This window comes from Vibrio mexicanus (assembly GCF_001012815.1).
Classification (GTDB): Bacteria; Pseudomonadota; Gammaproteobacteria; order Enterobacterales; family Vibrionaceae; genus Vibrio; species Vibrio mexicanus.
Genome location: NZ_JYJP01000105.1, coordinates 1 through 45,163, shown reverse-complemented (window position 1 = coordinate 45,163; position 45,163 = coordinate 1). Strand labels below are relative to the sequence as shown.

Sequence of the window (45,163 nt, the reverse complement as noted above, 5' to 3'; positions counted from 1 at the left end):
CCCAACGCCCGACTTACCCGATGAAAACGAAACCCCAGACGGTGAACCCAACTTTTTGCGACTTACATCCTCAGCTTTTGTAACCCTGCTGAACCGACACAGCCGCCAACCCCTGAGCCAAACCCAAATCCAGATGCGTCCACCAAACCGGATAACCCAGATCTAACGCCAGGTGAAAACGAAAACAGTAAACAACTTCAAGAAGCCAACGAACACTTACAGAATATCAACCACAACGTCAAAGAACTCGACAACAATCTTGTGGCTCAATTGCAGCTGGCTAACGAACTCGCCAAACATCAGTTGGGTGAACTTAAAGATCTAAAGAAGAAATCAACGGGTAGCGGCGGCAGTTCTGGAACCACACAAGCGGTCAATGAAGGTAATGACAAACTCGATGACATTGCGTGTTTACTCGATGAAGAGTGCGAATCCGAAGGTAAAGAAAAGCCCACCGCTAACGTGGATTGTTCAAAGTCCATCTTCGAGTGCAAAGGCGATGTGATCCAATGCGCCCTACTTAAAGTCACTTACGAAAACTCCTGTACCACCGACGAACTCAAGCAGCTTGAAGCCGCCTTTGATGGAATCGCGAACGTCGACAATGAAGGCATGTTAGTCGATGAAGAAACGGAAATGGACTTTTCCAAAATCGATACCAAGTACCTAGACAACGGCGTTTCTTTCGGTGGTGGTGCCAGTTGCCCCGCCCCTGCTCATATCCCCTTAGACCTTGATTGGGCAGGTTCTTACACCATCGACTTTAGTTACGAGCCTGCCTGTCAATGGGCAGAAATTTTCAATCCATTGGTACACATAGCAGGTTGGATATTTGGCTTATTCATCATCTTTAGAGCAAATGGAAGCGTGTAAACATGAGTTACTTTATTACTTTTTTATCCACCGTGGTGCTGCCACTAATACCCTCAATCGTAAGAGGCATCGTCACCTATGCAGCGGTGTCATTGGGTTTCAGCCTTGTCGTTTATAAAGGTGCTGAGTCAGCCATTGAAACCTTGGTCGATTACATCCAAGCCAATATGGACGGTGTTGGGGCTGATATCGCCATGCTGTTATCACTGGCAGGAGCAGACAAGTTCATCAACATAGTCCTGACGTGTGGGGTCTTTGCCTTAACACTTCGCGGCCTAATGGTGGCGACGGGCTATCGTCCAAGTTGGCGAAAACCTCAAGCCATTTCATAGGAGCATCATTATGTTATTTGGATTCTCAGGTGTGATGGGAACAGGTAAAACCCTTAACGCGATCAAGTTCATCATAGAGAACGACGACTTTGCAGGGCGCCCCGTCTATTACCAAGGCATTAGGGTGCTACTGCTCGATTACGAAGTCTGTGACAGTTTTCAAGGCTTTCTCTACGGGGTCTATTGGCAGAAAAACCAAGACAATACCGCCCTATCCTCCAAGCTTGAAAAGATAGACAAAGAAAGACGCTTAGCCACCATAGAAGACTTTCCATACCTTGCTTATGAGTACAAGCAACATGACCCAATGGCGCTTTGGCTTGCGTGGTTTAAAAAGCTCGCCTCCCCAACTCGCCTCACCATGTACCAAGAAGCGCTGGACGTCTTAGGTATTGATGAATCGCAACTGACTTACGACCATATCCAACAAATGAACCTGTCTTGGAAACAGTTTCATGATCCAACCATCATCCATGAACTTCCATCGGGTTGCGTGGCCTTGGTCGATGAAGTGCAGAACATTTGGGGAACACGCCAATCATCAAAAGAAGTGCCGCCCGATGTTGAACATGTCGCCACCCATAGACACAACGGCCAAGACCTCGTTTACATCAGCCAAGACTTCAAAGACGTTGACCAGTTCATCAGACGACGTTTACAAGAATACCGACACTACCATTTGATTGGTGGGGACAACCTACACGAATACTTTCACATTCGAGCGTTCGACCCAGACAAACCGTCTGACTTAGAGAAAACAGACAAACGAAGCATTACCCGTGACGCCAATTACTACGGGGTTTACTTAAGCTCGATTAAACACACTCAGAACGTCAAAACCGACCCGACCATTGCATTGGGTAGAAAGATGATCATTTCATCCATCAGTTGGATCGTTGCCTGTATTATTTTTCTCATCGGGGTTTCTACTATCTGTTTTTCTCAGGTGATGACGCCCAAGCCCAAGAACCGAGCGCCGAACAAACCACTCAGTCAACAGTCACACAGACCTCAACCCAGTCACCCGTATTTGCAAACAACGGCGACTACATCAGCAAGTTCAACAAGCGCATTGATTCACTGCCATTCAGCGCCCCACTTTATGACGACATCACAAGCAGCCCAAGCCAGTACCCAGAACTGATTTGCGTTATTGCGCGTAATGATTGCTCTTGCTTCACCCAACAAGGTACCGATTACGCCATAGACATGGACGCGTGTATCAACATTGCCAAGTTTGGCTACTTTGACCCATTCAAAAATGAATCCGGTAGAAACCAAAAACGAAGTAACAAAAAAGGCTCACTCAACCAAGGAGGCGTATCACAATGATAAGGACATTACTCATCCTGTTCGCGCTGTCATTTAATGCACAAGCATTTGAAGCAAACCTATCAGGCAAAACATTGAACGAGTTTTTCATCGTGGCCAGTAAGACCTTTGAAAAATCCATCGTGGTTGATCCAAAAATCGACGGAGACTTAAAGCTGTACCAATCCCATGGCGCGGCTAACTTTCGGGATGTTTGGTTTAGTGTTATGCGTGCGCACAACCTCACCTATGTAGAGTCATCAACAGTGATTCGAGTCCAGCTGCGTAACCAACTCAAAGCGGGAAACGATATTGTCACTCGAACTTATAAGCTCTCACACTTAACGGCCGACGAAATACTCAAACCCATCACCGACTCATTACGGGTACAGTCCTCGGTGCTCGATGTTCCCGAAGTGACCGCAGTATCAAGCATCATTGCTGGGTCTGCCCTTATGGTGACTGCGCCTAAATCTTTACATCAAAACGTTGCGAACTTCATCAACGCGGTCGATACGCCACTCAAGCAAATCAAAATACGCGCGGCCATTGTTGAAACCTTAGACGGTAGCCTTAGAGATTTGACCGTTGACATGAAAGCAGGAGCCGGAGCCATTCAAGCTGCCTTTACAGGTTCAATCGCAGGGTTCATGCGAACTGACCCAAACCTCAAAGTATCATCCGATGACTTCTCAGCCTTCATTCGATTCATAGAATCGAGCGACCAAACGCAACTACTTAGCCGCCCAGAGCTGACCATACTCCACGGCCACGAAGGATTGATATCAGTCGGCCAAGAACTGCCCTTTATAACAGGCAGCTACACAACCGAATCCGATACAAGCGACAAGCCCTTTCAAACCATCGAACGTAAGGACGTGGGACTTTCGTTATTCGTGAAACCCTACATTGGCTACAACGGAGACATAAAACTCAAGATACGCCAAGAACTGAGCCGAGTGGACAAGTCAGTTGAGGCAAGCGACATCGTAACGTCGAAAAGACAGATAGACACCACTCTTACAGTGAGACCCGGTGACACAGTTGCACTTGGAGGAATGACGTCGACCGACAGCCAGAAAGTGAATGTAAAGGTGCCGGTTCTCGGAGACATTCCGTTACTCGGCATCTTGTTTAGTTCGGAAAGTGAGAAAGCAGCAAAGCGCACATTGAGCGTCGTGCTCTACATAGAAGAAGTATAAAGCCCCGCAGGGATAAGCGAAGCGAAACCGCCAAACGCCCAACAAGTACCAAGCCGAACGCTACGGCACATCAATAGCAACTCAAAGCACGCACCGAAGGCCAGTACCAACTGCTAGCGCCTTCGGTGTCACTCACTGCGCCAAACTCCAACGCCCCCAAAAAAGCCGCTTCATTGCCAAGATAAAACCTTGCAGAGACTCACAGTAACAAAGGTGCTCCATGCAACTGCAACCCATAAGACTGAACAGGAAGACCAAAGACACAATAACGCGCATGGGATGCTATGAGGGACGAAGAGCGCCCAGCGCGACTTGGTCTTCGACCCCCGTTCTGTATTACGGGGGTAAATTCAACCTAACTTCTAGCAATGTTATGCAGTTGTCAGATTCTTAATATCTTGAGTCAGAGTATCAGGACTTTTTTCTTCTTTACTTTCCGCATACTTAATGTTCAACGTATGAATAATATGGTTATACCTCAACTTGTAGTCACCTATAACATCCGTCCATTCCTTTATCCAAACGCGGATATTACCATCGTCAATAAGCAGGCCTTTTTTACCCTTCTCTCGTTGGTTGTTTAGTTGCATGTCAATCATTGCTCGACGATGGCTAGACTCGGTAATTCTATTTCCGACGAGAACAAAATCCCACTGGTCGTTTTTAGTATTGAATTTTTCTTCCGACTTTATGACTTTCACATAGCCTGTAATCTGGTCGTATTCTTTGTCCGTTAACTTAACAGAAGGTCTTTTGAGTTCTAATACTAAATGTCTGTAATATTGTTCGCCTTGCTCATACATTGGTAGTTTTTGTGTAGCAAAAACGTCCATCTCTTTGTTCTTATTCTCGTGCTGTACTTTGTATTTATCGAAGTGTTTTGGTGGGAAAACTTCATTCTCAAAGTCGTCTAACGCATTCAAGTCCTCATTTTTAAATTTAAGTAATTTCCTCAATGCTTTATCGAACTTTTCTTCTTCAGTCGTTACTACATTGTATTCCTCACCAAAGATCCACAAATTAGACTCAATGACTCTTTGAATATGAGCGACTTCGTAACTGTCTTTCTTATTGGCTAGCAACTGCTCAAACAGGTCCAATGCATACAATCTGTTTTCTAACTTGTTTATTGTTCTTACCATATTGCCCATCGCTACTTTTTCTAGCGAGTTTGACAGCATTCTTAGTTCAGTTTCGTCAAGAGAAACAATACCATCAAGAGCATCAAAAAGTGCCTTAGGGTCTTCAGAGTTAACTATTTTGTCTATTAGTTTAACTAAAATTTTCTTTTGCTTATTAGTATTCAAGCTGTCAAAAACTGATGAATCAGCGTTATAAATCACTCGAATAGCGTCTTTCAATTGTTGAGTTTTGAAATTAGCTAAGGCATTGTTTTGTGACTTTGGAATGATCCCACATTTCGTATACTCATCAATCAACTCATCAATTGCACTTTTTCTCAAGTTATCGTAAACAGACTTAATCTTTTCGTTTGCTATTCGGGAAATAGATAGAAATTTTGATGCTGTCTTATCGAATTTTGTGGCAAGGCCATCGTTTTCAGTGCAGAACTGATTAAACCACGGTGATTTAACTATGCATGTATAGAAGTAAGAGTTTTTTGGTTTAGACTTTGTTTTATAAACGACATTATTCATCTCATCACAATAAAAGATCGTACACTCTTCTTCGTCTATCTTTTTATTCCATACATGTAAATCATACTGTACCGGGTCGTTATCTATTGTTTCTTCGTAACTTGTGCTCACTCTTGGAGGTTTAGTCGATAACCTTTTCCCGTTGAGATTAATCCTTAGATCAGCTTTAAAGAAGTTAATCCAAGTTACGTTTTCTTCTAAGTATTCAGTTACGTTGGATACAAAATTATCAGCTGACACACTGAAACTATTGAACGTAACTGTAGTTCCATTGCTTAAAGGTCTGTTATTGTTTTTTACTTCTAGAATATTGAATTTATCTAGTGACCCCTCTGTTATATTCAGCTCGATGGGCTTTTTATCTTTACTGACCGTTCTCCAAGACGCGCTATCACAAAATTTAAAAAAGCTTAGTCTTCCACGACCATGTCTCCCTCGCATTAAGTAGTCATTTGAACCTTTCTTTTTTGACTGTTCAAAATAGTCGAAAGGAGACTTGCCATCACTTAACTCGAACCCTGACCCGTTGTCTTCTATGATGATGCTGTTTATATGGTCGGCTTCTTTGTCAATGTCCGTTGTGATTTCTATAGTTGTAGAACCTGCGTCGATTGCGTTCCAAATGAACTCAGAAAATGCCTTGGGTTTTGACATTTGTTTGAACTTGGCTTTAACCGTAGCTTTAGAAGCTGTTAGTTTTCGTGATTGCATAAAATATCTCATCAGCTGATTGGCTAGATAACTTCTAGTATTCTCATTCACCCCTTTTGCCACGTCAAATTTTTGTTCAGTTAAATGAGACAAAAAGCCGTTCCCTTTCAAAGAGTTCGGCCTAATGTTTACAAGCTTGATGAACTATGAACTCAAGATCCTATCCATTTGCTTTGCTTTTAATATTGCAAATCGCCCTCGATAACCTTAGTAATCTTTTGCTAGTCTTAATTTCTAAGTCAGATTGAATATGCAACAAAGCGACACCAGTCAAAATTTGTTGGGGTGTAACTGTTTCCCCAGTAGGTAATTCAAGGTTTTTGCCGCTAACTCTAAACCCATTCCATTCTTCAAATCCACTCAACTCCAGTCGTTTATGCATTTTCATAAGCTTACGGCATTCATTTGGAATAGGCTTACCTTTGTCCCAACCTCTAACCGTTCCAAGGCTTTTACAACATATCTTTGCCACTTCTTCGATGGTTAGACCACAGTTAAACTCACGGAAAATTTGATTCTTAGTCATCTCGTGATACTTCATAACTTGTTCCCTTAGTGAAATAAGGGAATGTAAGAGTACCAATACGTGACGTTGTAATTTCAATTATTACATGCGACACGCTACAACTATGGCCCAGGTTCAATTTGAACCTCGTCACATTATTTAATCTAGGAACATTTAATTTTTCGACTTCCATAAGCTTAGTAACTCACGGAAAAGTAAGGTTTTTTGTTATTACGGGCTATTTGTGGATTGTATGATTCAAAACCGAGAAAATTACGCTTTGATGTGAAACTAGTTCCATTTAACGTAAGGTCACATAATGCGCACTGAAATTGTAGGTGCAATTTAGTAATGTCCGGTTTGAACAATTTTAAAATGTCCTCTTATGCTTGTAGTCCAATCTTGCCAGGCTTTAATTGTTTAAGTCTCTCAAGATCTTGTGGCGGCATTTGCACATGTGCAAACCAAAATGGCTTGTGCTTTTCTACAAACACATTGCTTCTGTCTAAACAATCAAATATCGAGTACGCTCTTGCTTGAGCCAATGCGACTCCATGTGGCGTTCTCTCTAATACCGGTTGTTTTTCGATGTCTTCAATTAATGCATTTTTTAAATGTAGATTTGTTCCTGACCACTCTATGTGCTCTACGAGCTTCTCCGTCAGTTTATGCTCAAGCTTAACAAGAACATTTGGCAGAACAGAAAACGTTGGCTGTACCTCTGCACATGCATAATATTCTTCTCTTCGATGCTCAGCTCTGTACTGCTGCATTTTTTCCACCAAAGCATCTTCAAACAGCTGGCTGAAATGATTCACAACACCAAATTGATACAACGTTCTTAGGATTCCAATGGCAATGCCTTCATCGGGTTCTTTGACCTTGGACTCTACAAGCCTCAGTCTTGTTACGTTTGCCGTGAGTATTGTGTGTTGCCATAACTTCGGCGCTATCGTTTTCGTCTGTTTGTCATCCCATTTCAATAAGGCCTTCGCCATAAGCACAGGAATCAGCAACCTTAAATTGTCTAACCCGACTTGACCAATGGCCACTTTACAATCCGTGACGTTTCTTGCCGTTTTACCAAGGCGGCTACAAAACTTGGGGTTATTGGCTAATTCAACAATGTTCGCCCTTAACTGTGTATCTAGCGTAATCAAGGTGTTGAGCTTTGAAAAGTTGAACGATGGCGAATAAGCGACAGACAAAAAATAAGAGAAATCTGGAAATCGACCAAAGAGCTTTGAAACTGGCATTTCACTTAGCTATTTACCATAACATTCTCAGTGTGCTTACTTACATCTAACACCACCTTTTGATGCAATGCTTGCCGATCTAGGAGTTGCTTCCGTTTCTCTTTGACACGTGCCGCCTCACATTCCAAAAGCAATCGCTGGTTATTCGTGATACGTTCTTCTTCTTTGGTAATGACAGTGTCACAAAATTCACTCTGACGGCTAAATACGCTGTCTACCTCTGACTGGTCTAATAAATATTTCAAGCTAACCAACCACTTAGCGTGTCGCTCTTCCGTCATTCGTGAAATTTTTTCTGCTAGCTGATTCGCTTGATCGGTATAAGTTTTGTTGGCTACAAGCAAGGTACGACACCTACATAACACATTACTCAATAAAGTAACTTTAGCTCAAAACTCACGGTTCTGGCTTTCAAAGATAAGCAATTATCAATGCGATATATGCAGTCTTATGTACTTTTCTGGCTCCTTGTAACGATACTTCTTCCCTACTTTCAAAGCCTTCTTACTCACCTTGCAGACGCGTTTGTCACCAGTGTAACTAGCACTTTTTATATAGGCATAATTGTCGTCATGGCGCATTTCAATCATTAAATCACAGTAGCCATACTCAGTATCTGGACTGCGCTTAACCGCTTTCATTACCTCTTTCTTGATCTTACTTGCGACATTGTTTCGCTCAGAATCGTCCCTAGAGTACGCATCTTTAACAAAGATACAGAGTGATAGAACAATGAGTAGTCTTGTCATGTAACCTCCTATTAAGGAGGTTATCTTGTCGAGATTGGAAGTTGGTGACAAACTGTGAGGAGAATTATCGGGCTCAAAGCCAACGATGCCGTAATTGACAAGTTAGAATCTAAGCGCGCTTCTTGTCACCAGAAGACTTAAAACCTTGATGAGGAAATACATTTCGTATGCGTTGCTGTACTTTTTTAGGAACTTGCTTGGAGAAGGTTAGCTTTGCGCCTGTTCGTTGTTTATACACCTTCATCGTTCCATCAAATGGAACAATTTCGCCAATTTCTATTACATTATGACGAAACTTAGGCGGGAAATGCCCTTTGACATTCGTGATTACCCCACCCTCAAACGTCACTTTAAGAGCAGGACGATCCACAGCAACTAGCCAAAATATGATCACTGCAGCAATGAGCATGACGTACAACATACAACAACTCCTTGTTTAATCAGACAGCAGTTTACTTAAATCCTGTTTCAAGTTACTTACCGCTTTACTGGCTTTCTCACTTCGAGAAGCTTCAGATAAAAGGTATTCAATTGCATCTGAGAGCGTGCAACCCAGTTCGTTAGCTCGGTATGAAAGCTTCTCCCATACACGATAGTCTAAATCGATGGATTTTTTCTTTGTATGAATCTGCTCAGCGTTGAAATGGCGCTTTCGCTTCGCTCTGATCGCTTGCTTGAGCTTATTATCAAGCTCCAAGGACATGTGATTCTCAATCCACTCAAGAACTTTTGTCGGCTCGTGTTCTAGCCCTCTCAGGCTTTCCACCGCGGTAGCATCCTCACTACTGTCGATATGACGCGTTATTTTCTCACCGTCTTTCCATTTCTTTATGAGGTATTGCCATTTCCAACCGCATTCCAAGTTTTCAAGTTGTTGATATTTCATGATTGAGCAGGATCCTTAACGTTTAGGGTGACAGCGTAACCCAAAATCAGTCAACCTAACAATAGCGATAGATAAAAAACTAGAGCGAGATCATTTGTCTGTCCCCTACTACCGTTTTTCTATATAATCGTGCAAAATTTTTAGGAAACAACAGACTACATGAAACAAGAAAGTTGGCAGGCCGTCACACCACAGTTCGATAAGTTTAGTACCTCAATAGACAATTATTCGAACCAAAATCCTATCGAACTATTAGATATCCAACCAAGACTCAAGGCCGCCATCTCCCAGTTTAGTCTCTCCAACGGTGTCACCCGTGTTCTACTGGTGAATGGTCAAGATAATCCATTTCATAACGCTCTACTAACTGAAGCCTTTAGTGAGTTTACCGACAAGCCTTTCAAACTATGTGAAAGCCTAACTATGGCTGACGTGCTTGGAAGCTACAAAGCCGATGAACACGGCACCGTTGTCACGCAAACTGAAGGGCTACTGAGCCAAGTTCAGAATGGGTTTCTCTGTGTTTCTGCCAATCTTCTCCTTACCAATCCCGTCACGTGGCTCACGTTAAAGTCTGCGTTGTTTGGTCATGCGGTAGAGCCTATTAACGTAAACCCTAAACTACCGGCGAAAGAGTCCTGCCTACAACCCTACAACTTTAAGCTCATCGTACTTGGTAATCGGGAGCAACTAGCAGACTTAGACTTCCAAGATCAAGATATACACAGTGGCTTATGTATGTTCAGCGAGTATGAGCCAGAACTCGCACTGAATGATGAAAGTATTGGTCTGTATTTGGGTTACATTCAATGGCTCACTGCTAAATATCAATTACCAAATCTAACCCCTTCTGCCATTAAACGACTCATGGTTGCGGGTGCACGTTTAACCGAGGATCAAGCTATATGCCATTGGATACTCTTTGGTACCTCGCTCTCATTCAAGAAGCTGCATTAAATAATTCGTCCAAAAACGGCTCTTCCAATTCAATCGATGGCCCTGATATCGATAAAGCACTCGATGAACGTTACTACCGTTCTAGCTATTTGCCAGAGCGTGCATTGTCGGACATTTTCGATGGTCAAGTGATCATTGAAACTCAAGGTGAGCAAATTGGACAAGTCAATGGACTTACAGTCATTGATGTACCGGGCCACCCACTTGCTTACGGTGAGCCTGCTCGAATTTCTTGCGTTATCCATTTCGGCGATGGCGATATTTCAGATGTTGAACGAAAGGCAGAACTTGGTGGCAATTTGCATGCTAAAGGCATGATGATCATGCAAGCGTTTGTAAGCTCTGCTCTGAATCTAGATGAGCCTTTGCCTTACTCAGCTTCTGTTGTGTTTGAGCAGTCTTACTCAGAAGTCGATGGCGACAGCGCATCATTAGCTGAGCTATGTTCGTTCGTAAGTGCCCTATCTGAATACCCTATCAATCAACAAATCGCAGTAACCGGCGCTGTTGATCAGTTTGGACGCGTACAAGCTGTCGGCGGTTTGAATGAAAAAATCGAAGGCTTTTACCATGTCTGTAAACATCAAGGACTGACGGGCCATCAAGGCGTCATACTTCCTACTTCAAACTTAAAGCATCTCGCGCTAAGTAAAGATGTTGTTGAAAGCATCAAGAACAATGAGTTTCACATCTGGTCGGTTTCACATGTCGATGAGGCCATTCCAATCCTTATGGGACAAGAGTTCCGCAGTGAGGATGAAAACAGCGTGATCAGTAAAATTGCGGCTCGAATTGAAAACTATGAGAGGCATGAGCATCCACCAAGTTTATTCCAACGTATTCGCGAATGGATTTCCTGAATAGAAACAAATTAATACACTGATCGGAGTTGTCTAGCTTACACGTGTTCACTAACATGCACCTATCAAAAATCGGAGTTTATTGATAATGCAAAATAAAAAAGATTCTTATAACCGCGACGACCTACTAGCATCTAGCCAAGGCGAACTATTCGGCCCGGGTTACCCACAACTGCCTGCGCCAAACATGCTTATGATGGACCGCGTTACTAAGATGTCTGAAACAGAAGGCGATTTTGGTAAAGGCCTTATTCTAGCAGAGCTGGATATTAACCCAGACCTATGGTTCTTCGATTGCCACTTCCCTGGCGACCCAGTAATGCCAGGCTGCCTAGGTTTAGACGCGATGTGGCAACTGGTTGGTTTCTTCCTTGGCTGGGTTGGCGGCAAAGGTAAAGGCCGTGCTTTAGGTGTTGGTGAAGTTAAATTCACAGGCCAGATCCTTCCAACTGCGAAGAAAGTGACCTACGAAATCCACATGAAACGCGTAGTTAATCGTAAGCTTGTTATGGGCCTAGCTGACGGCCGTGTTCTAGTAGACGGCAAAGAGATCTACGTAGCGAAAGATCTTAAAGTTGGCCTCTTCCAAGATACGTCTGCTTTCTAAGCTTACTTTTTCTTTATTAGATAGTTTCCCAAAACGGCGATATTCGCCGTTTTATTTTAAAACAATACGTTTAGTTATAGTGCGTTAGTTAATGCAATAAAAGCCCCAAATGGGGCTTTTATTAAAATTCCTATTTTACTGCATGTGGATGCATTCGTTATTTATAGAGTCCCGCAGTTTTATCGTCGCGGGCATCACGCCAACCTCCTAACCAATAGGAACGAGCGTCCATCTGTTGGTATGGACAAGCTTCTTGCGAGCGTCCATTTAGTCCTGCTTTATAACCTTGAGATTGAGCTCGCTCTAGGCGGTCACGCTTCTGTCTCTTCATAGTGTCGTCCTCATACATAAAAATGGTGTCTAACGTACTACTATTAAATCTATGTGGAGCTTTTATGACTCCAGTATTAAGAATCGATCAAAATACGGCCTTTCTCAAGCAATAAAAAAGGCACGGGATCATTTTTGTGACCCCGTGCCTCGATTTACAATTTAAGACTATTTTTTACGAAACCGAATCAGACCTAAGACAGCCAAACCAAGCCAACCTAAGCTACCACCTTTGCGTTCAACTGGCTCTTCATCAATCGACCTTGTGACAATGTCACCATTCGCGTAACTCGCTCCCGCTATAGGGATCAGTTTAACAGCCACTGTTTTCTCTTGCGTTGAACCGCCGCCACAGTATGAGTTATGCGCGACCGTATCATAACCGCCTTCACACTTAGTCGCTGTCGCCGAAATAACACCAGCATCATTTATATCCGACGCGGCGAAAATACGGAACTGGTTATTGTGACTTGATACGTTTTGACCGTTGGTGTCACCATTCGTCAATGTATCCAAGAACCAAGCTTGATTGTTAAAAATTGCGCTACGAGCTGCGTCAGTACCATTTGCACTGATTGGATTAATAAACGCGCGCTTGCGACGCGGCTTACCACGGTTTTCACGGTTATCTTCCGCATCTAACATACCAACAAACTCATTGTAGTTGTTGATTGCGCCTACTGTACCACCAGCACCATCAAAGAAGATACCGCCGGTAAAGTAAGTCGCCGTCGGACTAGTCACATCTGGTACATAGAACAAACGGTTACCAGCTGCACCATTTTGCGGACGACTACCCGGGCGCTTAGATGAACCCACCGCGACTAGATTGTTGTTGATACTTTCTGCTACCGAATTTGAGTATACGTACTCGTTGCTACCATTTTTAGAGTACGTTTCATTGATAATGCGGCTCGACCATTGAGTAGAGTCCAGCACATCCGCCTCGTCTACTTGGAATACCGTCGCATTCATGAAATTGTCGTCATAACTGTGGCTGTTATAACCAACCGCATAAACTTTTCCGTCTACTACAGCAACATCTCGGAGGCTACCTTGCGCCAGACGGTTATTTACTTCCGGTCTTTCAGTGCCGTTGCTATTTTTATTGTTCCAATCCAGTTCAACAACCGTATCTATGTTCCATAACGCAGCACGAGAGGTATGGTGCTCACCTTCATTATTTGAAAGTTCACGCGCAACACTACCGGCAACGTAAGTATCGCCATTAGCTTCGAAAGCCACCCAAGCGCGAGATTGCTTCCAGTTAGAACCGCTTTCGGTTGGAAGTACTGGGGCAACAGCATCATTACGCCTGTCTTTCGATGTGCTTTGGTTACCTACCGGCTCACGGCCCTCGGTCAAGCTATTGATAACATTATTAAATTTATTGTTGTATGAACCACCTTCTACAAAGGCCAGAGCATTGGAAGTAGTATCACCGTTCATCTCACGCTCCCATGGAGCGTAATGTTCATCCGCCCAAGAGTCACAAGTTGAGTAAAGCAGTTCACGATAACAGTAGTTTTTAAAATCGTCCCAGTCTTGGATATAGAAGAAGCCATTATCTAAAGCAAACGGAGCCTCTTCTCGATAACTTACTCCATCAACAGTCACGCGAGTTTCGCCTGCTAGAGCATAATCTGAAGACTGACAACTGGCAGCATTATCAAAACAACCTAACGGCTGTCCATTATCTCCAGGCTGAATCGCAACACCATATGAAGTATTGTACTCATCTGCACCAATACCTTCTGGTGCCACTTCTACAATTTGGTAAAGCGCTGCATTTGCGTTTAGTGCTGTAAAAACGGTCACAGCGACTGTTGATAATTTTAAATTCATACTACTCATGTAACTTCTAACTTTCCTGTTGCATCGCTTCGAGCTCTTCCCAACGCTCGAACGCAATTTCAAGCTCCTGCTCTACCGCAGAAAGCTTATCTAAAATCGGTTGTGTCTCATCCACGGATTTTGAGAAAAATGATGGATCATTCACTTGAGTTTGCAACGATTCGATTTCCTCTTCAAGGCTTTCTAATCGTTGAGGCAGTTCTTCTAATTCTCGTTGCAGTTTATAAGATAACTTCTTCGGTTTACTTTTGTGATTTGAAGTTTTGGGAGTTCCCTCAACCACTTTTTCTTGTTTCGTCGGTTTTTCAACCGCTCTGGACTTAATTACTTGGCTACGTTGCTGCTGAGCATCGTGGTAACCTCCAACGAATTCCTCAATGACACCATTACCTTCAAAGATCCAGCTCGTCATAACGGTATTATCAACAAACTCACGATCGTGACTGACAAGAAGTAAAGTACCCTGATAATTGGCAAGCAAATCTTCTAAAAGTTCCAATGTTTCTATGTCTAAATCGTTAGTTGGCTCATCAAGAACCAATAAGTTATTAGAACGTAGGAAAATACGAGCAAGGAGAAGGCGGTTTTTCTCACCACCAGACAGCGCTTTTACTGGTGTGCGCGCCCGTTTAGGCTCGAATAAGAAGTCTTGCAAGTAGCTCAGAGCATGGCGCTCTCTACCACCGACCATCACCTCTTGCTTTCCATCAGCAAGGTTGTCGATGACGGATTTTTCTGGGTCAAGAGTTTCACGATACTGATCAAAATACGCAACTTCTAGCTTGGTACCACAATGGAGCCTACCGCTATCAGGCTTTAACTGATCAAGCAGTAGCTTCAACAAAGTACTCTTACCACAACCATTAGGGCCGATAAGCGCAATCTTATCTCCGCGCATAATGTTAAAGCTAAAGTCCTTAACAATGTTTTGCCCATCGATACTGTAATTGAGGTTTTCAGCCTCGAATACAATTTTGCCTGAACGCGCTGCGTCATCGATCCTAAGAACAGCTTTGCCCTGAACCTCACGTCGTTCACTTCTTTCTTGTCGCAACTTCTTTAACGCACGCACACGGCCTTCATTACGCGTCCTACGCGCTTTAATGCCCTGTCGAATCCAGACTTCTTCCTGAGCTAGCTTTTTGTCAAACTCTGCATTTTGCATCTCTTCGACACGAAGAAGCTCTTCTTTATCAACGAGGTACTTCTCGTAGTCGCCAGGAAAAGAGTTCAATTTACCGCGATCGAGATCGATGATTCGCGTCGCCATCGATTTAATAAAAGTCCGGTCGTGAGAAATAAAGATGATTGAACCACGGAAGTCTTTTAAGAAAGTCTCAAGCCACTCAATGGTTGTCACATCTAGGTGGTTAGTCGGCTCATCAAGAAGCAAAACATCTGGGTCGCACACAAGCGCACGTGCCAATGCGGCTTTACGCTGCCAACCACCAGACAAATCCGTTAGTTTTGTACTGCCCTCAAGTTTAAGCGCCGCCAATACGTTCTTGATTCGGTCTTCAAAGCGCCATGCACCGGAATGCTCTAACTGCTCTTGAATGCGAGCGAGCTTATTAATGTTTGACTCGCTTGGGTCTTCACCCACGAGATCAAGCTGATCTTGGTAGATCTTAAGCTGCTCACCGATTTCTGCCAAACCGCCTGATACGTAGTCTAAAACCGTGCCTTCTTCATTACGTGGCGGATCCTGTTCCAAGCGAGACACCACCACGTCTTGGGTGATTTGCATCTTGCCGTCATCCATGATGATTTCACCAGCAAGCACCTTCATCAAGGTTGACTTACCCGCACCATTTCGACCAACAAGACAAACACGCTCATTCTCTTGTAGAGCAAAGTCCGCTTTGTCTAATAGTGGATGGTCACCAAATGCAAGCTGACCATTATGAATTGTAAGTAATGCCATTATTCTCTAACCAATGCTGTAATTGTTGTAAATCGAAGGGCCAATTGATCTCTGAAGAATCCACTTTTAATACTGGAATAGTGACGCCGTAACGAGAAAACAACGCGTCATCAAAAGCAATGTCGACTATTTCCACCAGATGAGAAACATTCGCTTGCTGAGTCAATTCAAATGCCATCTCACAAAGATGGCACCCTTCTGTGCTATAGAGCGTAATCACTTAGCTCAAACTCCTGTATTAGCTCTTGTGAGTGATAATCCAGCAATTGTGGATATGTTTATTACGGCCAAAATCTAATGGCAGCGTTTGAGACGAAATGTTTTTCGCTTCTAGCCCAAGCTTGTCCAACGCCTCAAAGTCCATCTTAAAGTGGCGCTTGTTATTAGAGAATACGATGGTGCCCGACTCTCTTAGGATGCGTTGAAGGTTTTCCATTAGCTGGATGTGGTCGCGCTGAACATCAAACGTCTGTTCCATGCGCTTCGAGTTTGAAAACGTTGGCGGGTCGATAAAGATAAGATCATACTGACCTTTTGCATTAGACAACCACTGCAAGCAATCTGCCTGCTCGTAACGATGCTGGCGACCAACTTGACCATTGAGCTGCATATTCTCTTTTGCCCAATCAAGATAGGTGTTGGACATATCCACCGTAGTCGTCGATTTAGCACCCCCGCAAGCCGCATGAACGGTTCCAGAACCGGTGTAAGCAAATAGATTTAAGAAATCTTTACCTTGCGCCATTTCTCCCAAACGACGGCGAGTTAGCTTATGATCCAAGAACAAGCCTGTATCCAGATAATCGTGCAGGTTAACAATCAAGGAGACGCCATACTCTTGAACGGTCATCGTCTCTTGACCCTGACTCAACTTCTGATACTGAGAGCGGCCTTTTTGTTTCTCACGGACTTTAAGCACCACTTTGTTTGCATCAGTACCCGTCACTTGAATGGAAGCTCTGATGATATCCGTCAAACGACGCTTCGCCTTCTCTTCAGGAATGTTTTTAGGGGCTGCGTACTCTTGAATCACTAAGTGATCGTTATAAACATCAATGGCAACGTTGTATTCAGGTAAGTCTGCGTCGTAGATACGGTAGCAATCTAAGCCTTCTTTACGTGCCCATTTGCCAATCTTACCGATGTTTTTCTTCAATCGATTCGAGAAATCAGGGGCAACGAGCGATTCTTGCTGAGAGCCACCGCCTTCAACTTGAGCGCGCTCTGAAATAGAGTAGTTCTTTTGGTGACACGGTAACGCGCCGTTATTCAACTTGAACTGTTTATCCGCTCGCATACGCAGACAGCTTAGTAGCTCGTCAGAGCTTGAGAAGATCGAAGCTTTACAGCCACCAAACTGCGATTTCAACTGAGCACCAAATGCGGTGTAAAGCGCAATCAAGCCAGGATGTGTGCCTAATCGTTCACCATAAGGTGGGTTTGACACGATGACGCCAGCCTCGAAGCCTTCAGGACGCTTAACTTGCGCGGCGTCGCCAAAATTAAACTCAATTAAGCTTTCAACACCGGCACGGCGAGCATTGTCGCGTGCAGTTTTAAGAACTTTTTCATCGTTATCAAAGCCATAAAACTTACAGTCAACTTTTTTGACACCCCTTCTTGCTTGAACGTTGGCCTCAGATTTTATCTCTGACCATAGCTCTGGTTCAAAATCTTCAAGTGACTCGAAACCCCAAGACTCACGCTTGACGCCAGGCGCCATGTTGGCAGCAATCATTGCCGCTTCAATAAGTAAGGTGCCTGAACCACACATAGGGTCTAAAAGAGGCTGAGAGCCGTCCCAACCACAACGTTGAACTATGGCAGACGCCAGTGTCTCTCTTAGAGGTGCACGGCCAGATGCTGGTCGGTAGCCACGTTGATGAAGGCCACCGCCCACCATATCAATACCAAGTAGCGCTTTATCCCTGTGAAGACGAACGTGAATACGAAGATCGGCATGATCTTTACTGATCGAAGGACGTGGCAGGTTCTTTTTAGTGAAACTGTCCACGATCGCATCTTTTACTTTCATCGCACCATACTGGCTATTACGGATTTCGCGGTTAGTACCGTTGAAATCAACCACCAGCTTCTTGCTGCTATCGAAATGGTTTACCCAGTTAATTGCCGTCGCAGATAAGTAGAGATCCATGTCATCTTGACAGGTGAATTCAGAAAGAACACGAACAAATCTTGATGCTAAACGACTCCATAAGCAGCAGCGATAGATCTGCTCGTTCGTTGCTTTGAACTTAACCCCTGCTTGAACAGGTTTTGGATCGGAAATACCGAGCTTGGTTAGCTCATCTACCAGTAAGTTTTCTAGGCCGTTGGATGTTACAGCAAGATATTGATGCATAGCGTTCTTTAGATAGTAATAAATGACACGGCATTATACCTGACTTCCCTCCAGATAAGTAAAAGAAACGCTGACTTTTCTCAAAATACCCTATCCAAACGCCTATCAAATCATCAGCAAGTGAGCGCCAACTCCATCACCAACATTAACAGTCTTAGTACAGAGAAATAGGGCCTACAGAAGAAGTGAATACTTATTCGCACTTAAACTGGTATATACCAATATGAAATTTACACTGTAATTTTGCTACAAAATTACATAAATGAGGAATAAACAGAACCCTATTAAGGAAATGAAGGATAACTTGGGGAATTAAATATGAAAAATATTAGTGAGCAACGTTATCTATCTCACGATTGGGGCAGGCATTTTGATTGATATTTACACAAATTGGCCGTGGTTTTTCACCCAGCCTAATATCTAACGTGCAAAAAAAATCGGCTAAGAAGCCGATTGGAAATAATACAAAAAGGAACGAACTTTAAGGGAAATGGCTAGCTAACTTAGCCAGCACCAAATTAACTGACTAAAGCAACAGGCTGAACGGTAAGCTGTTCATTAACGACTATCATGCGGTCGTGCATCACTTTAATCGCCTGACCAAATACAAGAGCCTTGGAAGGGTTGAGTTGGAACTCTTCTAAGTCGACATAAGCACATAAGCTTGATGCCTCACCCGACTCTAGAACAATGAAATAGCCCTTGTTTAGACTATTGCTCAACTGAACGATATCCCCTTCTTGAGGTTCGTCACCCACAATCGAGCACGAATCGAAGAACCAGCTTTTCGGTTGAACAGGCTTGTGAAAGCGTTTAGCAGCTACGCAATATAGTGCTAATTCTGCCTGTCTCGGCTCACTTAGCTGTAGATAAGAGATTTGTTCTTTGAACGTTTGGTATGAGGAAGCGTCATCTACGGTAAACTCATTAACGTCGAGTGCGCATTTGACTAGAAGTTTGTTGGACAGGTTTGTTTTGAAAAGCATGTTATCGCCAAGGTCAAGCATAAGGTGGCTCGCCTTGTCGTCATAATACCAAGTCCATTTGTCACTGGGTTTGAGCATCATTCCATTCTCTATAACGTGCATGTCCTAAGGTAAAACATTCATTTACCATCCAATATCCGATAGTTTATGAAGGTTCTGGCAAAAAAAAAGAGGAAATGATTTCTCATTTCCTCTTGAAATTGCATTGAACTCAAATGAATTTTTAGAGTGACGCCGTCACCTAACAATGCATAAAGTTAAATGTTTTTTACGATATCGGCAACTAAGCCAGGGCCGTGATAGATAAAGCCTGAATAGACTTGAACAAGATCCGCACCGGCCATAAATTTCTCTTTCGCAGCGACATATGAATCCACACCACCTACTCCGATAATTGGCAGCTTACCGTCAAGTTCTTGTTGGAGTTTACGAACAACTTCAGTACTTCTTGCTTGAACCGGGCGGCCACTCAATCCACCAGCTTCATTCGCGTGCTTCATACCTTCAACGATAGAACGATCCAATGTTGTGTTTGTCGCGATCACACCATCGATTTCATTCTTGATCAAAGATTCACAGATTTGTTCGATTTCATCATCGCTGAGATCCGGCGCGATCTTTAATGCCAGTGGAACGTACTTGCCATGTTTTTCTGCAAGCTCTTTCTGCTTCTCTTTCAATTCAGCAAGCAACTCATCGAGAGCCTCACCGTATTGAAGTGAACGCAGTCCCGGTGTGTTTGGTGATGAGATGTTTACCGCGATATAGCCGGCATACTCATACACTTTTTCCATACAGATAAGGTAGTCTTCAGCACCCTTTTCAATTGGCGTATCTTTATTTTTACCAATGTTAATACCAAGGACGCATGAGTAGTTCGCTTTCTTAACATTCTCGACTAAGTTATCAACACCTGCGTTGTTGAAACCCATTCGGTTAATGATCCCTTCCGCTTCCACTAGACGGAAAAGACGAGGTTTATCATTACCTGGTTGAGGGCGTGGAGTCACGGTTCCAACTTCAACGAAACCAAAACCCATCGCATCAAAAGCTTCGATGCATTCACCATTTTTATCTAATCCAGCAGCTAGGCCGACCGGATTGCGAAATTGAAGCCCCATACATTCAACAGGACGATGTGGTAGCTGCTGACGATAAAGGAGATCGAGAGGAGTACCTGTGATTCGCTTGAAGTTTTGAATTGCAAGATCATGTGCCTTTTCGGCATCAAGTTGGAAAAAGCCAGTCCTGGCTAGACGGTAAAGCATTGTGCCTCCGAAAGAAAAAAGCCCCGTATAAACGGGGCGTTATTATTTACTCATTTGCCGAACAATTCAAATTTAATAACATCAATTCCCTCAATGCGACGGAAAATTTCGCAAATTCATGCACAGAACCGACTTTGAACTCGTTCAAAATGTTTTCCCAGCGATGTAAAGACACTTCATTCATGATAATCCAATCATCTAACGCCTTATTAACATCGAGTTTATCGGGAGAACATCCGCAGCTTAATACTTGGCCAGTTAGCTGACGTTGCTGCCAATCCAGATCTTCTCTGAAAGCTGCTCTTGCTAGCGCTTGCCAGTTATTGTCTACCGCTTGGCCATTAATCTGTTTCAAGAACCAATGTAAAGACAATCGATCACCCAATGTGTAGTAAAGTTTGGCCGTTTGCTCGACTGTGGTGCCCTTTTCACGAGACACTGTGGATATATCCAGTACTGAGTATAGACTTGATAAACGAGCGACATAATTGGCCAATGCTTCCGTCACGCCCTGTTCAATCCAAGCGTTAGCCATCTGATTGTGTTCAGCTACTTCTTCGGCCACCAGCATGTCATCAATTTTTTCAGTGATAGTAATGGCATCGGCTTGATACAACTTGATCAGTTCATTGACGCATTGCTTACCGGTACGGTTACGAAGCAGCCAACGAGCTAAACGACGCAAGGTACGACGGACATAGTAGATCAAATCATACTGAGCTGAAGTAGTTGCGATATTGTCTAATTCCCTAATTTGAGTGAGAACAGAGCCTAGATTGAAGATCTCTCTTGCCGCAGCGTAAGCATTGGCAATATCAACCACATTGGCGCCTGTTTCCTCTTGAAGACGAGTGACAAAGTTGCACCCCATTTCGTTAACCATCTGATTTGCAAGAACAGTTGCTATGATTTCTGCTCTTAATGGATGATTATCCATATGATCTTTATAGTTACGGCGTAACTCATCAGGGAAGTATTGTACTAGCTGTTTCGCATGATACGCATCATTAGAGATGTCATCGTGAACCAATTGCTCTTTCAGCACCATTTTACCGTAAGCCACAAGTACTGAGAGCTCTGGCCGAGTCAGTCCCTTGCCTTGCTTTTCACGCTCAAGCAGCGTTTCATCATCTGGAATGTACTCAAGCGCACGATCCAAATGCCCCGCTTTTTCCATTGTATGGATAAAGCGAATCTGCTCTTTCACCAAAGAAACGCCTTGCTGCTCAGTTACTGAAATTGATTCAGACTGATTGTAAGCATCTTCAAGTACAATCTCACCGACTTCATCTTCCATCGACTCAAGTATGGTGTTTCTTTGCTTGACTGTAAGATCGCCATTCATAACCAGGCCATTAAGGAAGATCTTAATGTTGACCTCGTTATCTGAACAGTCAACGCCACCCACGTTATCCACAAAGTCAGTGTTAACACGGCCGCCGTTCAAACCATATTCGATACGACCCAATTGAGTCATACCCAAGTTACCACCTTCACCCACTACTTTTGCTTTTAGATCTTGTCCATCAATGCGTAATACATCGTTAGCGCGATCCCCAACATCAGTATGGGTTTCAGTTGAAGCTTTAACATAAGTACCGATCCCACCGTTCCACAGCAGATCCACTTTCATAGATAGGATCTTTTTAATCAGATCATTTGGCGCCATTGAGGCACGTTTGGTACCAAGCATCTTTTGAATTTCTGGCGTTAAATCAATCGATTTCGCTCGGCGAGAGAAGATGCCACCACCTTTAGATATCAGCTTCGCATCGTAGTCTTCCCAACTTGAACGTGGCAGTTGGAACAGTCGATTACGCTCTTCCCAACTACTCGCTGAATCTGGGTTAGGATCAATGAAGATATGCATGTGGTTAAAGGCAGCTTGTAGGCGAATGTGCTTCGATAGCAACATACCGTTACCAAATACGTCCCCCGCCATGTCACCTACACCAATCGCGGTAAAATCTGTGGTTTGACAGTTAATACCCATCTCTCTGAAGTGGCGCTTAACTGATTCCCAACCACCTTTTGCGGTAATACCCATCGCTTTATGGTCGTAACCATTTGAGCCACCAGATGCAAAAGCGTCACCTAGCCAGAAGTTGTATTCTTCTGATACAGAGTTCGCTAAGTCAGAGAATGTTGCCGTGCCTTTGTCGGCAGCAACAACCAAGTAAGGATCGTCTTCATCATGACGAACCACATTCTTCGGATAAGCGATCTCGCCTTCGATAATATTGTCAGAAACATCCAATAGCGCTCGGATAAAGCGTTTGTAACAACGTTGTCCTTCAGCAAAGATCTCATCACGATTCGTTAATGTAGCTGACGTTTACAAACGAAGCCACCTTTCGCACCAACCGGAACAATGACGGTATTCTTAACTTGTTGTGCTTTCACCAGGCCAAGAATTTCAGTACGGAAATCTTCCTGACGGTCAGACCAACGAAGACCACCACGAGCGACCTTTCCGCCACGCAGGTGAACACCTTCAATATCTGGTGCATAAACAAAGATCTCAAATGCTGGTACAGGTTGTGGGATCTCTGGAATATCGCTTGGTTTCATCTTCAAAGACAACCAAGGTTTTGGCATCTTATTAGCACCAACTTGATAGTAGTTAGTACGAAGCGTTGCGGTAATCATCTCCATGTAGCGACGAATGATCCGGTCGTCATCTAGGCTTTCAACATGATCTAACTGTTCGGTTAATTTCGCCATTAGATCATCTTGGCCTTTTTGACCGCCTTTGAATTTAGGATCAAAGCGACGAGCAAAGAGATCCACCAGGCCTTTTGCCAAATGTGGATAGTGAGACAGCGTATCTTCGATATATTGTTGACTGAATGGGAAGCCCACTTGTCTCATATATCGTGCGTAAGCACGAAGAATCGAGATTTCACGCCCCGTTAAAGAAGCGCCAAGCAATAGTCGGTTGAAGCCGTCACTTTCTAGATCCCCTGCCCAAATGGCAGCGAACGCTTGTTGGAAACGATCGCGAGCTTCTCGAAGATCAACTGTGTTCTCACTCTTATGAAGCATTGAGAAATCAAGGATCCAATAAGTGTGCCCGTTATTCTTACGCACTTCATAAGGCGATTCTCCGATCACACGTAGGCCTAAGTTTTCCAACATCGGCATAACGTCCGACAAGTGAATCGGCTCATCTCTATGATAAAGTTTCAGCCTCACCGCTTTCGAATCTGCCGCCTCTTCTTGAGGTCGATAGAACAACATCCCTAATCGATGATCATCATTTAGGAACTCTAGTCGTTCAATATCCGCAACCGCAGATGCTGGCATCACGTCTTCTTTATAAGAACGTGGGAATGCACGCATGTATTCTTTGGTGAGTGGTAACCCTTTACTTTCTCCAAAATTTGCAACGATAGCTTCTGACAGTCGGTCATCCCAAGTAGACGATGCTTCCATTAAGTTTTGCTCAATTGTTTTAACATCAACATTCATGTTGTTGTTATCAACACGAACAATGTAGTGAGTTCGGGCCAGCGGACTTTCAGAGAAGTAAGTTTGGAACTCTACTTCCTGTTCGCAGCCAAAGTAATTTTTCAAAATGCGTTGGGTTTGGCGACGAAGTTCAGTGTTGTATCTGTCTTTAGTCACGTACACCATGCAACTAAAGAAACGGCCGAACGGGTCTTTGCGCACGAACAATCGGAGCATGTCGCGGTCTTGCATTTGCACTACACCCATGCCGACTTCTAACAGCTCATGCTCTTTGGCTTGAAGCAGTTCATCACGCGGGTAGTTTTCTAAAATATTGTGCAGTGCTTTATAAGAGTATGATCCATCTCGGTAACCACTTGCTTCAAGAATACGTTCCACCTTCTGTCTTACAAGCGGAATCCCGGAAACACTTTGGTTATAAACGGCCGAAGTGTACAAGCCAGTGAATCGATGCTCCCCAATCACTTTACCGTTCTTGTCGAACTTCTTCACGCCAATGTAATCGGTATAAGCCGGTCTGTGGATTCTTGATTGGGTGTTGCCTTTGGTAACGATCAACAAGAACGGCTTTTTCGCTTCAAGGCGAGCCGAGTCAGAAAAATCAGAAAGCTTAACGGATCGAACACGATCAGGATTCGCGAACAAACCTAATCCTTTATCTTTAGTTGGAACCAGTTCACTGTCACCATCTTTGGTCACCAAGTCGAACTCTTTGTATCCCATGAATGTGAAGTTGTGGTTGCCTAACCACTTTAAGAATTCAAGCGCTTCGTCATAGCGATCGCCTTCAACTTCTATCTTGTCTTGTTGTGCTTCAACCTGATGGGTAACTTCATCGAGTTTTTCAACCATCAACAACCAGTCGTTCACGACTAATCCAGTGTCGGTCAAGATTGTCATGAGTTCTTCTTTCAAAGAGGTCATGGCTTCTTTGTCAGCAAGTCGATCCACTTCCAAATGAAACAAAGAATGAAACGCACCCTCTCCGTCATTGATGCTTGTGACTTTCCCTTTCTTATCACGACCAATTTGTGTTGGGCCATGCAGCATTAAATGCGAAACCAAGTCTAGTCTGTTGAGCGCCATCTTAATTGAGTCAACTAAGAACGGACTATCAGGCACAACGATTTCAACAATAGTATGTGTCGATTGCCATCCTTGGCGACTCACGGTTGGGTTGAATACCCTAACGGAAATCTCTTCTGCTTTTTTTTCGTTTAGGTGATGCCAAAGGCTAACTACGGCACCATAGAGATCAGATTCGTTTCGCTCATTGAGATCGTCTCTAGAAATGTTACTAAAGAGATGTTGAGCAAGTTTTGTGACTAGGGGTTGATGAGCAAGCTCGAGTTTGTCTTGAATTAGCTTATAAACCTTTTCAAGCAGAACCGGCATTATGGTTTCACGCGCGGTCATAATCACACTCCACAATTACATTTTATTATTTTATAGGGGGATGCTGTAAGCATAGTGCTTACTACGGGTAATGCATTGTTATTGTAAGAGGTTTGCTACTGATAAGTTAATTAATTTTGTCGGGGATCTAGGAGGAATGTTGGATATTGTGATAGAGACACTATTTAAACGTCTATCATTCTGGAAATCTACAGAACTTCTAACTTTATAAACTTATTATTCTGGTCTGTTGTAAGGCGAAAGCGCCCTTTTACCCCGATTTGAGTCAGGTAAGGACGAAAGCGTACCGCAGGAAGTTGTATCCGAAGACCATTATCGGTGTGAACAACGACACTGCTGGCCGCGCCACTGTAATGAGACACAAATGTTTGGTAGGAAATATTAAGCGTGAAGTAGTAATGATTCATAGCGTAATTTTAAAAATAGCGATAACTGTTATCCAATTATCGCTACCATAATATATTGATCTAATGAGATAAAGTGATTAAGACGCTAATGCCTTCGTTACTTTCTCAAACAGATCTTTTGCTAGATTGTCCATTGCCTTTAGCTTTTCAAGTTCAGCCTTGATCAGCGCTTGGCGTTTAGGATCATATTTGCGGAACTTAAGCAGTGGATCGATCAGCCTCGAAGCAACTTGAGGGTTCGAACTGTTTAACTCACGTAATATCTCACCTGCAAATTGATAACCTTCGCCAGTTACCGAATGAAACTGAACAGGGTTCATATTGAAAAATGCACCCACTAAGCTTCGAGTACGGTTCGGATTTTTTAAGCTAAATGCCGCATGAGACATTGTACTTTTCACTTTGTCGAGCGCATCTTTGGCTGGGTTAGTGCCTTGCAACGCAAACCATTTATCCATAACAAGTCCATCGTGAGTCCACTTATCGCTGTAATCAGACATTAAGCGTTCACGACATTCCAACTGCGCACTATTTGCCGCGTTCATCGCTGCAATAGTATCGGTCATGTTATTAGCAGAGTCATACTGACTTAACACCAAACCATTTCCTTGCTCAGTAAATGCTAAATAAGAAAGTGCAATGTTACGCAAAGCACGCTTACCAATAGAAGCATGTTCAATGGAATACTCTTGCTGATTTAAACTGTGATAAACAGCTGTTAGCTCATCATGCAGTTCGTTAGCAAGTTGAACTTTGATTGACTTAAGCACATGAGCAATCGCATCAACATCAACTTGTTTATACCAACCCGAAACTTCATTGTGACTCGGAAGCGCAAGCATTTCTGCAATGAAAGCAGGCTCTAAAGTTTCACTCAATAGTACGCCACGGAATGCATCAACCACTTCTGAACTAACGGAAACGTCACCGCCTGCCTGAACCTTCTCGACATTCGCTTTGATGTATTTCGCCAACAACATTTGCCCTGCATCCCAACGAGCAAAGTCATTGCGAGCTTGAGACATTAAGAAAATCAACTCTTCATCTGAATAATCGTACTCAAGAACCACAGGTGCAGAAAACTCACGTAACATCGACGGAATCGGACGTGAGCTTACGTTCTCAAAGACAAAACTTTGACTTGATTGCTTCACGTCGAGCACATTGGAGACAGGCTCTCCGTTACATTGTAACTCGATCACATCACCAGCTTGTGTGTACAATTCCACGTTAAACGGAATGTGAAGTGCTTGTTTTTCTTCTTGATCTAACGTTGGTTCTGTCTTTTGAACAACAGTCATCGTATAAGTTTTGGCAGCGTCATCATACGACGTCGTTACTGAAACCGTCGGTGTACCTGACTGGCTGTACCATAGGCGGAACTGTTTCAAATCGACACCGGAAGCATCTTCCATAGCAGCGACGAAATCTTCACAAGTTGCGGCCGTTCCATCATGACGCTCAAAGTAAAGTTTCATACCCTTCTGGAATCCATCTTCACCCAACAAGGTATGCATCATTCGAATCACTTCACTGCCTTTCTCGTAAACCGTTAAGGTGTAGAAGTTATTCATCTCGATAACTTTCTCAGGACGAATCGGATGAGACATCGGGCTCGCATCTTCGGCAAACTGTGGCCCACGAATGATTCGAACATTGTTGATTCGGTTTACTGAGCGTGAACCAAGATCCGATGAGAACTCTTGGTCGCGGAAGACAGTCAGGCCTTCTTTTAATGAAAGCTGGAACCAATCGCGACAAGTCACTCGGTTACCCGTCCAGTTATGGAAATATTCGTGTCCAATCACGGCTTCGATACCCAGGTAATCGGCATCGGTTGCAGTTTGCGTATTGGCTAGAACGTATTTTGAATTAAAGACGTTCAAACCTTTGTTTTCCATCGCGCCCATATTGAAGAAATCAACGGCAACGATCATGTAGATATCCAGATCGTATTCTAGGTCAAAGCGCTCTTCGTCCCACTTCATTGAGTTAATCAAAGAAACCATCGCATGATTGGCGCGGTCAAGATTTCCTTTGTCTACGAAGATTTCTAACTCAACATTACGTCCTGAACGCGTGACGTATTTGTCGCGAAGTACATCAAAATCCCCTGCGACCAACGCGAACAAGTAAGCTGGTTTTGGATGCGGGTCATGCCACTCAACCCAGTGACGTCCATTCTCAAGATCTCCGCTTTCAACGCGGTTACCGTTACTTAATAGGAACGGGAAATTGGATTTATCCGCGATTACTTTCGTTGTGAACACGGCCAGTACGTCGGGACGGTCAAGATAATAAGTAATACGACGGAAACCTTCAGCTTCACATTGAGTACAGAAAGCACCACCCGACTTGTATAAACCTTCTAGCGCCGTGTTGTCTTCTGGATTAATTTTAGTGTCAATTGTTAACTCAAACTCAGCGGGTAAGTTTGAGATTTCTAACTGACCTTCGCTCTGTTTAAACTCAGACCAAGAGGTGCCGTCTACTTTGACAGAAACAAGTTCTAAGCCCTCTCCATCAAGAGTCAATGTGTGAGATTTTCCCACCTGCTTTACTTGAGAAACAGCAGTGACAATGGTTTGGGTATCGTGTAAGTCGAACGTTAAAGAGATTTGCGTAATGGTATGCGAAGGCGGTTGGTAATCTTTGCGATATTTGGCTTGTGGAGCATCTGCCATGTCATTTTCCTTGTGACTGGGTTCAGTGATTGATTCACCGTTAATATAATTAGTCTAGATTACTATGACAGGTATAAAAAAACGAGGTATCTCTAAGAAATACCTCGTCAATTTGCTGGTTAAGCTAGCGCTTCCAATCTATTTGGTCATGCGATGTGTTAATTGTAGTCATAAATATGGAATGCCTACTCAGTAACTCGATTAAGAACTGCAAACATATCTCCGTTTTCACCTTCTAATGTGAGCTTGTCACTATTCAAGGTGTATCGAGTATCGTGTTCACCATCCGCATACAGCAATACAAGATGGTCACCTTCAGTGTAATACACACCTTGGTGTATCGCTTCTTGTCCGTCATCGTTACTCACTCTAAACATGAACACGAAGTCCGGCTGCAACAGTAAGTCCATTTTCTCGACATCACTCGCCAATAAATCCGAACCACCTAAACTTTCACTCGACCACATACCCGCGAGCGAGTTGGATAACGCCTTTGTAAATGTCACACCGTTTAAGTTGAGCATATTGTGATTAGCTTGATAGCCGTAAACTTGCGGCTCGTCTGTGTTCAAGCCCAGTATGATCGTATCTTCATTGGCGGTGTACAAACCTTCCCAATGGTCAACACTGTAGTCTTTTTTCTGAATATCGATAGTAAAGGCATAATTTGAATCGAGTGTGAGTTTAATGGCAATAAAGTTCTCTTTTGTCGCCTCAGGATTGTCATTAAACAAGTACCAATCGCCTAGCAATAACGGCATATCAAACTGAGTTAAGTCATTCTTATTCTTTTGTGGGTTTGTGTTTTCTTCAGCATTCGATACCGTCGAAAACGTAAGAATTGCTGCTAATACTAGGATCCATCTCATATGCTCTACCTCACACTTTTTTGTTTAAGCTTAGGAGGGCTTTTTCGATAATGCTAAGTAATTTGATCTAAATCACATTTATTCGGTTCACAAAAAAAGCGGACCTATGGGTCCGCTTTTGAAAAAGTTTATGAAAAACCGCTACTTAATCAGATCAATCATGATAGCAACAGATTCATCTAAATAAGCATCTGGCACTTCATAATCCTTTGGAACGTCTGATAAAGCCTTGAAAGCTTCATCGCCGTTCGCAACTTGTCTCTGATTAATACGTGACAAACGTAACTCGTCTGACTCATCACTCTCTGCGCGGCGAACCGCTTCATTTAGTGACAGCGTGTTGTCGTCCTTTTCCAACTGATATTTGGCAATATCTTCTTGAATGAACGAGAACTCTAAGTCATCAGCGATACGAGCAACGTGCTTAGCATTTAACTTGTCGATGATCTCATCGTTACGTTGTAATGTTTGATATTTCACTCGGTCGATCTGGTCCCAAGGCAGAGCATTATCTTCAACACTCTCCCCCGTTTCTGCAGGATCGACAGCAGATGGGAAACTGATATCCGGTACAACACCTTTGTTCTGCGTACTGCCGCCATTGATTCGATAGAATTTCTGAATCGTGTACTGAACATAGCCCAGCTCTTTCTCAAACAGATCATAGATGTGATTCAAAGAGCGATGTTGTTGAACCGTACCTTTACCGAATGAGTTTTCACCGAGAATAATCGCCCGTCCGTAATCTTGCATTGCCGCTGCAAAAATTTCAGATGCCGAAGCACTGTAACGGTTGATGAGAACAGTCAATGGACCTTTATAGCTAATGTTACCATCGGTATCGCTATTGACATTGACACGGCCGTAGCTATCTCGAACTTGAACTACTGGGCCACTCTCAATAAACAGACCTGAAAGTGCTGTAGCCTCAGTCAAGGCACCGCCGCCATTGTTACGCAAGTCGACGATAATGCCATCAACGTTTTGTTCGGTTAGTTCTGTAATAAGCTTGTCTGTATCTTTAGCAAGGCCAACATAGAAACTTGGCACTTCAAGAACACCAATCTTCTTGCCATCTTGTTCGATAACTTCTGACTTAACCGCCCTATCTTCTAAACGAATCTTGTCTCGAACAATTGTGACAACGTGACTTTTTGCATCTTTACCTTCTGGCAAGATCTGCAGCATCACTTTGGTCCCTTTCGGACCTTTGATTAACTGTACGACATCATCTAAACGCCAGCCGATAACATCAACGATCTCTTCACCGTCTTGACCAACACCAAGGATTTTATCTCCTTCCCCCAACTGCTTGCTGTTCGACGCAGGGCCACCAGCAACAAGTGAACGAATCACAGTGTAATCGTCCGTCATTTGAAGAACGGCGCCAATACCTTCCAACGAAAGATTCATTTCCGATTGGAATTGTTCAGCGTTACGAGGAGAGAGATAACTCGTGTGCGGATCAACTTCGCGGGCAAATGCATTCATGTACAGCTGGAATGCATCTTCATTATGAGTTTGGCTGAGTCGTTTAATCGCGTTGTTATAGCGCTTGCCAAGAATCTCTTTGATTTCTGGCCACTCTTTGTCCGTCAACTTAAGATTCAGAGCATCGTATTTTACTCTTTTACGCCAAAGCTCATCGAGCTCCGCCGTATCTTTCGCCCAACTTTCTTCGCTACGATCAAGAACAATGACTTCGTCCGTATCAAACTTCATCTCTTCGTCGAGCAGAGACAACGCATATTTGAAACGCTCGTAGCGACGGATTATCGATTGGTTGTATACGTCAAAAGCAATCTGGTTTTCACCATTTTTGAGCTGGTCATCAAGACCAACAGACAGCTTATTGAACGAATCAATGTCCGCTTGAGTGAAAACATTACGATTGAAATCAAGCATTTCAATGTAACGGGTAAAAATGGCTTGAGAGAACTCGTCGTTGAGGGTGAAGTGCTTGTAGTGAGAACGGGTAAATCGAGAAGTAACTCGTTTACTCGCAGTAGCATGTTGAACTTCAGGGGCGAGGACTGGTAAGTCTTCTTTGCTAATTTTGGCTTCTAGAGCCTGAGCTGATGTTGCTGCTAGCCAAAGGCTAGCAGCAATCAGAGTCAATTTTGAACGGCATTTCATGCGTAGGAGTATCTCCTTTATGCGCGCAAGTGCTCCGCTTTAACAACCATTTGTAGGCCGTTTGCTAGTTGAACACGCACATCTTCCTTATTGATTTCAACAATGGTCGCAGCCATGTTTCCTTTACCCATGTTCACATTCACTTGATTACCAACAGTTACTTCGTCAGCATTCAGTGCACGTGTTTCTACAGGCTTACTTGGTGCCTTTTGTGCTTTCTGTGAGTTAGGCTGTTGGCGGCGAGCTTGAGGCTTTTTAGCCGGTTTCGCTTTTGCCTTACCTTCTTCACGTGCTTTTTGCGCTTGTTCTTTACGACGAGCTTGTACGCGAGCCTTGCTTTCAGCAAGCGCTGTTTTAGCGTGTTCTACGTGTTCTTCTTCTAGTTCACCGCATGCATTACCATCTAGATCAACGCGAGTTGCGCCCGGTTTTACACCGTGTAGGTAACGCCATGATGATGTGTACTGTCTTAACGCTGCACGTAGCTGAGTTTTACTTACTTTAGGGTCTTCACTTAATCGTTCAGCAAGATCTTGAAAAATACCAATTTTCAATGGTTTTGCTTCACCTTCTAAAGTAAAGCACTTAGGGAAACATTCAGCAATATATGCGATAACTTCTTTGCTGTTTTTTAACTTTTCAGTGTTTTCCATGAGGATTCCTGGTTATTGCGGACTGTCCGCGAGCATTAAGAGTAATTAATCAGGTATTATAGTGACCTGCAAACGAAAAACCACACTATAAGGTTAATTTATGCCTTGTTAGCGTGTGAATTGAGCAGCTTTTCAACTTCTGTCATCAAAAATACCAGACCTTCCTCGTCAACCTCGCTAAATCGACCAATTTTTGGACTATCGATATCCAGAACCCCTACTATTTCTCCGCCAATGCTAAACGGAATAACAATTTCAGAATTACTTTCTGCATCACAAGCAATGTGTCCTTCAAACTGATGTACATCGTAGACACGTTGAACTTGGTTTTGTTCCACCGCTGTACCACATACACCTCGCCCAACCGGAATACGCACGCAAGCAGGCTTACCTTGGAAAGGACCAAGAACCAACTCACCTCCTTTCATCAAATAGAAACCCACCCAATTTAAATCTTCTAGTTCTAAATTCAGCAGTGCACTTAGATTAGAAAGATTAGCAACAAGATCTGTTTCAGATTCCAGTAATGCGACAGCTTGTTTGGTTAAGCGATGGTAATGTTCTATTTTCATATTAACTTCTCTGTAAATAGGAGACTTCATTGTGACTTATACGTATTATGTGACCCTAAACTAAAATAGGACTTATTCTCAATTAAAATGCCTGATCACACACACACTATTAGCCGCTCTTGGCTTATAACACAAGCAAAAAAACACAAGTCTAAGCTATTGATAGCTAATGCCATTGCGATTTTGGCAACCCTTATCAGTGTTCCGATTCCCCTTCTAATGCCGTTAATGGTCGACGAAGTGCTGTTGAACCAGCCTGCCAGCGGGCTTGATATGATGAACAAAGTTCTTCCTGTTCAGTGGCAAACGCCGACCGGATACATTGGCCTGACCCTTATATTAGTTTGCCTAATGAGATCGGTAAGCCAAGGTTTGAACATCTTTCAAAGCCGACAATTTACTTTGGTGTCTAAAACGATCACCTACCAAATTCGTACACTCATGATCGATAAGTTAGGCCGGATTAGCATCAAGCAGTATGAAACCAAAGGTAGCGGCGGCATCAACTCTCACCTTGTGACCGATATTGAGACTATCGATACCTTCATCGGCTCCACATTAAGTAAGTTCATCGTTAGCCTACTTACAGTGCTGGGAACAGCTGGCGTTTTATTGTGGTTAGACTGGCGACTTGGCCTCTTTATTCTTTTGGTTAACCCTATCGTTATCTACTTTTCTCGCAAACTTGGTAGCAAAGTAAAACACCTCAAGCGCCGTGAAAATGAATCTTTCGAGCGGTTTCAAAACCGACTGGTCGAAACCCTTGATGGCATCTACCAATTACGAGCAGCAAATAAAGAACGCGTTTTCCTAAACGAACTCAAAGAGCAAGCGAATCAGATTCGGTTAGATGCAGATAAATACGCTTGGCAATCAGAAGCCGCTGGTCGCGTCTCTTTTCTTCTATTTTTATTGGGCTTTGAGTTATTTAGAGCCGTAGCAATGCTCATGGTACTGTTTAGTGACCTCACCATAGGCCAAATCTTCGCGGTGTTCGGCTATCTATGGTTTATGTTAACGCCAGTACAAGAGTTACTCGGCATTCAGTTTTCATGGTATAGCGCAAAAGCGGCGCTAAATCGCATCAATAGCCTTCTGGATACAGAAGAAGAACAGCGGCCGAATAGTAAAATCAACCCATTTGAAGCAAACAGAGAAGTCGATGTTCAAATAGACAATGTGTGCTTCTCGTATAATGCTGAGCAGCAAGTATTAAACAATCTGTCGCTGTCTATCCCAGCGGGCAAGAAGGTGGCGTTAGTTGGCGCGAGCGGCGGTGGTAAATCCACACTAATACAATTACTTATAGGCGTTTATCAACAATCGTCTGGAACGATCAAATTCAATGGCGCCAATACAGACGACATAGGCTTTGATCTCATTCGTGAACAAATAGCTGTTGTAATACAACAACCTATACTATTCAACGACACTTTAAGGCATAATCTGGCACTGGGTGGCAAGTTTAAAGATACGGAACTTTGGCGAGCACTAGAAATCGCCCAACTCAGTGATGTGACTAACCAATTAAGCGATGGCCTCGATACCCAAGTCGGACGTAATGGTATTCGCTTATCCGGTGGACAAAGGCAGAGGCTCGCCATCGCTCGCATGGTGTTAAGCGATCCTAAGTTTGTAATTTTGGATGAAGCAACTTCGGCGTTGGATACATCAACCGAAGCAAAGCTTCATAAGGCCTTGTCTCTATTTTTGAAAGGCCGAACGACATTAATCGTCGCGCATAGATTATCTGCAGTGAAACAAGCGGACCTTATATACGTATTAGAAGATGGACAGGTCGCTCAAGCAGGCACACACGGGGAACTTGTGGCAGAGCAAGGACTCTATCAAACGTTATATGGCAATTTACAGTCTCTCAATTAAAGGCAGTCGAAAAGAGACACTGTAACGCAATGGAATCAGGGATTAATGGCGCAACAGACCGAAACTGACTTACCAGAAGGTAATACCGAGACGATTCGGTTATGCCAAGGTTGTGAACTTCCCGTCGAAGTCGTTCCTGTTGCGCATGGAAAAAGTGCTTACTGCCCTCGATGCGGCACTCAGTTATATCGAGGAGGCAAGCCCTCTCTTTCCGGTAACCTCGCCATTGCGATTACGTGCTTATTGCTATTCATTCCGTCTCACTTCTTCGAGTTCATCAGCATACGTCTTGTTGGAGTTATGATCCCAGCAACTCTGCCTGCCGGTACACTCACCCTTATGTCCGAAGGGTTTGTCATTCTGGGGTTACTGATCTTGTTCTGTAGCTCTATTGCCCCACTTCTGGTCTGCACTTCTGTCGCTACCGCTCACCTCGCGCTTCGTTATCGCTGGTTTAAGGTACTCAAATATTCATTGGTATTGGTTCAGCAACTGAAACATTGGGTTATGCTCGATGTGTTTTTGGTCAGCATCGCCGTTTCTTGTTTTAAGCTGCAAGACTACTCCGATATTTTCGTTGGTCCAGGCTTATTAGGCTTGGTCATGCTGCAATTAACCACTGTGCTTTTGATCACTCGGGTCAGCGTAAGACGTTACTGGGAGGCTTGGCGCAGTGAAAAAGCATTTCATTTTGAAAAGAAACAAGTTCATTGTCACAGCTGTCATTTGTCCCAACCAGAGGGAGAAAGCTGTGTTCGTTGTGGGTCGGAACTGCATCACCGCATGCCGAACTCCGTTCAAAAGACATGGGCCTACCTTATCGCCGCAACCATTGCCATTTTTCCAGCCAACCTGATCCCCATTTCGATATTAATCACCAACGGTAAACGTCTTGAAGACACCATCTTTTCTGGGGTTGCTTCTCTGGTAAATACGGACATGTTGGGCATCGCTATCATCATTTTTGTCGCCAGTATTGTCGTTCCCGTAGCAAAAATTCTAGGACTCGGATATTTGCTACTCGCCATTAAATTTAAGCGCAAAGTGTTTCACAAACAGCGCATGATGATTTACTTTGCGGTTAAATGGATTGGTAAGTGGTCGGTGATGGATCTGTTTGTTATCTCTATCATGATGACATTGGTTGACCGCGACCAGATACTTAATTTCACCCCAGGTTTTGGCGCCGTTGCATTTGGAGCCGTTGTGGTTTTCACCATGCTTGCCGCCGAGAGCCTAGACCCAAGACTTATTTGGGATAATTATTCAAAGAGGGAACGTTCTCAAAACAGTTCCCCTATCACACCGAAGCCCGTGAAAAGTGCATCGAATCAAAACGAGAAAGAGCTAGAACATGAGTAATGAATCATTGCCTCCATCAAGTCACTTACCTAAAGTGAAGCGCAACAAAGGTATTTCCCCTCTATGGGCTCTACCTATTTTGACAATGCTTCTTGCTGGATGGTTAGTGGTTAAAGCGATTCACGATGCGGGGCAGCGTGTACAGATTTATTTCTCTGACGCCGCAGGCCTTGTCGCTGGTAGAACAACGATTCGATACCAAGGCCTTGAAGTTGGTATGGTTCGGGACATCAATTTATCCGAAGGGCTCGATAGCATCTACGTCGATGCGGATATCTACCCAGAGGCCACCAAATTACTCTCGAAAGAGACGCGGTTTTGGTTGGTCAAACCAACCGCAAGCTTATCAGGAATTTCAGGATTAGATGCCCTTGTTTCTGGTAACTACATATCCATCCAACCGGGCTCCCTTGAATCCGCAGAGCTTGAAACTAAATTTGTTGCCCTAGACAAAGCCCCTGCGGATCTACGCGATACCTTAGACGGACTCAGTATTACACTCAAAGCCAAAGACCTTGGTGGGATTTCAGTTGGCTCTCAAATCGTCTACAAAAAGATACCTATCGGTGAAATCTACCATTATCAGCTCGACGACAAAGGGCAAAACGTCATTATTCAGGCGTCTATTAAAGAAGAATACCGTCACATCATCACCGACAAGAGCCGTTTCTGGAATGTGAGTGGCATAGGCGCGCATTTCGACTTCAAAGGCATTGATGTTCGACTAGAAAGCTTAAGCGCCCTTTTCTCTGGCGCCATTGCTGTCGACTCCCCAGACGACGGCCTTCCCGTTGATACTGACACTCAATTCAAACTCTATAAGGATGTCCAAACGGCAGGGCGAGGCATCGCCATTAAGGTGACGCTCCCTGATGACAACAAAATCAGCCCAGCTGGTGCTCCAATAATGTATCGCGGTCTAGAAGTGGGACAAGTTACTGATTTAAGCTTGAGCGAAGACCGAGAAAGCATTATTGCATCTGCTGCAATACAACCCGCCTTTAGCGATATGTTGAACACTGGAAGCCAGTTTATTTTGGAAGAAGCAAAAGTCTCGCTTTCTGGCGTCGAGAACATTTCAAACTTAGTAAAAGGCAATTTCCTAACATTGGTACCGGGTGGCGGAGATAAAGCCCGAAACTTCACTGCGATTCGCAAGAACGACTTTAATCGTGAGCAGGCACGTTCTATCCCGCTGCAGTTAGTATCGGACAACTCTTTCGGACTTGAACCTGGCGCCAACATCCTTTATCGCGGCATTCAAGTGGGTGTGATCTCCAAAGTATCACTCAAAGACGAAACGGTGCTGATCGATACACTCATCGATAACAACTACGCCTCGCTTCTGCGTTCGAATAACCGATTCTTTGTGACTGGAAGTGCGAGTGCCGAGCTCACAGAATCAGGCTTAGTGTGACCGTGCCACCAGCCAAACAGCTCCTAACAGGTTCGATTAGCTTTGTGAGTGATGGGTCGTCAAAATCGAAAAAGAGTTACCCGCTTTATGCCAGCCAGTCTTTAGCGGAGTTAGCTAAATCCAATCAAGCAGCTCAATCACGGTGACCTTGGTCGCCAACGAGCTTCCACCTGTATCCAAAGGCAGTCCAATCTTGTATCGAAACCTCGAGGTCGGTAGCGTTCTTGACTACAAACTCAAAGGTGAAAATGTCGTCATTACGACCAACATAGACAACCGTTACAAACACCTTATTACTGATAGCTCTGTTTTCTGGAATCGTTCAGGCGTGGAGTTCAATGCAAGCTTGAGCGGCGTGAGTGTCAAAGCCTCTCCTCTCAAGACATTAGTCCAAGGCGGCATTGCGTTTGATAGTTTAGAGGGAGTTGAAAACAAACAAGGCAACCACTACAAGCTCTATGAGAGCTTTGATAATGCAAGGAAGTTTGGTCACACAATTACCCTCACAGCTAGCAATGCAGACTCGCTTTCTGTGGGTACAGGAATTGAGTACAACGGCGTCAAGATTGGGGAACTCACGAGATTAACACCAGATTTCGACTCAGAATCGGTTGTACTTGAAGCGCGTATTTACCCCGATTTTGCACAAATCGTTGCCAAAGAAGGATCGTATTTCTGGATTAATGAACCTGAAATCGGATTGAGTGGTGTACGCAATATTAAGAACATTTTGAGCAGTTCAATCAGTGTATCCCCGGGGGACGGTAAACCTCACCACCTATTCGCACTCAACACCAAACCGAAAACAGGTAAGTACACCACGTTTACTTTGCAAAGTGAGACTCGAGGCTCAATTGCCGCTGGTACGCCGGTACTCTATCGAGACATCGAAGTCGGTGTCGCGACCAATGTTCGACTTGGGGAGTTCGCCGACCGCGTGATCACTACTATCAATATCGACAATGAATACGCGTATTTGATTCGACAAAACACGGTATTTTGGAACACGTCAGGTGTTGACGTATCGATTGGTCTTACGGGTGCAAACATTAAAGCTGGCACGATTGATAGTATAGTTCGTGGGGGAATTACGTTTGCCACGCCTGAGCAGTCTGAGCTTATGCCGATTGCTAAGCCAACTCAGTCCTTCTACCTTTACGCCAAAGCGGAACCTAGCTGGTTAACTTGGCGAACGCCAATACCTAAGCCTTAGGCTCAAAATACTATCTTTTAGACATGAGGCGAGCCCATTAACGGCTCGCCTTTTTTATCTTTCCTTCCTTCAAACCTAGTAGTCTCGTAGCATTTCGCTATAATCCCTGCGAACCACAAAACATAGGACCAGACCTTGCATTCGAACGTTTACTTACCTGAAGAATTCTTAAGCCAAATTGAAGCGATTTTACCCGAGCCGCTTACAATGGAAGACTTTATCGCTGCATGCCAACGTCCTTTGCGAAAAAGCATTCGCGTCAACACGCTCAAAACCAGTGTTGAAGATTTTCTTGAAACCGCGAAAAACAAAGGCTGGTCACTAGAAGCTGTTCCATGGTGTGAAGAAGGTTTCTGGATCGAGGCCGATGAATCCGAAGTCCCACTAGGTAACACTGCAGAGCACATGTCCGGTCAATTCTACATCCAAGAAGCCAGCTCCATGATGCCTGTGTCTGCCCTATTCAATCACGGTATTGGAGGGATAGATGCGGTATTAGATATGGCCGCAGCTCCAGGGTCAAAATCAACCCAAATTGCGGCAAAACTTGGCAATCGTGGCGTACTGGTGGCCAATGAATTTTCAGCAAGCCGAGTAAAAGTTCTGCACGCGAATGTTGAGCGTTGCGGTGTAAGAAACACAGCATTGACCAACTTTGATGGCCGTGTATTCGGTGGATGGCTCCCAGAACGTTTTGATGCTGTGCTCATTGATGCTCCCTGCTCAGGTGAAGGTACGGTTCGTAAAGACGCCGATGCAATGAAAAACTGGGATCGTGAGTCCGTGTTATCCATTGCAGACACACAGAAAGACTTAATCGAAAGCGCCTTTCATGCACTTAAAACTGGTGGTTCACTCGTCTACTCTACTTGTACGTTAAGTATTGAAGAGAATCAGCAAGTCTGTTTGCATCTCAAAGAAACCTTTGGCGACGCGGTCGAGTTCGAGTCGCTAGAGAACCTTTTCCCAGACGCGTCAAAAGCGACAACGGAAGAAGGCTTCTTGCACATCTTCCCACAAGTTTACGACTGCGAGGGTTTCTTTGTCGCTAAGATCAACAAAACCCAATCCGTTGAAGCGCCACAAGTTAAAAAACGCATGGGTAAATTCCCATTTGAAAAGGCTTCCCGAAAGCAAGCGGACGAAATCTCAAATTCTCTATCGACTTGCCTGAACATTGAGTTGCCTGAAGACAGCCAGATATGGATTAGAGACAAAGATGTTTGGTTGTTCCCCAAGTCACTAGAGCCAATGATTGGTGAACTGCGCTTTTCTCGTATGGGCATCAAAATCGCTGAGACACACAAAAATGGCTATCGTTGGCAACATCAAGTCGCGACTTCGCTAGCCACCGGTAACGAAGAAAACTGTGTAGTACTTTCAGTCGAAGATGCACGTGAGTGGTACATGGGAAGGGATGTCCGACCAGAAAACATCGCCGGTAAAGGTGAAGTGATTGTCAAACACGGTAACGATGTGATTGGATTGGGGAAATGGGTTGCTAATCGTATAAAGAACGGGCTACCTAGAGAGCTCGTTAGAGACAAAAACCTATTCTAAACCGTAACCCCTTAGTATGAAATTCTAATTGAGCCTAGCTAACTCCATACAATCTACTATAGTTACTGTATGGATATCTCAATATATCAAACAGTTAGCGCAGGCTCTGCATGAGCCATTTCCCCTGGCCCAAAACAAGAACGGTTTTGGGCCTTTTTTTAATCAGGCAAGTTAGTCGACGATACGGATTCCATCTTTTTCGATAGTAATTTTACCTTGCTTATACAGGCCGCCAATGGTCTTCTTGAACGTTCCTTTACTGGTTCTGAACGCACTAAAGATCGCTTCTGGTGAAGACTTATCATTCAGAGGTAAAAAGCCCCCTTTCTTTGCAAGCAGATCCATCACTTTCTCGCTCAGATCGTCCATTTTACCTGTACCAATTTTCTGCAGAGACAGGTCAATTTTGCCATCTTCACGAATGTTCTTGATATAGCCTTTAGCTTCTTGCCAACAAAGAGTTTGCCAAACACATCTGACGGGAAGATCATACCCCAATGTTCGCCATTGATGATTGCTTTGTAACCAAGTTGGCTGCGCTCTGCGATCAGTAGTTCGACTTGCTCGTTGCGCTTGTAGTTGGCTGGTGTTTTATCCAAGATACGGTTGAACTTGGTTGTTCCCACAATACGACCCGACGCTTTGTCTGTATAAACGTGGACCAAGATTGTTTGACCAGCGCTCAACCGACCACGTTGCTCACTGAAAGGAACCAAGAGGTCTTTACTCTTAATACCCCAGTTTACAAAGGCACCTGTTGCATTAATGCCTTCAACTTGCATCAAGCCCCACTCGCCCACTTGGGCGATAGGCGTTTCTGTTGTTGCTGCAAGTTGGCTTTCTGAATCGAAGTACAAGAAAACATCTAAAGACTGACCAACTTCCGTACCTTCTGGCACAAGTCTGTTTGGTAGCAAAGTCGTTCCGAAGTCGTCAGCATCTAAAAACACGCCAAAATCCGCTTTCTTAACAACTTCTAAACGGTTTATTTGCCCAACTTTAATCATTTCATCTGTCTCTCGTTAAATTTGCGGTGATTATACCCAAACTCTGATATGCTTTCTTTAACTTCCATAAGGAAAGTTAGTTATTTTTTCAGGAGGAACCATTGGTAACCGTTGATAAACAGGACGGCATCACTCTTAAGATATCTCACGCAATGGCTTCCACCAAAAGGTCAGATCTCGATGTATTTCTTTTCGTTCCCGGAGAACTTGGACTTAACGCCGATGTACTAAGCGAGAATGAACTCTACTACAGCTCCATTCATCAAAAGCGCGCCTATTATAGTGACAAAACTCTTTTGCCACTGGTGCACAGCCGCTTAGCAAAACGTGGCCGACTCTCCAACACTCAGTATCGTGTCAGTTTGAGTTTGTTTGCCTACCAGTATGTGATTGCACTCGATAAGGCGGTTGCAGAGCTCAACAAACATGAAAAAGATGTCATCACGACCGATGAGGTTGATGAAGTTATCGAGCTAGCATTGGATATACTGAAACGCTTGCGACGCAGTATTCCTTATGAAGAGAGCTTGAAACGCTACTACGCAAATATCGACAACTACTTGTCTTGGTATACGAGCCAACGATTTTTATCCTTGGTTGCCCATATGCCCCGTGACGGTGACTATAAGGTCGTGAAAGAACGTCTACTCACGCTGGTCGATAAAGAATTCGCGCACCGTAAATTGAACAACTACAACTCACAGCGTGTACGTGACGACGTAACGCGAATGAGTAATAAGATGCGCTTACTGCGCAGGCTTATTGAACACCCCATTGTTCTCAAAGAGAAAACAACATCACTTGGCAAAAACATGAAACGCGCCACCAAAGGCGTCGCCACTGGTTTAGTAATGGTCTTTGTGACCATTACCGCGATCATGGCGCGAGATTACTGGGGTGAGATTACCGCTTCTTTCATTGTTGCTATGTCTTTTGTCTATGCTCTACGGGAAATCTTTAAAGACGACCTTCGTGACGTGCTCTGGCGTTGGCTAAGGAAAGGCAAACCTAAATGGCGTAAGCGTTACATCGATCCGACGACAAACAAGTCGGTAGGCCAAAAGCTTGAATGGTTGGACTATAAATCGCTGTCAAAGCTGCCAGACCGTATCAAAGCCATTCGCAAGAAGCGCGTTGTTCAACGTGAAGAGCAGATTGTCCATTACCGCTCGGAAGTCGAAATGTCGACGTCTCGCTTCATGAGCGGTTATGAAGAGACGAGAGAATCACTGATGATTAGCATGCGTCCTTTAACTCGACTTATGGATAAAGGCGCTAACAAAGTGTACCAAGTTAATAATGGGCAAGTGACTAAAGAGTCCGTTGAAAAACGCCATCTACTTAACTTAATCATTAAAGAAGACGACCATAAAAACGAGCCTCAATACTACCGCTGGAAGATTGTTCTAAACCGGAGCAAGATCGTCGCCATTGAGCAAATTGAAATACCAGCGCAACCTAGTAGCTAACCTTCTCAATAAAAGATAACGGAACTAAGCGCTGATTTTCTTCAATGATAGTGTTAAGTGGAATTCGGCCATTGGCTCATCGCCATGAAGTGATGGGCAGATGGCCGTAATTTTTACAGGCCGATTTACTCGTTGACCCGTTGCAAATGCTTCGTCGAGCATTTCATCAATCTTCTTCCCATCATCACAAATGAAATGAACATCGGCTTCGGGCCGTTTAAGGAAATCACCCGTCACCGACTTGAAGGCCAGCGATACCTTCTCCCCTCGCTGCTCAGCCTTATGCATCGCCATAAATCCACCTGCAACGTCTGCACCCACGGCAAGCACGCCAAAATACATACTATTCAGATGATTCTTAGTTTTCCTTCTAAGTGGAATCCGAATCTCCACCCTATCATCATCTAAAGTCAAAATTTTCGGTCGGCTCAACCAAATGAATGGGACTTTGAAAAAACCAAACAAAGAGAGGTAAAGGTTAGCTTTTCTTACCGCACTGATCATATTTGTCTTCCCTGAAAACTAGTCTGACCAGTTAATATTTGAAGTAACATTTTGTCAACATCTGTACTCTAACAATGCCGCCTAGCGCATTCCTTTTGGTATGAAACGTATAAACGACACTAGTCGTCAGTCGAAAACCACCTCATTCATAACAAACAACAACTTCAGTGCTCTACGCGACTGGAGGAATCTTTCATCAATACGAAAAGATTCCCCATAAGAGTTTATTCCTACTCCCATTTCCGTTATCTTTACCGCTTCGAAATTTAAAAGATCAGGCTATCGTATGCCATTAAAAACAGATGAACTAAGAACCCAAGCACTGGGGCCAATGCCAACTCCGGCAGAGCTAGGAAGCGCGCATCCGATCACTGATGACGTAGCCCAGCGTATCGCTCAATCTAGAAAACAAATCGAAAATATCCTTACTGGGGACGACAAACGCCTACTCGTGATTGTTGGCCCTTGCTCAGTACACGATACTGATGCTGCGCTTGATTACGCAGCTCGCCTTGCTGACATCCAAGAACAATACAAAGATGAGCTTTTCATCGTGATGCGCACGTACTTTGAAAAGCCGCGCACCGTTGTAGGTTGGAAGGGTCTAATCACAGATCCAAACTTAGATGGGTCTTACGCTTTAGAAGCTGGCCTAAGCAAAGCTCGTAAATTACTGCTTGATATCAATAAACTAGGCCTTGCGACAGCGACAGAGTTCCTAGATATGATTACTGGTCAGTACATTGCTGACCTTATTACTTGGGGTGCAATTGGCGCACGTACGACAGAATCTCAAATCCACCGCGAAATGGCGTCTGCTCTATCGTGCCCAGTGGGTTTCAAGAATGGTACAAATGGCAACATCAAGATTGCAATAGATGCGATTCGCGCTTCAAAAGCATCGCACTACTTCTATTCGCCAGACAAAAATGGCCGAATGACCGTTTACCGCACTGCAGGTAACCCACACGGTCACGTGATTCTACGAGGTGGTGATAAAGGGCCGAACTTCGACTCAGAAAGCGTTGCTGCAGCCTGTAAGCAACTTGAAGAGTTCGACCTACCACAACGTTTAGTGGTTGATTTCAGCCACGCTAACTGCCAAAAGCAACACAGAAAGCAAATTGACGTTGCTAAAGACATCTGTAAGCAAATCGAATCAGGCAGTGATCGCATCGCGGGTATCATGGCAGAAAGCTTCATCGAAGAAGGCAATCAGCCGATGGATGATATCTGCAACCTTGAATACGGTAAATCCATTACCGATCCATGTCTAAGCTGGCAAGATACCACTCATATGCTAGAGCTACTGGCGAACGCGGTTAAAACAAGACTTTAAAACTTAAGGAATAGATTATGCCTTCTTTTGATATTATTTCTGAAATTGATACAGTCGAGCTACGTAACGCTGTCGACAATGCGACACGTGAACTATCAACGCGTTTTGACTTCCGTGGCGTTGAAGCAAGCTTTGAAATGCAGAAAGATGAATCTGTAAAACTCAGCAGTGAAGCTGACTTTCAGCTACAGCAAATGCGTGACATTCTTCGCGGAAACCTCACCAAGCGTGGTGTAGATGTGAACGCAATGGAGTCTCAGAAAGCAGAGCAAACTGGCAAGAACTGGCATCAAAATGTTGTCTTCAAACAAGGTATCGATACGCCAACTGCTAAGAAAATCGTTAAGATGATTAAAGACGCTAAGATTAAAGTCCAAGCATCTATTCAAGGTGAAAAGGTTCGAGTCACAGGCAAAAAGCGTGACGACCTACAAGCAGTAATGGCTTTAGTTCGCAATGGTGAACTCGGTCAGCCGTTCCAGTTTGAAAACTTTCGTGATTAGGGTCTGTTGACCTTTCGCGGTTAAATTTTGTTCGAGGTAAAATCGTTTTAGGCGAGGCGAAGACCG

32 protein-coding genes and 4 pseudogenes are annotated in these 45,163 nt (G+C 43.9%); 13 read left to right on the top strand and 23 right to left on the bottom strand.

Annotated features, from left to right (window positions below; translation table 11 throughout):
* The first annotated feature begins 261 nt into the window (after positions 1 to 261).
* From UA76_RS15620 to UA76_RS15605, 4 genes are all read left to right on the top strand, one after another.
* Positions 262 to 873, top strand: a complete 612-nt coding sequence (locus UA76_RS15620; protein ID WP_047048031.1) for a virulence factor TspB C-terminal domain-related protein — start codon at positions 262 to 264, stop codon at positions 871 to 873.
* A 2-nt stretch (positions 874 to 875) separates the two neighbouring features.
* Complete coding sequence (locus tag UA76_RS15615) at positions 876 to 1,205, top strand: DUF2523 family protein (protein WP_047048028.1); 330 nt, start codon at positions 876 to 878, stop codon at positions 1,203 to 1,205.
* A 10-nt stretch (positions 1,206 to 1,215) separates the two neighbouring features.
* Positions 1,216 to 2,349, top strand: coding sequence for a zonular occludens toxin domain-containing protein (locus tag UA76_RS15610; protein ID WP_047048024.1), 1,134 nt, complete (start codon positions 1,216 to 1,218; stop codon positions 2,347 to 2,349).
* Between the two features lie 184 nt (positions 2,350 to 2,533).
* On the top strand, positions 2,534 to 3,718 hold the full coding sequence (locus tag UA76_RS15605) for a hypothetical protein (protein ID WP_047048021.1): 1,185 nt from the start codon (positions 2,534 to 2,536) through the stop codon (positions 3,716 to 3,718).
* Between the two features lie 371 nt (positions 3,719 to 4,089).
* On the opposite strand, the gene UA76_RS15600 is transcribed toward UA76_RS15605, so the two are convergent.
* The 7 genes from UA76_RS15600 to matP all read right to left on the bottom strand — a co-directional run bounded on the left by UA76_RS15600 (position 4,090) and on the right by matP (position 9,483).
* Positions 4,090 to 6,180, bottom strand: coding sequence for an ATP-binding protein (locus UA76_RS15600; protein WP_047048017.1), 2,091 nt, complete (start codon positions 6,178 to 6,180; stop codon positions 4,090 to 4,092).
* 67 nt (positions 6,181 to 6,247) lie between these two features.
* Positions 6,248 to 6,628: a phage protein gene (locus UA76_RS15595; protein ID WP_047048013.1), complete on the bottom strand. Its 381-nt coding sequence runs from the start codon at positions 6,626 to 6,628 to the stop codon at positions 6,248 to 6,250.
* Positions 6,629 to 6,975: 347 nt separating this feature from the next.
* Positions 6,976 to 7,848 carry an HDOD domain-containing protein gene (locus UA76_RS15590; RefSeq protein ID WP_337588548.1) on the bottom strand — a complete coding sequence of 291 codons (873 nt, stop codon included), beginning with the start codon at positions 7,846 to 7,848 and terminating at the stop codon, positions 6,976 to 6,978.
* Between the two features lie 5 nt (positions 7,849 to 7,853).
* Positions 7,854 to 8,192, bottom strand: a complete 339-nt coding sequence (locus tag UA76_RS25465; RefSeq protein WP_337588547.1) for a hypothetical protein — start codon at positions 8,190 to 8,192, stop codon at positions 7,854 to 7,856.
* Between the two features lie 84 nt (positions 8,193 to 8,276).
* A complete protein-coding gene (locus tag UA76_RS15585; protein WP_047048010.1) occupies positions 8,277 to 8,597 on the bottom strand; it encodes a hypothetical protein in 321 nt (106 codons plus the stop codon).
* A 109-nt stretch (positions 8,598 to 8,706) separates the two neighbouring features.
* Complete coding sequence (locus UA76_RS15580) at positions 8,707 to 9,018, bottom strand: DUF3634 family protein (RefSeq protein WP_047048006.1); 312 nt, start codon at positions 9,016 to 9,018, stop codon at positions 8,707 to 8,709.
* Between the two features lie 15 nt (positions 9,019 to 9,033).
* The gene (gene matP, locus UA76_RS15575) at positions 9,034 to 9,483 is read right to left on the bottom strand and encodes a macrodomain Ter protein MatP (RefSeq protein ID WP_047048004.1); all 450 of its coding nucleotides are present in this window, start codon (positions 9,481 to 9,483) and stop codon (positions 9,034 to 9,036) included.
* Between the two features lie 159 nt (positions 9,484 to 9,642).
* On the opposite strand from matP, the pseudogene UA76_RS15570 reads away from it, so the two are divergent.
* Both UA76_RS15570 and fabA read left to right on the top strand, forming a co-directional pair.
* A pseudogene (locus UA76_RS15570) lies at positions 9,643 to 11,300 on the top strand (S16 family serine protease).
* 88 nt (positions 11,301 to 11,388) lie between these two features.
* Complete coding sequence (gene fabA, locus UA76_RS15565; RefSeq protein ID WP_047048001.1) at positions 11,389 to 11,907, top strand: bifunctional 3-hydroxydecanoyl-ACP dehydratase/trans-2-decenoyl-ACP isomerase; 519 nt, start codon at positions 11,389 to 11,391, stop codon at positions 11,905 to 11,907.
* A gap of 157 nt (positions 11,908 to 12,064) precedes the next feature.
* Here the strand turns inward: fabA and rmf are convergent, their stop codons facing one another.
* The 14 genes and pseudogenes from rmf to UA76_RS15500 all read right to left on the bottom strand — a co-directional run bounded on the left by rmf (position 12,065) and on the right by UA76_RS15500 (position 32,839).
* The gene (rmf, locus tag UA76_RS15560; protein WP_047047998.1) at positions 12,065 to 12,238 is read right to left on the bottom strand and encodes a ribosome modulation factor; all 174 of its coding nucleotides are present in this window, start codon (positions 12,236 to 12,238) and stop codon (positions 12,065 to 12,067) included.
* 167 nt (positions 12,239 to 12,405) lie between these two features.
* Positions 12,406 to 14,091: a DUF3466 family protein gene (locus UA76_RS15555; RefSeq protein ID WP_047047995.1), complete on the bottom strand. Its 1,686-nt coding sequence runs from the start codon at positions 14,089 to 14,091 to the stop codon at positions 12,406 to 12,408.
* A gap of 7 nt (positions 14,092 to 14,098) precedes the next feature.
* Positions 14,099 to 16,015 (bottom strand): ABC transporter ATP-binding protein, encoded by a 1,917-nt coding sequence (locus UA76_RS15550; RefSeq protein WP_047047993.1) that lies wholly within the window; start codon positions 16,013 to 16,015, stop codon positions 14,099 to 14,101.
* Positions 15,993 to 16,235, bottom strand: coding sequence for a glutaredoxin family protein (locus UA76_RS15545; RefSeq protein ID WP_075202589.1), 243 nt, complete (start codon positions 16,233 to 16,235; stop codon positions 15,993 to 15,995). The genes UA76_RS15550 and UA76_RS15545 overlap by 23 nt, the downstream gene beginning before the upstream one ends.
* Positions 16,236 to 16,253: 18 nt before the next feature.
* Positions 16,254 to 18,377 (bottom strand): bifunctional 23S rRNA (guanine(2069)-N(7))-methyltransferase RlmK/23S rRNA (guanine(2445)-N(2))-methyltransferase RlmL, encoded by a 2,124-nt coding sequence (gene rlmKL, locus UA76_RS15540; RefSeq protein WP_047047988.1) that lies wholly within the window; start codon positions 18,375 to 18,377, stop codon positions 16,254 to 16,256.
* Between the two features lie 518 nt (positions 18,378 to 18,895).
* Positions 18,896 to 19,444, bottom strand: coding sequence for a cell division protein ZapC (locus tag UA76_RS15535; RefSeq protein WP_047047985.1), 549 nt, complete (start codon positions 19,442 to 19,444; stop codon positions 18,896 to 18,898).
* Between the two features lie 176 nt (positions 19,445 to 19,620).
* Positions 19,621 to 20,631 (bottom strand): quinone-dependent dihydroorotate dehydrogenase, encoded by a 1,011-nt coding sequence (gene pyrD / locus UA76_RS15530; protein ID WP_047047981.1) that lies wholly within the window; start codon positions 20,629 to 20,631, stop codon positions 19,621 to 19,623.
* 46 nt (positions 20,632 to 20,677) lie between these two features.
* Positions 20,678 to 25,518 (bottom strand): annotated as a pseudogene (locus tag UA76_RS15525) (NAD-glutamate dehydrogenase).
* A gap of 188 nt (positions 25,519 to 25,706) precedes the next feature.
* A complete protein-coding gene (locus UA76_RS23125) occupies positions 25,707 to 25,925 on the bottom strand; it encodes a DUF2835 domain-containing protein (RefSeq protein WP_075202588.1) in 219 nt (72 codons plus the stop codon).
* A 77-nt stretch (positions 25,926 to 26,002) separates the two neighbouring features.
* Complete coding sequence (pepN, locus tag UA76_RS15520) at positions 26,003 to 28,609, bottom strand: aminopeptidase N (RefSeq protein WP_047047978.1); 2,607 nt, start codon at positions 28,607 to 28,609, stop codon at positions 26,003 to 26,005.
* A 185-nt stretch (positions 28,610 to 28,794) separates the two neighbouring features.
* Positions 28,795 to 29,478 (bottom strand): hypothetical protein, encoded by a 684-nt coding sequence (locus UA76_RS15515; RefSeq protein ID WP_047047974.1) that lies wholly within the window; start codon positions 29,476 to 29,478, stop codon positions 28,795 to 28,797.
* Positions 29,479 to 29,619: 141 nt separating this feature from the next.
* Positions 29,620 to 31,614: a carboxy terminal-processing peptidase gene (gene prc, locus UA76_RS15510; RefSeq protein ID WP_047047971.1), complete on the bottom strand. Its 1,995-nt coding sequence runs from the start codon at positions 31,612 to 31,614 to the stop codon at positions 29,620 to 29,622.
* A gap of 17 nt (positions 31,615 to 31,631) precedes the next feature.
* On the bottom strand, positions 31,632 to 32,267 hold the full coding sequence (proQ, locus tag UA76_RS15505) for an RNA chaperone ProQ (protein WP_047047968.1): 636 nt from the start codon (positions 32,265 to 32,267) through the stop codon (positions 31,632 to 31,634).
* A gap of 98 nt (positions 32,268 to 32,365) precedes the next feature.
* Positions 32,366 to 32,839, bottom strand: coding sequence for a GAF domain-containing protein (locus UA76_RS15500; protein ID WP_047047965.1), 474 nt, complete (start codon positions 32,837 to 32,839; stop codon positions 32,366 to 32,368).
* Positions 32,840 to 32,926: 87 nt separating this feature from the next.
* On the opposite strand from UA76_RS15500, the gene UA76_RS15495 reads away from it, so the two are divergent.
* From UA76_RS15495 to rsmF, 4 genes and pseudogenes are all read left to right on the top strand, one after another.
* Positions 32,927 to 34,723 (top strand): ABC transporter ATP-binding protein, encoded by a 1,797-nt coding sequence (locus tag UA76_RS15495; protein ID WP_047047962.1) that lies wholly within the window; start codon positions 32,927 to 32,929, stop codon positions 34,721 to 34,723.
* 45 nt (positions 34,724 to 34,768) lie between these two features.
* A complete protein-coding gene (locus tag UA76_RS15490; RefSeq protein WP_084705522.1) occupies positions 34,769 to 36,085 on the top strand; it encodes a paraquat-inducible protein A in 1,317 nt (438 codons plus the stop codon).
* Positions 36,078 to 38,715, top strand: a pseudogene (locus UA76_RS15485) (PqiB family protein). The gene UA76_RS15490 and the pseudogene UA76_RS15485 overlap by 8 nt, the downstream one beginning before the upstream one ends.
* Before the next feature lie 135 nt (positions 38,716 to 38,850).
* Positions 38,851 to 40,275, top strand: coding sequence for a 16S rRNA (cytosine(1407)-C(5))-methyltransferase RsmF (gene rsmF, locus UA76_RS15480; RefSeq protein ID WP_047047959.1), 1,425 nt, complete (start codon positions 38,851 to 38,853; stop codon positions 40,273 to 40,275).
* A 171-nt stretch (positions 40,276 to 40,446) separates the two neighbouring features.
* On the opposite strand, the pseudogene UA76_RS15475 reads toward rsmF, so the two are convergent.
* A pseudogene (locus UA76_RS15475) lies at positions 40,447 to 41,282 on the bottom strand (CvfB family protein).
* Positions 41,283 to 41,383: 101 nt separating this feature from the next.
* On the opposite strand from UA76_RS15475, the gene UA76_RS15470 reads away from it, so the two are divergent.
* Positions 41,384 to 42,751, top strand: a complete 1,368-nt coding sequence (locus UA76_RS15470) for a hypothetical protein (protein ID WP_047047956.1) — start codon at positions 41,384 to 41,386, stop codon at positions 42,749 to 42,751.
* A 24-nt stretch (positions 42,752 to 42,775) separates the two neighbouring features.
* On the opposite strand, the gene UA76_RS15465 is transcribed toward UA76_RS15470, so the two are convergent.
* On the bottom strand, positions 42,776 to 43,255 hold the full coding sequence (locus UA76_RS15465; protein ID WP_047047952.1) for a PaaI family thioesterase: 480 nt from the start codon (positions 43,253 to 43,255) through the stop codon (positions 42,776 to 42,778).
* A gap of 286 nt (positions 43,256 to 43,541) precedes the next feature.
* On the opposite strand from UA76_RS15465, the gene UA76_RS15460 reads away from it, so the two are divergent.
* Together UA76_RS15460 and UA76_RS15455 are read left to right on the top strand one after the other, a co-directional pair.
* Positions 43,542 to 44,594 carry a 3-deoxy-7-phosphoheptulonate synthase gene (locus tag UA76_RS15460; RefSeq protein ID WP_047047949.1) on the top strand — a complete coding sequence of 351 codons (1,053 nt, stop codon included), beginning with the start codon at positions 43,542 to 43,544 and terminating at the stop codon, positions 44,592 to 44,594.
* A gap of 17 nt (positions 44,595 to 44,611) precedes the next feature.
* The gene (locus tag UA76_RS15455) at positions 44,612 to 45,097 is read left to right on the top strand and encodes a YajQ family cyclic di-GMP-binding protein (RefSeq protein ID WP_047047946.1); all 486 of its coding nucleotides are present in this window, start codon (positions 44,612 to 44,614) and stop codon (positions 45,095 to 45,097) included.
* The last annotated feature ends 66 nt before the right edge of the window (positions 45,098 to 45,163 follow it).

Excerpts from the sequence above, each read along its gene's own strand:
- UA76_RS15615 (WP_047048028.1), top strand. The coding sequence starts at position 876 with ATGAGTTACTTTATTACTTTTTTATCCACCGTGGTGCTGCCACTAATA.
- UA76_RS15610 (WP_047048024.1), top strand. The coding sequence starts at position 1,216 with ATGTTATTTGGATTCTCAGGTGTGATGGGAACAGGTAAAACCCTTAAC.
- UA76_RS15605 (WP_047048021.1), top strand. The coding sequence starts at position 2,534 with ATGATAAGGACATTACTCATCCTGTTCGCGCTGTCATTTAATGCACAA.
- UA76_RS15595 (WP_047048013.1), bottom strand. The coding sequence starts at position 6,628 with ATGAAGTATCACGAGATGACTAAGAATCAAATTTTCCGTGAGTTTAAC.
- UA76_RS15590 (WP_337588548.1), bottom strand. The coding sequence starts at position 7,848 with ATGCCAGTTTCAAAGCTCTTTGGTCGATTTCCAGATTTCTCTTATTTT.
- UA76_RS15585 (WP_047048010.1), bottom strand. The coding sequence starts at position 8,597 with ATGACAAGACTACTCATTGTTCTATCACTCTGTATCTTTGTTAAAGAT.
- UA76_RS15580 (WP_047048006.1), bottom strand. The coding sequence starts at position 9,018 with ATGTTGTACGTCATGCTCATTGCTGCAGTGATCATATTTTGGCTAGTT.
- matP (WP_047048004.1), bottom strand. The coding sequence starts at position 9,483 with ATGAAATATCAACAACTTGAAAACTTGGAATGCGGTTGGAAATGGCAA.
- fabA (WP_047048001.1), top strand. The coding sequence starts at position 11,389 with ATGCAAAATAAAAAAGATTCTTATAACCGCGACGACCTACTAGCATCT.
- rmf (WP_047047998.1), bottom strand. The coding sequence starts at position 12,238 with ATGAAGAGACAGAAGCGTGACCGCCTAGAGCGAGCTCAATCTCAAGGT.
- UA76_RS15555 (WP_047047995.1), bottom strand. The coding sequence starts at position 14,091 with ATGAGTAGTATGAATTTAAAATTATCAACAGTCGCTGTGACCGTTTTT.
- UA76_RS15550 (WP_047047993.1), bottom strand. The coding sequence starts at position 16,015 with ATGGCATTACTTACAATTCATAATGGTCAGCTTGCATTTGGTGACCAT.
- rlmKL (WP_047047988.1), bottom strand. The coding sequence starts at position 18,377 with ATGCATCAATATCTTGCTGTAACATCCAACGGCCTAGAAAACTTACTG.
- UA76_RS15535 (WP_047047985.1), bottom strand. The coding sequence starts at position 19,444 with ATGATGCTCAAACCCAGTGACAAATGGACTTGGTATTATGACGACAAG.
- pyrD (WP_047047981.1), bottom strand. The coding sequence starts at position 20,631 with ATGCTTTACCGTCTAGCCAGGACTGGCTTTTTCCAACTTGATGCCGAA.
- UA76_RS23125 (WP_075202588.1), bottom strand. The coding sequence starts at position 25,925 with ATGAATCATTACTACTTCACGCTTAATATTTCCTACCAAACATTTGTG.
- pepN (WP_047047978.1), bottom strand. The coding sequence starts at position 28,609 with ATGGCAGATGCTCCACAAGCCAAATATCGCAAAGATTACCAACCGCCT.
- UA76_RS15515 (WP_047047974.1), bottom strand. The coding sequence starts at position 29,478 with ATGAGATGGATCCTAGTATTAGCAGCAATTCTTACGTTTTCGACGGTA.
- prc (WP_047047971.1), bottom strand. The coding sequence starts at position 31,614 with ATGAAATGCCGTTCAAAATTGACTCTGATTGCTGCTAGCCTTTGGCTA.
- proQ (WP_047047968.1), bottom strand. The coding sequence starts at position 32,267 with ATGGAAAACACTGAAAAGTTAAAAAACAGCAAAGAAGTTATCGCATAT.
- UA76_RS15500 (WP_047047965.1), bottom strand. The coding sequence starts at position 32,839 with ATGAAAATAGAACATTACCATCGCTTAACCAAACAAGCTGTCGCATTA.
- UA76_RS15495 (WP_047047962.1), top strand. The coding sequence starts at position 32,927 with ATGCCTGATCACACACACACTATTAGCCGCTCTTGGCTTATAACACAA.
- UA76_RS15490 (WP_084705522.1), top strand. The coding sequence starts at position 34,769 with ATGGCGCAACAGACCGAAACTGACTTACCAGAAGGTAATACCGAGACG.
- UA76_RS15465 (WP_047047952.1), bottom strand. The coding sequence starts at position 43,255 with ATGATCAGTGCGGTAAGAAAAGCTAACCTTTACCTCTCTTTGTTTGGT.
- UA76_RS15460 (WP_047047949.1), top strand. The coding sequence starts at position 43,542 with ATGCCATTAAAAACAGATGAACTAAGAACCCAAGCACTGGGGCCAATG.
- UA76_RS15455 (WP_047047946.1), top strand. The coding sequence starts at position 44,612 with ATGCCTTCTTTTGATATTATTTCTGAAATTGATACAGTCGAGCTACGT.